This window comes from Enterobacter sp. 342, assembly GCF_036663495.1.
GTDB lineage: Bacteria > Pseudomonadota > Gammaproteobacteria > Enterobacterales > Enterobacteriaceae > Enterobacter.
This window is the reverse complement of sequence record NZ_JAWUEI010000012.1, coordinates 57672-115342: the sequence shown is the minus strand read 5'-3', so window position 1 is coordinate 115342 and position 57671 is coordinate 57672. Positions and strand designations below refer to the sequence as shown.

Genomic DNA, 57671 nt, shown 5'->3' with positions numbered 1-57671 from the left:
CAGGTTGCTATCCAGTCCCTCGCGCTGCAGCGACTGTTGGAGACGGAAGGTTCCATCGGGCGGGACTACATCATCCGCGTCACCGTGCCACAGCAACAGCGGGCGATCGGCCAGACGCGGTAATGCCCGGGTCACTTCCCACTCTTCCAGTGTCGCGGTTATTTTCGTTAAATCCTGAGGGGGAAAAAGCGTCTTCGCCAGTGAAGTAAAATAGCCCGAGCCCATCAGGCAGGCTACGGATTTCACCTCAGGATGATGTGTCATAATCCCCAGCGCCGTCATGCCCCCCATCGACGCTCCCGCCACGGCCAGACGATTATCAGCCACCAGTCCTGCCTCATAGAGCGCATCACGCAAGCCTGCAAACTCGGTCAGACTACCGTGCAGAATGTGCCAGAACTGCCCATGTCGCGCCTGTTCATTGCCCGTAAAGCGTGCGCCGTGGTCAGGTGCATCCGGCATCACCACCCGAAAGCCGGCCTGAGCCAGCGCCACCGCAAAATAACTGTAAACCAGCTTCGAAGACGTAAACCCATGATAAAAAACGATAACAGGCAGCGGTACATCACGTTTTCCCGCAGGTATCGCGTGTAAAATTTCATGGTCGCCGAGATGGCGTATTTCAATTTCAATCATTGTCGACCCTGTCCGAATGTATGATTCATAATGTTGAGAACTGGGTTACGCTTTCACGTCATTTTCATTCGAAATATACGTCCCAGATAACACTTCGGGAACATTCCCCCAAAACTAAATTCACAGACAACTACACTATGGCTATCAGGAAACGAGATATGGTTATGCGCAGGTTTGCTGCTTTATTGCTGGTGTCTCTGCTCAGTGGCTGTAACGCACTGCAGGGAACGCCGCAGCCCGCTCCACCGGTCGCCGATCATCCACAGGAGATTCGTCGTAATCAGACGGAAGGATTACAGCGAATGGGCACGGTTTCCGCGCTGGTTCGCGGCTCCCCGGATGATGCTGAAGAGGCAATAAAAGCACAAGCCGTCGCCGCCAAAGCAGATTATTACGTCATCATTATGATCGACGAAACCATCATAACGGGACAGTGGTACTCACAGGCAATTTTGTACCATAAGTAATGGTCTTCCTTTGAACGACATTTACACTGCTTTGCGTCCATAGACATTTTCCTGCCCACAATAAACTCCATGCCCGCGACAATGGAAGTGAGTTTATTTGCGAAGGATTGCCCGGCGGATACCGGAAATATGTGAAATGGAGCTGACGATGAAACGAACTCTTGCTTTGACCTCTCTGTTGCTCTCTGCAGGCCTTGTGAGCACAACCGCACAGTCAGCAGAATTCGCCAGTGCTGATTGTGTAACGGGTCTGAATGAAATAGGCCAGATCTCCGTGAATAATATATTGGGGAGCCCGCAAGACGTTGAACGTGTAGTTGCATTAAAGGCCGATGAGCAGGGTGCTTCCTGGTATCGAATCATCCAGATGCAGGAAGATAACCATGTTGACCATTGGCGCGTACAGGCCATTCTTTATGTTTAACCCCTCCCAATAAAAGCCACTTGTTTTTAGTGGCTTTTCGTTTTTGCAAATTTTTTATCTTTCAAAAAACACATCAAAAACAATTAACTAACATTTAGTTACATTAATCTGGTAAATGTAATCTCCGCTCTGCCGTTGAAGAACCATACCTTTTCAATAATGAGCAATTTATGATCAATTCTTTTCGCCATGCAGGTCTTGGTACGAAACTGTCACTGCTTACGGGTGTCAGTGTCGCCATACTGTTTCTGCTGTTCACTTTTCTGCTCAGTCAAAAAGCCAGCCAGCAGCTTGAAGAGCTTGCTGTCGAGGATCTGCATAACCAGTCCACTGGCATGGTCGATATGGTGCAGATGTTTAACACCAGCCTGAGTGAAGAGGTCGAGAGTTATACCAGCCTGTTTTCCACCTTTTTACCGCAGCCTCTGAATATTGATCATTCCCGGCCCCAGACGATTAACGGGCTTAGCGTTCCGCTTCTGAAAGGCGGAGAAACCGGGCTGCATGAAAATAACACCCTTTCGGACGAGTTCCTGAACCGTACGGGAGCCATTTCGACGCTGTTTGTACGCAGTGGTAACGATTTTGTTCGCGTAGCCACTTCCCTGCGCAAAGAGAATGGCGAGCGGGCAATCGGTACTATTCTGGATGTCTCCAGCCCGGCCTTCGCTGCCGTAAGCAAAGGCGAAGTCTACCGTGGACTGGCGCTACTGTTCGGCAAGCGTTACATCACCCAGTACCAGCCCGTTAAAAACGCCGAAGGACAGATCATTGCGATCGTCTTTGTCGGGGTGGACATCACCCGCTCCTGGAATGTCATGCGTGAGAAAATCCTCAACCGCCGTCTGGGTGAAAGTGGTCACTTCTTTGTGCTGGATCGCAGCAACGGCAAAACACGCGGTCAGTATCTGTTCCACTCCAGCGAAGAGGGTCAGTTACCGACATGGGACAGTGCAACACAACAACAACTGCTGAGTGATAAACCTGGCACACTGGAGCGTGTCACCGAGGACGGTCACACGCTGAAAATGGCCTATACCCCGCTACCAGGCTGGAACTGGACCATCGTCGGTGAAGTGGATAAATCCGTGCTGCTCTCAAACGTGACCACTCTGCGTGACCGCTTCCTGCTGGCTGGCGTGGTGTTGTCTGTACTCTTCGCGGGTCTGTTTGTGATGATTATTCGTCGGATGCTAACCCAACCGCTGCGAAATGTGATTCATCTGGCTCGTCAGTATGCTGCGGGCGATCTGCGTTCCAGCCTTCCCGTGACACGCCAGGACGAGGTTGGTCAGTTGATTGATGCCATCAATGGTATCGGTGGCGGACTGCAAAAAATGGTTCTGCAGGTTCGCGAAGCTGCAGGTGAAATCCATATGGGGACAAACGCACTGGCCTCTGATACCGGCGAGATTTCCGAGCAGATCAACAAACAGGCCAGCAGCGTGGAAGAGACCTCCGCCAGCATGGAGCAGTTGGCCGCAACCGTACAGCAAAACGCGGCCAATATGGAGCAAACACAGCAACTAGTTAGTGAAACCTCGCTCGCGGTACATCAGGGTGGTGAGACTGTAACTCACGCGGTCGCCACCATGGATGACATCCGAGAAGCGTCAAAACGCATCGAAGACATCACGCGCGTGATTGAATCCATTGCTTTTCAGACCAATATTCTGGCGCTCAATGCTGCAGTAGAGGCGGCTCGTGCAGGTGAACACGGAAAAGGTTTTGCGGTGGTCGCGCAGGAAGTTCGCGCTCTGGCTGGCCGGAGCGCTAACGCAGTGAAGGAGATTGAACAGCTGATTGGCGACACGCTCAGGAAAGTGAGTGAAGGACACGCCCTGTCCGAACAGACGCGTCTGGCGATGGACTCCATCATCCTTCATATTGATAACATCAGCCAGCTGGTCATGGAGATTAACCACGCGTCACGCGAGCAATCCGCAGGAATCGGTCAGGTAAATCTTGCTATGACCCACATTGGCGAAGCTTCACATATCAATGCCGATCGCGTCTCACGCAGCGAACAAACTGCACAAACGCTGCGCGAGAAGGGTTCACACCTCACCCAACTGGTGAGCTTGTTCCAGCTTAAAAACTAACCAACCCTGCCAGTGGCACGCAGCAGCAGGTCACTTTGCACCTGCTCGTTCATCAGTGTCCCACCACGGGTATCAAGCATCATGCGGCACCACGCCTGCGCCACGGGTGGCGATGCGTGCCGCAGCATTTGGCTCCCGGCACCCAGTAAGAAAAGCTGCTGCGCGATCTCCCGTCCCTGTGCCTCCTGAGGTTTACGCAGTTTTTGCTGAAGTTGCCGCCAGCTACGATCGAAGTGTCTGTCCTGCCCTTTCACCTGCGCAAAATCTTCGGCCAGCAGGTCGAAGATACCGGGCTGCTTCGCCAGTACGCGCAACACATCCAGGCACATAATATTGCCCGATCCTTCCCAGATGCTGTTTACCGGCATCTCGCGGTAGAGTCGTGGCAGTTCGTTCTCCTCGCAGTAGCCCATACCGCCGAGGACTTCCATTGCTTCTGCCACAAAGGGAATACCTGCTTTGCACACGCTAAATTTCGCCGCAGGGGTGAATAACCGAGCCCAGGCGGCTTCTTGCGGATCCGCCCGTTTATCCCACGCCCGCGCCAGACGAAATAGCAGTGCAGTCTGCCCCTCCAGCACCAGGGCCATACGGCTCAGCACATCGCGCATCAAGGGTTGATCGATAAGGTTTTTCCCGAACGTCTGCCGCTGATGGGCGTGGTAAAGTGCCACTGACAACGCCCGACGCATCAGCCCGTGGCTGCCCAGTGCACAGTCAAAGCGCGTCAGCCCGCCCATTCTCAGGATCTGCCGCACACCTTCGCCCTCTTCCCCGAGCAGCCAGCCGGAGGCATCGAGAAACTCCACCTCGCTGCTGGCATTGGATCGGTTGCCGAGCTTGTCTTTCAGTCGCTCCAGACGTACAGCATTGCGTTGTCCGTCAGGCAAAAAACGGGGAACAAAGAAACAGGAGAGCCCACCTTTCGCCTGGGCCAGCACCAGATGCGCATCGCTTTGAGGCACCGAGAAAAACCATTTGTGCCCCACCAGCCGGTAGCTGCCATCACTGCATTTTTCTGCTTTGGTGGTGTTGCTGAGAACGTCGGATCCCCCCTGCTTTTCCGTCATCCCCATACCGATTAGCAGACCACGCTTTTGCGATCCTGGGGCAAGATGAGGATCGTAACGATCGCTGAGTAGCGGCGTCAGCCAGTCATGAAATATTTTGGGGAGCGTCTGCTGTAGCAATGGTGTCGCAGCAAAGGTCATGGTTATGGGACAAAGCGTGCCGGCTTCAACCTGCGCATGCAGAACAAACCGTGCGGCTCTGGCAACAAAGGAACCCTTTCGCGCCTCCTCTTCCCACGCCAGGTTGTGTACACGGTTGGCACAGAGTCCTTGCATCAGCAAGTGCCATGCGGGATGAAAGCGGACATCATCCAGCCGTTCCCCGCTGGCATCATAGCGTAATAGCTCAGGTGGATTCACGTTCGCCAGCCTGCCCAGCTCCAGTGACTCTGCGGTGCCTAACTGCTGACCGATACTGGCGAGCAGCTCACTATCCCACTCGGCACCCTCACGGGAAACCGCGTCACGCAGGGCGCAGTCAGAGAGGAAAAGATTGCTGTTTGAGAGTGGGGCTGGTTGATTAAAAACGGTATGGGTCTGCCAGTGCATGCTGTCTCCCTCCTTCAGTGGCTCAGTGGCAATGAAGATAAGTATGGACAGACCGTGTTCACGCTGCATGGGAGTGAAGTCACACAGTGGCGATCCTGCTGATATCATTCGTGAAATAGCTCACAGAACATAAGAATAAACTATTTCATCACTTCTCTTTTGTTGAATAATTTATTCTTACCCCATTCAGTGAGGATCGTTATGCAAGCAGATGCGCACAAGCGAGCATTAATTGCAGGCTCCATTGGTAACTTTATCGAGTGGTATGAGTTTGCGGTCTACGGTTTTCTGGCGACCGTAATTGCGAAAAACTTCTTCCAGCTTGAGGGGGAAGCGGGGCTAACCAGCCTGATCCTGACCTACGCCTCGTTTGCCATCGCTTTCTTTTTCCGTCCCCTGGGCGCGGTGGTGTTTGGCCGCATCGGTGACAGGATTGGCCGTAAGCCGACGCTAATCATTGTGCTGGTATTGATGACGCTCGCTACCGCTGCTATCGGCGTGGTGCCGGTCTACGCCAGCATTGGGATTGCCGCACCGCTTATTATTACACTGCTTCGCATCCTGCAGGGGCTGTTCGCGGGCGGCGAGTACGGCGGTGCGGTCTCGCTGATGACGGAGTTTGCCCCGCGCGGCAAGCGCGGTCTGTACGGCGCGTGGCAATCCTTCACCGTGGCGCTGGGATTGCTGGCAGGCGCGGGTATTGTCGCGCTACTCTCCGCCCTCCTCACCCCTGAAGCTTTGCATGACTGGGGCTGGCGCATTCCGTTCTTCCTGGCGCTGCCCATGGGCGTCGTCGCACTATGGCTTCGGGTAAGCATGGAAGAGACACCCAGCTTTGTGCAGCAGCAGGACAAACCGGTCATCGCTCAGGCGGATACCGCTGCGACCCTCAGAGCTATCATAATGGGGATTGGCAGGGTGATGGTCTGGTCAGCTGCGGGGTATACCTATCTGGTGATTATGCCAACCTACCTGCAGTCAGCGCTGCACACCGGCTTTAACCAGGCGTTACTAATAGCGGTGATTTCGAATATTGGTTTTGCACTCACCATTATTCCCTCTGGGATCCTGAGCGACCGGATCGGGCGCCGCACGGTGATGATTATCGCCACCACGCTGCTGCTGATCCTCGCTCTGCCACTCCTGAAAATCCTACAGGCCGAATCCAGTACGCTGGCAGTGAAAGCGCTGGTGGTATTGATTGCAGGCGGTCTGGTGGGAATGCTGGCAGGGCCAGGCCCGGCAATGCTCTCAGAGATGTTCCCAACGCGTGTACGTTATACCGGGCTTGGGTTGGCTTACTCTCTGTCGAATGCGATTTTCTCAGGCTGCGCAGGGTTGATTATTACCGGGCTGATTAAAGAGACAGGCAATCTGGATATTCCAGCGTACTACGTCATGACGACAGCAGTGGTGAGTATTGTGGCACTGATGACGCTCAGAAAGGATGACCATTTGCGGTCGTTAGAGGAGTGAGGTTAATGCCCGGTAGCGTTTCGCTTACCGGGCACAAAAGGCTAGCCCCGCTGACGCACCGCTTCAAACAGGCAGATACCCGTCGCAACAGAAACGTTCAGAGACGACACGCTACCTGCCATCGGAATGCTGATGAGCTCATCGCAGTGCTCGCGCGTCAGACGACGCATACCTTCACCTTCTGCCCCCATCACCAGCGCCAGACGGCCAGTCATTTTGCTCTGATAGAGGGTATGATCGGCTTCACCGGCGGTACCGACAATCCAGATATTCTCTTCCTGCAGCAGACGCATAGTGCGCGCCAGGTTGGTAACACGGATCAACGGAACGTTCTCTGCCGCGCCGCAGGCCACTTTTTTGGCTGTGGCGTTCAGCTGTGCAGAGCGATCTTTTGGCACGATGACCGCATGTACACCGGCAGCATCAGCACTACGCAGACATGCACCGAGGTTGTGCGGATCGGTAACGCCATCGAGGATCAGGAAAAATGGGTTATCCAGCTCGGCAATCAGATCCGGCAGATCGTTTTCCTGATACTGACGACCCGGCTTCACACGGGCAATGATCCCCTGGTGAACCGCGCCTTCACTTTTCTCATCCAGGAACTGGCGATTCGCCAGCTGGATCACCACACCCTGTGCTTCCAGGGCGTGGATCAGCGGCATCAGACGCTTGTCTTCACGCCCTTTCAGAATGAACACTTCCTGAAAACGCTCCGGTGCGCGCTCCAGCAGGGCTTGCACCGCGTGGATGCCGTAAATCATTTCACTCATTGATGGTTCTCATTATGACGATACTTTTCCCTCTCCCCGAGGGGAGAGGGTCAGGGTAAGGGGCGGAATTACTCCGCCTGCTTTTTCTTAGCCGCGCGCTTCGCTTTGGTGGCGGCGGCAATTTTCTGGGTCTTAGCAGAAGGCTTTTTCGCTGAGCGAGCTTCTTTCTTCGCTGCCTTCGGTTTCTTTTTCTTCTCGCCACGGAAGGCGCTATCTGGCTCGAAGTTCACTTTCTTACCCGCCTGACGACGTTTGCCGCTGGCGTTACCGTTGCCACCTTTTTTCGCCTTCTCACGCGCCGTTTTACCCACATTACGTGGGCCACGCTCGCTGGAGATCAGGCTGAAGTCGATCTTGCGCTCGTCCATATTGACCGCTTCAACCTTCACTTCCACGCGATCTCCCAGACGATAGGTCTGACCGCCGGATTCGCCAATGAGGCGCTGCCCGACCTGGTCAAAACGGTAGTAGTCGTTATCCAGGCTGGAGACATGCACCAGGCCGTCGATAAACAGCTCATCGAGACGAACAAAGAAACCAAAACCGGTCACGCTGGCAATCACACCTTTGAAAACGTTACCGACCTGATCCAGCATAAAGTCGCACTTCAGCCAGTCAGAAACTTCACGGGTCGCTTCATCCGCGCGGCGTTCGGTCATGGAACAATGCTGACCCAGTTGCAGCATCTCTTCCATCGAATAGTGATAGCCACCGGTTTCAGTCGTCTTCCCTTTATGACCCTGCTCCTGCGCCAGCAAATATTTGATTGCACGGTGCAGGGAAAGGTCCGGGTAACGACGAATTGGCGACGTAAAGTGCGCGTAGGACTGCAACGCCAGACCGAAGTGCCCACGGTTTTCCGGATCGTAAATCGCCTGTTTCATGGAGCGCAACAGCATGGTCTGCAGCATTTCTGCATCCGGACGGTCGCCAATGGATTCCAGCAGCTCGGCATAATCACGCGGCTCGGGCTTGTTACCACCTGGCAGCTCCAGACCCAGTTCAGCCAGTACTGAACGGAACGCGGTAATGGCTTCCGTCGACGGTTTATCGTGAATACGGAACAGCGCAGGTTCTTTAGCTTTCTCAACAAAACGTGCCGCCGAGATGTTCGCCAGGATCATACACTCTTCGATCAGCTTGTGCGCGTCGTTACGCTGGGTCTGTTCGATACGTTCAATGCGACGTTCCGCGTTGAAGATAAACTTCGCCTCTTCGCTCTCAAAGGAGATCCCGCCGCGCTCTTCGCGCGCCTGATCCAGCGTTTTGTAGAGGTTATGCAGCTCTTCAATGTGTTTCACCAGCGGCGCATATTGTTCGCGCAGATCCTGGTCGCCCTGCAGCATATGCCAGACTTTGGTATAGGTCAGGCGCGCATGTGAGCTCATGACTGCTTCGTAGAATTTGTAACCTGTTAAGCGCCCTTTGGTGGAGATGGTCATCTCACAAACCATACAGAGGCGGTCAACTTGCGGGTTCAGGGAGCACAGACCGTTAGAGAGCACTTCCGGCAGCATCGGCACGACCTGTGACGGGAAGTAAACCGAGGTACCGCGGTTGCGCGCTTCGTTATCCAGCGGGGTATGCGGGCGAACATAGTAGCTCACATCCGCGATGGCAACCCACAGACGCCAGCCGCCACCGCGTTTTTTCTCGCAGTACACGGCATCATCGAAGTCGCGGGCATCTTCGCCATCAATCGTCACCAGCGGCAGATCGCGCAGATCCACGCGGCCAGCTTTAGACTCTTCAGGCACTTCTTCACGAAGGCCTTCAATTTGTTCTTCAACCGCTTTCGGCCAGATGTACGGGATCTCATGGGTACGCAGCGCCATATCAACAGCCATGCCGGTGCCCATGTTATCGCCCAGTACTTCCACGATTTTCCCGACCGCTTTAGTGCGACGGGTAGGACGCTGGGTGAGCTCAACCACCACCACAAAGCCCATGCGCGCGCCCATAACCTCTTCAGGTGGGATCAGGATATCAAAACTCAGACGGCTATCGTCCGGCACCACAAAGCCGACGCCAGCGTCGGTAAAGTAGCGGCCAACAATCTGGCTGGTTTTTGGCACCAGCACACGCACCACGCGAGCTTCGCGGCGACCTTTACGGTCAGCGCCCAGCGGCTGCGCCAGGATCTGGTCACCGTGGATACACATTTTCATCTGTTCAGATGAAAGGTACAGATCGTCTTTACGGCCTTCCACGCGCAGGAAGCCATAGCCGTCGCGGTGACCAATAACGGTTCCTTTCAGCAGATCAAGACGTTCTGGCAGCGCATAGCACTGACGGCGGGTAAAGACCAGTTGCCCGTCACGCTCCATGGCGCGCAGGCGACGGCGAAGGGCTTCAATTTGCTCTTCACCTTCAATATTTAATTCAACAGCAAGTTCTTCACGATTGGCGGGTTTTTCGCGTTTTGTTAAGTGTTCAATGATGAACTCGCGGCTGGGGATAGGGTTCGCGTATTTTTCGGCTTCGCGTTCCTGGAATGGATCTTGTGACATGTCGGTTCCTCCGTTGTCAGCTCCGGTGGAAATTTTCTTCATTCCACCAGCAATAATTTATAAAGCGGTTGATTCTCTTCAACCAAATCGGCCAGCGTGTAGTTATCCAGTTCCTTGAGAAAACTTTGCACGGCCTTAGAAAGCGCCTTTTTCAGACGGCAAGCGGGCGTAATGTGGCAGAACTCGCTGCTGCAGTTCACCAGAGACAATGGCTCCAACTCACGTACCACATCGCCAACACGAATACTCTGCGCCGGTTTACCGAGACGGATCCCCCCATTCTTCCCGCGAACGGCAGCAACATATCCGGCACGACTAAGTTGATTGATTATTTTGACCATATGATTACGAGACACGCCGTAGACCTCTGTTACTTCAGAGATACTGGTCATTTTCCCATCGGGTAACGACGCCATGTAGATCAGCGCGCGTAAGCCGTAATCGGTGAAACTTGTTAACTGCACATCAACCTCAGGAAAAAAGGAAAACGCGGATAGACCGCAAAGTGATTCATTAATGATGATAAACCAGCCAGATAGTTAGCGGCTAATTTATTTGACAGACGGGGCTAAAAAGCGGAGATCAAGGAGCGGTCGCCGGATGGCGGTACGCTTATCCGGCCTACGGGTCACCCCGCAGGCCAGCAGTCACGAAGATTATGCGTCGAACGGGTCGCGCAGGATCATCGTTTCAGTACGATCCGGGCCGGTAGAAATAATATCGATCGGCACTTCGGTCAGTTCTTCAATACGCTTGATGTAATCCAGCGCCGCCTGTGGCAGGCCACTACGTTCTTTCACGCCGAAAGTGGTCTCAGACCAGCCTGGCATGGTTTCGTAGATTGGCTCGATGCCTTCCCAGTCGTCAGCCGCCAGCGGAGTGGTGGTCACTTCGCGGCCATCTGGCATACGGTAGCCTACGCAGATTTTCACTTCTTTCAGGCCGTCCAGTACGTCCAGCTTGGTCAGGCAGAAGCCAGACAGGGAGTTGATCTGCACTGCGCGACGCACTGCAACCGCATCCAGCCAGCCGGTACGACGACGACGACCGGTGGTCGCGCCAAACTCGTTACCTTGCTTGCACAGGAACTCGCCGGTTTCATCAAACAGCTCGGTCGGGAATGGACCCGCACCCACGCGAGTGGAGTAAGCTTTGATGATACCCAGAACGTAATCCACATAACGCGGGCCCAGGCCAGAGCCGGTTGCCACGCCACCTGCGGTGGTGTTAGAAGAGGTCACGTACGGATAGGTACCGTGGTCGATGTCCAGCAGCGTACCCTGCGCACCTTCAAACATGACGAAATCGCCACGCTTGCGCGCCTGGTCCAGCAGATCAGATACATCAACAACCATACCGGTCAGGATGTCAGCAATCGCCATGACGTCATCCAGTACTTTCTGGTAGTCAACGGCATCCGCTTTATAGAAGTTCACCAGCTGGAAGTTGTGATATTCCATCACTTCTTTCAGTTTTTCAGCGAAGGTTGCTTTGTCGAAGAGGTCACCCACGCGCAGACCGCGACGAGCTACTTTGTCTTCGTAAGCCGGGCCGATACCACGACCGGTGGTACCGATCGCTTTTGCGCCACGCGCTTTTTCACGCGCAACGTCCAGTGCCACGTGATAATCCAGGATCAGCGGGCAGGCTTCGGAGAGCAGCAGACGCTCACGAACAGGGATACCACGGTCTTCCAGACCTTTCATCTCTTTCATCAGCGCAGCCGGAGACAGCACAACGCCGTTACCGATGATGCTGGTGACGTTATCACGAAGAATGCCTGATGGAATAAGATGGAGGACGGTTTTTTCACCGTTGATTACGAGAGTATGGCCTGCGTTGTGACCGCCCTGGTAGCGTACAACATATTTAGCCCGTTCAGTCAGAAGATCAACAATCTTCCCTTTACCTTCGTCACCCCATTGGGTGCCCAGTACGACGACGTTGTTACCCATTTTTTTCAAAATCACCGTTTGCTTAAAAATGGATTCTACCATCGCTTTTTCAGATATACAGCACTTTTTGACCTCAAAATACGCCAAATCCGACCACTTTTTGATCAGCCAATCGTTTTCTTCAACATGTAGTAGATCACGATGCCAGCAACCACAAGACCGCCGCCAAAACGACGCAAAATATTATCCGGGAGCTGGCTCATCGTCGCAATCATACGACGCCATGCGCGCGGATAAAGCATAGGGCCAAGACCTTCCAGCACTAACACCAGCGCCAGCGCGAGCCAAATGGTTGAATTCATTTTTATTCCTTATAAAAGAAAACCACCGCTCCGTGAAGAGCGGTGGTTTGAATACTCAAACGAGCTTGAGTTTATCGCGTCGCGTTGGTCGGCGTCTTCATATAACGGAAGAAATCGCTGTCCGGGCTGAGGACCATCACATCCTGGTTGCTCTGGAAGCTATTCTCGTAAGCTCGCAGGCTACGGATAAAGGCATAGAAGTCCGGATCCTGGCTGAAGGCATCTGCAAACAGCTTCGCAGCTTCTGCATCACCTTCACCGCGCAGAATACGTCCCTGACGCTCAGATTCCGCCAGTGTCTTGGTGACTTCGTAGTCCGCTGCAGCGCGCAGCTTCTCAGCCTCTTCCTGGCCCTGTGAACGGTGACGACGGGCGACCGCTTCACGCTCAGCGCGCATACGGTTGTAGATCGCCTCGGACACTTCCGCTGGCAGGTTGATCTGCTTAATACGCACGTCAACCACTTCAATACCGAGTGCCGCCATACTGTTCGGGTTGATCACCGGCACTTTGCCGTTGGTTTCAGCCTGAACACGTTCCGCCGCTTTAGCAATCGCATCATCAGCTGCCGGTGTTGAGACTTCGTCTTCTGTTCCTGCGGTACCAGAGTTCAGCGCATCACGTACTTCCAGTGTCAGACGGCCGCGGGAATCGGTCACGATATCTTTCACATCCAGACGTCCAATCTCAGAACGCAGACGGTCAGAGAACTTACGTTTCAACAGCACTTCTGCCTGAGAAACATCGCCACCGCCTGTCGCCAGGAAGTAACGGCTGAAATCACTGATGCGCCATTTAATATAGGAATCAACGATCAGGTCTTTCTTCTCTTTGGTCACGAAACGATCGGCCTGGTTATCCATGGTCTGGATACGGGCATCAAGCGTTTTCACCGACTGAATGAAAGGCACTTTGAAGTGCAGGCCCGGCTCATAGATCACCGGACGCTTGTCGCTATCACGGACGACGCTGCTGAACTGGAATTTGATCCCTCGTTCACCCTCTTTCACAACGAAAATAGAGGTGTAAAGCACGACCAGTACGATGATGATGATCGCAATAACTGACTTACGCATCCTTATTCCCCCTGACGCTGGTAGTCGTTACGCTGCGCGTTAGCACGGCGTTGGTCCATGATGTCACCATCGTTCGAAGAAGGCGTGGTTGTTGCGCTTGAGCTACTGGACGACGCAGGTGGCAGACGCAGCAGGTTGTTGGAACCGCTGGTGTCAGCTTTCGCCGCCGGAGCCGAACCGCCTTTCAGCATCTGGTCCAGTGGCAGTACCATCAGGTTTCCGCCTTTGTTGTCGTTAACCAGCACTTTACGCGTGTGGCTCAGCACTTTTTCCATGGTCTCGATATAGAGACGTTCACGGGTAATTTCCGGAGCCGCTTTATATTCCGGCAGAATTTTCGCGAAACGCGCCACTTCACCCTGTGCTTCCAGGATGGTCTGGGTTTTATATGCGCGAGCTTCTTCAAGAATACGCTGCGCCTGGCCGTTAGCACGTGGCTGAACTTCGTTGGTGTACGCTTCCGCTTCACGGATGTACTGCTGTTCGTTTTCACGGGCAGCAATCGCGTCATCAAACGCCGCTTTCACCTCTTCCGGCGGACGAGCAGCCTGGAAGTTGACGTCCAGAAGGGTAATACCCATGTTGTACGGGCGAATGGTCTCTTCCAGCTCACGCTGGGTATCGCTACGAATAACGGTACGACCTTCGGTCAGGATGCGATCCATGGTGTATTTACCGATAACACCACGCAGGGCGCTGTCGGTTGCCTGACGCAGGCTGTCATCGGCGCTGGTCACGCTAAACAGATAACGTTCAGGATCGGTTACGCGGTACTGCACGTTCATCTCAACGCGCACCACGTTCTCATCAGACGTCAGCATCACACCAGACGCCGCCAGTTCACGGACAGATTCCACGTTTACCGCGGTAACGTCGTCAATGAAGGTCGGTTTCCAGTTAAGACCTGGCTCCACCAGATGACTGAACTTACCGAAACGGGTGACGACACCGCGTTCCGCTTCTTTAATGGTGTAGAACCCGGTGGCAGCCCAGATGATCACCGCCGCAGCGGCAACAATGCCCACCACGCGGCCACCCATTTGCGGGCGCGGCCCCTGGGTAGAATTTCCACCCGAACCAGAACCTTTACCTCCGCCAAGGCCACCAAGCTTTTTGCTCAGCTTGCGGAAGATATCATCCAGATCCGGCGGCCCCTGCTCGCGACCACCTTTGTTGCCATTTCCCCCAGAGTTGCCGCCTTGATTATTGCTGCTTCCCCACGGGTCGCGGTCTTGTCCGTTGTTACCGGGCTGATTCCACGCCATGTATATGCTCCATATTTGTTATGCAAGGGCGAATTATTCAGGCATCCCCTTTCTGATCAGACGATATAGTCGACCAGCGCAGGTTCTTGTTTACAGAGGCGACGCCAGTCAACGATCGGCATACGCACCTGCATCCCCACGCTGCCGTCATCCTCCATCCACTCTTTTTCTATCGCCTGAAGCTGATAAAACCGGCTGCGCAGCCTGCCTTCCTGTGGCGGCAATCGCAGCGTGTGCTGAGCTACCTCACCGGAAAGACGTTCTGTCAAAGCCTGGAAAAGCAGTGGCACACCAATACCGGACTGGGCAGAAAGCCAGACCCGAATCGGTTTGTTCTCTTCATCTCGATCAATGCGCGGCTCGAAATCCTCCAGCATATCGATCTTGTTCATCACCAACAGCGTTGGGATCTCGTGGGCATCAATCTCTTCGAGCACCACGTTTACCGCGTCGATGTTCTCCTGTACACGAACATCGGCCGCATCAATCACGTGCACCAGCAGGGTCGCCTGTCGCGTCTCCTGCAGGGTGGCTTTAAACGCCGCCACCAGGTCATGCGGCAGATGACGGATAAACCCTACGGTATCCGCCAGCACTGTTTCACCCACATCGGCGACGTCAATACGACGTAACGTTGGGTCCAGGGTCGCAAACAACTGGTCTGCGGCATAAACCTGGGCCTCAGTAATCTGGTTAAACAGGGTGGATTTACCGGCGTTGGTATACCCCACCAGCGACACCGTTGGGATGTCGGCTTTTGAGCGCGCACGACGACCTTGCTCACGCTGTTTCTCAACGCGTTCCAGACGTGAGAGGATCTGGGTAATACGGCCACGCAGCAAACGACGGTCGGTTTCGAGCTGGGTTTCACCCGGACCGCGTAAACCAATCCCGCCTTTCTGTCTCTCAAGGTGGGTCCAGCCACGCACAAGCCGCGTTGCCAGATGGCGCAACTGCGCCAGCTCAACCTGCAACTTACCTTCATGGGTACGCGCACGTTGAGCAAAAATATCTAAAATCAAACCCGTGCGATCGATAACACGGCATTCGCAAAGCGCTTCCAGGTTACGTTCCTGGGCCGGAGACAGCGCATGATCAAACAACACAACTGAAGCGCCAGTTGCTTTTACGGCATCCGCAATTTCAACTGCTTTACCTTCACCAACAAAATACTTTGGGTGCGGCGCTTTACGGCTACCGGTAATCACCTGCATTGCTTCGACACCGGCGGAAGAGACCAGAGATTCAAACTCCTGGAGATCTTCCATATCTTTGTCTTGCGAAAAATAGATGTGTACCAGCACCGCCTGCTCACCGGCATCATAACGGTCAAACAAGCGTAAACCTCTCTAAAAAGATCAGCGGGGAACGCAGGATCCCTGGCTCCCCGTGTGGATAACAGCAGAGACCTTATTCGGTCTCGTCGCTGTCCTGCGCTGGCGTTGAAGAACCCTGCGCGTTGCTGCCGTGATGGTAGTTACTGCCAGTGCCGCCGCCAGCGTTATTGCTGTGATGAGATACCGGACGAGACGGAACAACAGTAGAAATCGCGTGCTTGTAGACCATCTGACTGACCGTGTTTTTCAACAGGATCACGAACTGATCGAAAGACTCAATCTGACCTTGCAGCTTAATACCATTCACCAAATAAATAGAAACTGGAACACGTTCCCGACGCAATGCGTTCAGGAACGGATCTTGTAAAGATTGCCCCTTAGCCATTCTATCTTTTCCTTATATGCTTGTTTTGTACTTAGAACCTTGCGATTCTGAAAAATTGCGCACGATACGTCTCAATTGTACACATTCAGTGAGCGATATCACCAACAACCTCAATCACTTCGTTTAACGCCTGTTGCGGTTTTTCACTGTCTAGCCAGTGAACACCCTCCCAACCGCGCAACCAGGTGATCTGGCGCTTCGCTAACTGTCTCGTGGCGCAAACACCTCGATAAACCATTTCATCGTATGAAATCTCACCTTCAAGATACGACCACATCTGGCGGTATCCCACACAACGAATGGAAGGCATATCCGTATGCAAATCTCCACGGGCAAATAGCGCCCGCACTTCTGCTTCAAAATCTGAAGCTAACATCTGATGAAAACGCTGCTCAATTCGCTGATGGAGCAGTTCACGGCTCGCCGGGGCGATGGCGAACTGATGCACCTGGTACGGCAGAGCCTCTCCTGACGTTTGCGTCAGTTCCGTTAAAGTTTTACCCGAAATGAAAAAAACTTCCAGTGCCCGGGAAAGCCTTTGCGGATCATTTGGATGGATCCGTGCTGCGGCAACCGGATCAATCTCTGCCAGTTGCTTGTGCAAAACGTCCCAGCCCTGCTCTGCCGCCTGCTGCTCAATTTTCGCTCTTACTTCTGGATCCGCTGATGGCAGAGGTGATAGCCCCTCCAGCAACGCCTTGAAATAGAGCATGGTTCCGCCAACCAACAGCGGTATACGTCCCGCCGCTGTTATCTCGGCCATCTCAGCTAAGGCATCCCGGCGGAAATCCGCTGCGGAGTAAGCCTGAGCAGGGTCGAGAATATCCAGCAAACGGTGCGGTGCCGCACGCAACTCTTCTGCGTCAGGCTTCGCCGTGCCGATGTCCATCCCCCGATAGATGAGGGCGGAATCAACGCTAATCAACTCTACGGGCAAAACTTTACGCAACTCAATGGCCAGTGCCGTTTTGCCGGAGGCCGTTGGGCCCATCAAAAAAATCGCCTTAGGCAGGCTCGCCTTGCTTACGTCAATCATGTTTCAGGGCGTTCATCGCCGTTTGTAAATCAACAGGTTGTAATAGACCCCCTGGCGGCGTTTTCACCAGCTGCGGACAAAGACGTTCAACCTCTGCCAGCACGCTAATGGCCTGCGCCATACTCCACGGCGTGTGTTCGCTTGCCAGATGACGGGCGATCCACTGCGCGGTGTTGGCGGCATCAAACGATGTTTGCTGCGCCAGGTAGCCTATCAGTTCAGGAATCAAGTTTTGTAAATTTTGTTGGCGTAAGGGTAAAGGCACGGCACGAATTGTCACATGTTGTGGTTCCAGCACAATTTCAATGCCCATCTGCGCCAGTTGTGCCTCTGCACGCTGCAATATCCTTGTTTCTTCAGTGGATATCTTCAGGCGAACCGGGATCAATAGTGGCTGCGCACAGGCCGAATGTTCTCCCGGCGTGAGCTGCACCTGTTTGAGCCAGCGTTCGGCTACGGGCAATGCCAGAAGCATCAATTTGCCGTCGCGCTCAAGCAGAGCCATATCCGGTACGACAATCGTCAACACCCGGCCAAAGCTCTGGCTATGACCGTCCAGGGAAGACGACGCGACCGGGATGTGTTCTTTACGCTCCGCGGCTGGGGTTTCCAGCAATTTTCGATACAACGCCCCCTGCTGCTTTTGATAGCCAGGCTGGGCGTTCGGGTAGTTTGCTCCCGTTGGGCGTGGAGTGCTCCCTGCTGATGAGAAACGCGGCGCTTCCGGCTCGCGTACCGCAGCGGGTTCGGCAAAATGGTTCCGGCCCGCAGCAACACGGTTTTCCGGGAGCGAACGAGGGGCAGGTTCTTCATTTGCCAGTGGCAACACCGGTTCAACCTGCTGTTGCAATACGCTCAGCACGCCCTGATAGATAAAATCATGTACCAGTCGTGACTGGTGGAACCGGACTTCATGCTTGGCTGGATGGACATTCACGTCGACCTGATGCGGGTCGATCTCCAGATACAGCACGAAAGCAGGTTGTTGGTCGGCTCCAAGTTTGTCTTCGCAGGCCTGACGAATGGCGTGATTAATGAGACGGTCCCGCATCATGCGGCCGTTCACGTAGCAATACTGGATCTCCGCGAACGCCGCGCTGCTGGCGTTTGGGTCAGCCACCCAGCCACGTAAAGCCAAATCGCCATGCTGCCACTCAATGGCCAGCGCCTGTTCCAGAAACGGTGTCCCGCAGATAGTTCCCAGTCGACGCTCTTTCTGCCCCCCTTCGGCCACCGCTCTGTACTGGCGCATCACTTTGCCATTATGACTGAGGTTAATGGTGACATCGAAACGGGCCAGCGCGATACGGCGGATGATTTCGTCGATATGGCCGAACTCGGTTTTTTCGGTACGCATAAATTTGCGTCGGGCGGGAGTGTTGTAGAACAGATCCAGGACTTCCAGCGTCGTACCGACAGGGTGCGCCGCGGGTTTGACCGTCACATCCATATCGCGCCCTTCCGCATAGGCCTGCCAGGCTTCTGGCTGGTCAGCCGTGCGAGAGGTCAGCGTCAAACGGGAAACCGAACTGATACTGGCCAGCGCTTCACCGCGAAAGCCGAGGCTAATGATGGCTTCCAGATCATCCAGAGAAGCAATTTTACTGGTAGCGTGACGAGCCAGCGCTAACGCCAGCTCGTCTTTTTTAATGCCACAGCCGTTGTCACGAATGCGGATAAGCTTCGCGCCACCGCGTTCAATATCAATATCAATGCGGGTCGCGCCCGCATCGAGGCTGTTTTCCACCAGCTCCTTCACCACCGACGCAGGGCGTTCTACCACCTCACCGGCGGCGATTTGGTTCGCAAGCTGCGGCGGTAGAACCTGAATCGGCATGAATACTCCTTAGTTGGTCGCAGTTATCTCGCCAGGCTGCGCGGCACTGGCCGTCTGAGCTGCCCCGCCCTGTGGCGCGGACTGCAGAGGATGTGCCTCAAAATATTTACGCAAACCGTTATAAATGGCTTCGGCAAGTTGCTGCTGGTAGCTGTCGCTGCCCAGCAGGCGCTCTTCACTGTTATTGCTGATAAAGCCTGTCTCCACCAGAATGGATGGAATATCCGGCGAACGCAGAACCCCCAGGCTCGCATGCTCCGGACGACGCTTATGCAATGCTCCGATGCCCTGCAATTGATTCAATACGTTAGTGGCGACATCATAACCGACGCGCTGGGAATGACCGAACTGTAAATCCAGTACTGCCTGGCTGAGATATGGGTCAGACTGGCTGTTTGCCAGTACATCACCCGCACCGCCTAACAGTTCAGACTGTTTCTCGTGCTCTTCCAGCCAGTTTGCCATTTCGCTGTTCGCCCTGCGGTTCGAAAGCACCCATACCGATGCGCCAGTCGCGCTACGGTTTGGCGCTGCATCCGCATGAATGGAGACCAGGAAGTTGGCATTTTGTTTACGCGCCACATCTGAGCGACCCATTACAGAGATAAAATAGTCGCCGTCGCGAGTCAGCACGCCTTTGAACATCGGATCATCGTTTAACAGCGTTCGCAGCTTCCGGGCAACCGCAATCGTGACGTTTTTCTCCCGCGTGCCACCAGGACCAATCGCGCCGGGATCCTGACCACCATGCCCAGCATCAATCGCGATAATCACCTTATCACCGCTAACCGCGCGCCGTGTGCTGGCCGCAGGACGCGTGACGGTATTACTGCTGGTGACGCTGGTAATGCGGTCGCTGTCCGATTTAAACGGATTGCGTGCAGGTTCAGAAGGACGCGGCGTGTAAACCGGTTCTTCGACGCGTTTTGCCACTACTGGCGGAGGCGGCGGTGGTGGAGGCGCGTCAGCGTTGATGGTAAACACCACCGTATAATTTGCGCCGTTTTGCTGCTTCACCGCCCGCGTTTTCCCCTTTTCGGTCAGATCGACCACCAGGCGCAATGACTGACTATCTTTTGGCGTTCCCGAGCGGATACTTTTCACCAGGTTGTTACCGCTGAACTGCAAAGGTAAGCCCTGGATCACACCCGTTTGTTTGATATCCAGCGCCACGCTGTGGCTGTCTGGCTGTGAAAAAGCATATTCAGGATCGCCCATAAAACTGAACGTGATCCGGGCCTGGCTTTCGCCATTCGATACCTGAATATCTGAGAGGTTTGCCGCCCCGGCCTGCGCGCACAGCAGCACGGTGGCAGCCAACAACCAACTTTTAACGCGATTAATCATCCCGTTATCCCTAAGCTTAACCGGCTAAACGAGCCAGTAAGGAACACCCTGATGAGGAAACCGCACTGATGCGTGCCTCACGCCCTTGTGCCTGGTAATCTAAGTGAATTTCGACATCCGGGTCAGGCAACACACCCGCACCTTGTTGCGGCCACTCCACCAGGCAGATGGCATCATTGGCAAAATAATCACGGATCCCCATAAATTCCAGCTCCTCAGGATCCGCAAGGCGGTATAAATCGAAGTGGTACACCATGAGATTTTCAAGGGTGTACGGTTCTACCAGCGTGTAGGTTGGGCTTTTCACATTCCCGCTATGCCCTAACGCCTGTAAAAAGCCCCGGCTGAAGGTGGTTTTACCCGCACCTAAATCACCATACAGATAAATGACGGTTGCCCCCTGACAGGCCTGCGCCACGCGCTTGCCGAGATCTAAAGTGGCTTGTTCATCAGGTAAAGGAATCGCTCGATTAGTCATTTTCTACGTCAATCACATCCGGGTTAACAACACGCCGCAGCGTGCAAAAAAGATCGGTGGCCAGCATACCGCGTGTACCGTAACGTGCAGCCAGTTGATCTGCCGCTGCACCGTGAGCCACGCAGCCCGCACAGGCTGCATCATAAAGGGGAAGTTTCTGTCCAAGCAATGCGCCAATGATGCCTGAAAGCACATCACCCATTCCGCCACTCGCCATGCCCGCATTTCCGGCATCAATAATACCCAGCGTCTCGTCACTGGCGACGACGGTTCCTGCCCCTTTCAAGACGGCAACACCTCCGTAACGTTTTACCAGACGTCGTGCAGAAAGTAAGCGATCGCTTTCAATTTCTGCCACGCTGCAATTAAGCAGACGCGCGGCTTCGCCGGGGTGTGGCGTCAGAATGCGATTGTGACGCTTATCCGGGTTGATTGCCAGAAGGTTCAGCGCGTCAGCATCCCACAGCATCGGTTTACGAAAATTCTCGACCTTTTGCAGGGCCTGTTTACCCCATGCCTGCTGCCCAAGCCCGGGGCCGATAACGACCACATCTGCCCACTCGAGGCTTTCCTCGAGCATCGGGAGCGTAAGCTCATGCACCATCAACTCGGGCCTGGCAGTAATGATCGGCGCAATATTCTCAATGCGCGTGAGGACTCGTACCAGACCAGCACCGCTTCGCAATGCCGCTTCACCCGCCATGCGGATAGCCCCCGCCGTACCGTAGTCCCCCCCTACAATCACCAGTTTGCCATGATCGCCTTTATGGGATGTGGGACGTCTCGGGAGCAGCCACTCTGCAAGCTGCGAAGCATCAAAGCGCGAAAGGTGCGTTTCCTGACCGGCTAGCCAACTGTCCAGCCCCAGCGCATTGTGGTGCAACACACCAACCACATCCCGCGCTTTGCCAGTCAGTAAACCCGGTTTCAGGGCGATGAATGTTACCGTATGCGCAGCCTGAATCACCGCCCCCGGCGTCGCGCCAGTTTGGGCCATCAGGCCTGAAGGAATATCAAGCGCCACCACCGGCGCGGAATGGCAATTGGCATGTGTAATCAGCGCGGCAATGTTCTCACGCGGCGCACTGCGTAGACCGGTCCCGAGCAGACCATCAATAATCAGATCTATATCCTCCGGCCAGAGGATATCAGGCGCATGAATCACACCTCCTGCGTTCAGCCAGGCATCTCGTGCCGTGCTGGCCTCCTCCGGCAGCGGTTTAGCACTCTCCAGCGCCAGCAACGTGACGCGGATACCCGCAGCACTGGCAAGACGGGCGACGACATAGCCATCACCGCCGTTATTGCCGTGCCCGCACAAAACCAGCCAGTGTCTGGATTGCGGGTATGCATTGTGGGCAACGTTAAATGCGGCTTCGCCTGCGCGCTGCATGAGTTCATATAGGGTGATACCGAGGCTGTCTGCTGCCTCTTTTTCGGCGCGCCGGAGGTCGTCCGCATGCCAGATGGAATGTGGTATACTTGCGGGGTTTTTCTTCACTGTATGGTCCGTCATGTCACAGCCCCTCGATCTCAATCAGTTAGCGCAAAAAATTAAACAGTGGGGTGCTGAGCTTGGCTTCCAGAAGGTAGGCATTACCGATACCGACCTCTCCGCCAGCGAGCCGAAACTACAGGCCTGGCTGGACAAACAATACCACGGCGAAATGGAGTGGATGGCGCGTCATGGCATGATGCGCGCCCGTCCACACGAGCTTTTGCCGGGCACATTACGTGTCATCAGTGTGCGCATGAACTACCTGCCCGCCAACGCGGCTTTTGCGCGCACGCTAAAAAACCCCTCGCTGGGTTACGTCAGCCGGTACGCCCTGGGACGTGATTATCATAAGCTTCTGCGTAACCGTTTAAAAAAACTCGGGGAAACTATTCAGCAGCACTGTGTTTCGCTGAATTTTAGACCCTTTGTCGATTCTGCGCCTATTCTTGAGCGCCCGATCGCTGAAAAAGCCGGGCTTGGCTGGACAGGTAAGCACTCACTTATCCTTAGCCGCGACGCCGGATCGTTCTTCTTCCTCGGGGAACTGCTGATTGATTTACCCTTGCCGGTAGACGGCCCAGTGGAGGAAGGCTGTGGCCGCTGCGTGGCCTGTATGACTATCTGCCCCACCGGCGCGATCGTTGAACCCTATACTGTTGATGCTCGCCGCTGCATCTCCTACCTCACTATCGAACTGGAAGGTGCAATCCCTGAGGAGTTCCGGCCACTTATCGGCAACCGAATCTATGGCTGCGATGACTGTCAGTTGATCTGCCCATGGAACCGCTATTCACAACTTACGGATGAAGAAGACTTCAGCCCGCGTAAGGCGCTGCACGCACCGCAACTCATTGAGCTGTTCGCCTGGAGCGAAGCCTGGTTCCTGAAAGTGACCGAAGGGTCTGCCATTCGTCGTATCGGACATCTACGCTGGCTACGTAATGTTGCCGTTGCTCTGGGTAATGCGCCCTGGGATGAAGCCAATATTCAGGCGCTCGAAAGCCGCAGAGGTGAGCACCCACTTCTCGATGAACACATAGAATGGGCGGTTGCACAGCAAATTGAGAAGCGAAATGCCTGCGTAGTCGAGGTGCAATTACCGAAGAAACAACGTCTGGTGAGAGTGATTGAGAAAGGGCTTACGCGCGACGCATAATATATTCACAGCCTGTGTATAAAAATACAAACTCAAGCAGCATCGGGACTGGAGAAGAGGTCAAGTGATCTCAATAACATTTTGAAATCAAATTTTATTCATATAATACAATAGACTACATGAATACTATTCACCCTGCTAAGTTTTTAGCCGATTCCGGTTAAACGTAGTTTCTGTGGATAACTCTGTTTACAAGAGTATTTCAGATGCAACGAAAATCGTCCCCAACGAATCTTTTCGCTGTGGATAATTTAGAGATGAAGAAGAATTTGGAGCGGGAAACGAGACTCGAACTCGCGACCCCGACCTTGGCAAGGTCGTGCTCTACCAACTGAGCTATTCCCGCTTGGGTGGTCCGTGCTGTGGAAGCACTTTCAAATTTTGGAGCGGGAAACGAGACTCGAACTCGCGACCCCGACCTTGGCAAGGTCGTGCTCTACCAACTGAGCTATTCCCGCTTGGGTGGTGCATGCTTTAAAAGCACTTTCAAATTTTGGAGCGGGAAACGAGACTCGAACTCGCGACCCCGACCTTGGCAAGGTCGTGCTCTACCAACTGAGCTATTCCCGCAAATCTGTACTGCTTTTGTTGCTGTCGTAACGTGTAATTCTCTGTCGTTACGGGAGGCGCATTATACGAGAAATCCTTTTAGCTGCAACCCCCCTGAAAGCGATTTTTTTGAAATTCAGTTCAAATGCTTATTTAATCGGCAAGCTGCACAATTTAACGGCAAAAACCCGGCCACGCAAGGCGCCGGATCTCAAAATCACAGCTTAATGAAGTTTTCGCGGTAGTACGCCAGCTCTGCAACAGACTCACGAATATCGTCCATTGCCTGGTGCGTCCCCTGTTTTTTAAAGCCATCCAGGATTTCAGGTTTCCAGCGACGAGCCAGCTCTTTCAGGGTGCTCACATCCAGATAGCGGTAGTGGAAGTAAGACTCGAGCTCCGGCATGTACTTAAACAGAAAGCGGCGATCCTGGCCGATGCTATTACCACAGATTGGCGATTTGCCTGCCGGAACCCACTGTTTCAGGAATTCAAGCGTCGCCAGCTCCGCCTCACGGTCGCCCTGAGTACTGGCCTTCACGCGATCCACCAGACCGCTGCCGGTATGGGTACGCACGTTCCAGTCATCCATCAATGCAAGCTGTTCATCAGATTGATGAACCGCAATCGTCGGCCCTTCCGCCAGAATATTCAGGTTGGCATCGGTCACCAGGGTTGCAATCTCAATGATGCGATCGCGCTCGGGATCCAGCCCGGTCATTTCAAGATCGATCCAAATCAGGTTGTTTTCATCCGCGCTCATGTTATTTTCCACCCTTCTCGCATAACCGGCAGTAGCAGGTTAACTAGTATTAATTAGAGTGTATCATAGAGGTTTTGCCCCTTACGGGCGACCAGGAGCCAGCGCGATTGAGTAAAAATAAACTCTCCAAAGGGCAGCAGCGCCGTGTGAATGCCAATCACCAGCGCCGTCTTAAAACCACTTCGGAGAAGGTCGATTACGACGACAACCTGTTTGGCGAACCAACGGAAGGCGTAGTCATCAGCCGTTTCGGTATGCATGCCGATGTGGAATCCGCCGATGGCGAGATCCACCGCTGCAACATCCGCCGGACCATTCGTTCTCTGGTGACCGGTGACCGCGTCGTCTGGCGTCCAGGTAAAGAGGCGGCGGAAGGTGTTACGGTAAAAGGTATCGTTGAAGCGGTTCATGAGCGCACGTCTGTGTTAACCCGTCCTGATTTCTACGACGGCGTGAAACCGATTGCCGCCAACATTAACCAAATCGTTATCGTCTCGGCGATTTTGCCCGAACTTTCACTCAATATTATCGACCGATACCTCGTCGCCTGCGAAACGCTGCAGGTTGAACCGATTATCGTGCTGAACAAAATCGATCTGCTGGATGACGAAGGGATGGCGTTCGTCAATGAACAGATGGATATCTATCGCAAAATTGGATACCGCGTTCTGATGGTCTCCAGCTACACCAAAGATGGCCTGAAACCGCTGGAAGAGGCGCTCACCGATCGTATCAGCATCTTTGCGGGTCAGTCCGGCGTGGGTAAATCGAGCCTGCTGAACAACCTGCTTGGTCTCCAGCAGGAGATCCTCACCAACGATGTGTCTGATGTCTCGGGCCTGGGCCAGCACACCACCACCGCATCGCGCCTGTATCACTTCCCACATGGTGGTGATGTGATCGACTCTCCGGGGGTGCGTGAATTCGGTTTATGGCATCTCGAGCCGGAACAAATCTTCAACGGATTTGTCGAATTCCATGATTATTTAGGCGCTTGCAAATACCGCGACTGTAAACACGATAACGACCCGGGTTGCGCTATCCGTGAAGCGGTCGAGAACGGTGAAATCGCGGAGACTCGCTTCGAGAATTACCACCGTATTCTTGAGAGCATGGATCAAGTAAAAACGCGTAAAAACTTTTCTGATTCTGATAACTGACAACTAAGCTAAGCATCGCTAAAATCGTCCCCCATTTTTCAGGTTCCGGTGCTTTGCCACCGGATCAGGAACGACAAAACAATGGCCTGGAGGCTACCTTGTTAAACGCATTTAAACTTTCGCTTCAATACATTCTGCCAAAACTGTGGCTCACTCGCCTGGCGGGCTGGGGCGCAAGCAAACGAGCAGGCTGGCTGACCAAACTGGTCATCGACCTTTTCGTAAAATATTACAAGGTCGACATGAAAGAGGCGCAGAAGCCGGATACCGCCAGCTATCGCACCTTCAACGAATTCTTCGTGCGCCCACTGCGCGACGAGGTTCGTCCGGTTGATACCGATCCTAACGTGCTGGTGATGCCTGCAGATGGCGTGATTAGCCAGTTAGGTAACATCGAAGACGACAAAATCCTGCAGGCGAAAGGCCATAACTACAGCCTGGAAGCCTTGCTGGCGGGTAACTACCTGATGGCAGACCTGTTCCGCAACGGTACTTTTGCCACCACGTATCTGTCACCGCGCGACTATCACCGCGTGCACATGCCGTGCAACGGTATCCTGCGTGAAATGATATACGTCCCGGGCGATCTGTTCTCTGTGAACCATCTGACCGCGCAAAACGTACCAAACCTGTTTGCCCGTAACGAACGCGTCATCTGCCTGTTTGATACTGAATTTGGCCCAATGGCGCAGATTCTGGTGGGGGCAACCATCGTGGGTAGCATTGAAACCGTCTGGGCAGGCACCATCACCCCGCCACGTGAAGGCGTGATCAAACGCTGGACATGGCCTGCTGGTGAAGTAGAAGGCTCTGTAGCCCTGCTGAAAGGTCAGGAGATGGGTCGCTTTAAGCTGGGCTCAACCGTTATCAACCTGTTTGCGCCGGGCAAAGTGAAACTGGTGGAACAGCTCGAAAGCTTGTCAGTCACCAAACTGGGTCAGCCGCTGGCGGTCTCTACCGAAACCTTCGTGACGCCAGATGCAGAACCTGCTCCGCTGTCACAGGAAGAGATCAACGCTGAGCACAACGCCAGCCCGTTGGTTGATGACAAACAAGACGAAGGCTAATAACAGAAGGATCGCTGACGTGCGCCCGATTATCGTTCTACTGATGGCCTGGTGCCTCAGCATGGGGGCGTACGCAGCGACAGCCCCCGACGCAAAACAGATAACACAGGAACTGGAACAGGCTAAAGCGGCAAAGCCCGCTCAGCCAGAGACCGTTGAGTCGCTCCAGTCCGCACTGAATGCGCTTGAGGAGCGGAAAGGCTCCCTTGAGCGCGCTCAGCAATATCAGCAAGTTATCGACAATTTCCCCAAGCTTTCGCAAACGCTACGCACCCAGTTGAGCAATCTGCGCGATGAACCGCGCGATGTGCCTGCAGGCATGACCTCTGACGCGCTGAATCAGGAGATTCTGCAGGTTAGCAGTCAGCTTCTGGAAAAGAGCCGTCTGGCACAGCAGGAGCAGGAACGTTCGCGTGAAATCGCCGATTCGCTGAGCCAGCTTCCGCAACAACAAACCGATGCCCGCCGTCAGCTCAACGAGGTTGAGCGCCGCGTCGGTACTCAAACGGGTAACACGCCGCAAAACCAGGCACAAAATCTGTCGCTTCAGGCTGAATCAGCCAGACTCAAAGCACTGGTCGATGAACTGGAACTGGCGCAACTCTCGGCAAATAACCGCCAGGAGCTGTCGCGGATGCGCTCTGAGCTGGCACAAAAGCAGAGCGAACAGCTCGATGCTTACTTGCAGGCACTCCGTAATCTGCTCAACAGCCAGCGTCAGCGTGAAGCCGAGCGCGCACTGGAAAGTACCGAGCTACTGGCGGAAAACAGCGCGAACTTGCCTGTCGGCATCGTCGATCAGTTCAAGGTCAACCGTGAGCTTTCCGCGGCACTGAACCAACAGGCACAACGTATGGACCTGGTCGCTTCACAACAGCGGCAGGCGACGAACCAAACCCTGCAGGTCCGCCAGGCGCTCAACACTCTGCGTGAGCAGTCTCAGTGGCTTGGGTCATCAAACCTGCTGGGCGAGGCGTTACGTGCTCAGGTTGCACGCCTGCCGGAAATGCCGAAGCCGCAGCAGTTGGATACCGAGATGGCCCAGCTACGCGTTCAGCGGCTGCACTTTGAAGACCTTCTCAATAAACAGCCGCAAATTCGCCAGATCCGTCAGGCTGATGGGCAACCTCTGAGCAGTGAGCAAAACCGGATCCTTGAGGCCCAGTTGCGCACCCAGCGTGAACTACTGAACTCACTGCTCCAGGGCGGTGATACGCTGATCCTCGAGCTTACCAAGCTGAAAGTGTCCAACAGTCAGCTGGAAGATGCGCTGAAAGAGGTGAACGAGGCAACACACCGTTACCTCTTCTGGACCTCCGACGTGCGTCCAATGACCTTCTCGTGGCCAATTGAGATTGTTCAGGATCTGCGCCGCCTGATTTCGCTGGACACCTTTAGCCAGTTGGGAAAAGCCAGCGTGATGATGCTCACCAGCAAAGAGACTATCTTCCCGCTGCTGGGTGCATTGATTCTGGTAGGTTTCAGCATCTATTCGCGCCGGCATTTTACCCGTTTTCTGGAGCGTTCCAGTTCCCGCGTGGGCAAAGTCACCCAGGATCACTTCTGGCTGACGCTACGCACGGTGTTCTGGTCGATTCTCGTGGCCTCCCCCCTGCCGGTATTGTGGATGACGCTGGGGTACGGCTTGCGGGAAGCCTGGCCCTATCCGCTCGCCGTGGCGATAGGCGATGGCGTCACCGCGACGGTTCCACTGCTGTGGGTCGTGATGATTTGCGCCACATTCGCGCGACCAAATGGCCTGTTCATCGCCCACTTTGGCTGGCCGCGTAATCGTGTTGCACGTGCCATGCGTTACTACCTGATGAGCATCGGGCTGATTGTGCCACTCATTATGGCGCTGATTATGTTCGATAATCTCAACGACCGGGAGTTCTCAGGCTCACTGGGTCGCCTCTGCTTTATGCTGATATGCGGGGCGCTGGCCATCGTCACGCTCAGCCTGAAACGCGCCGGCATACCGCTCTATCTTGATAAATCCGGTAGCGGCGACAACATGTTCAACCGCCTGCTCTGGAACCTGCTGCTGAGCGCTCCGCTGATTGCGATGCTGGCAGCGGCGGTGGGTTACCTGGCGACCTCGAAGGCGCTGCTGGCACGACTGGAAACCTCGGTGGCGATCTGGTTCCTGCTTCTGGTGGTGTATCACGTCATCCGTCGCTGGATGTTGATTCAGCGCCGCCGACTGGCCTTCGACCGTGCCAAGCATCGCCGGGCAGAGATCCTCGCTCAGCGTGCGCGCGGTGAGGATGAGCCAAACCACGTCAACAGTACGGAAGGGACGACGGAAGCGGACGACGTAGAGCTAGATCTGGATGCCATCAGTACCCAGTCCCTGCGTCTGGTGCGCTCCATTCTGATGCTGATTGCTCTCCTGTCGGTGATCGTGCTGTGGTCGGAAATTCACTCCGCATTTGGCTTCCTGGAGAACATCTCTCTCTGGGACGTGACATCTACAGTTCAGGGCGTGGAAAGTCTGGAGCCGATAACCTTAGGAGCTGTGTTGATTGCCATTCTGGTGTTGATCATCACCACCCAACTGGTACGTAACTTCCCGGCGCTGCTGGAGCTGGCTCTGCTGCAACATCTGGATTTAACCCCCGGCACGGGCTACGCCATTACCACCATCACTAAATACCTGATCCTGCTCTTTGGCGGGATGGTCGGTTTCTCAATGATCGGCATTGAATGGTCTAAATTGCAGTGGCTGGTCGCGGCACTGACATTTGGGCTTGGCTTTGGCATGCAGGAGATTTTCGCTAACTTTGTTTCTGGCCTGATCATCCTGTTCGAAAAACCGATTCGTATTGGCGATACGGTGACGATCCGCGATCTGACCGGTAGCGTAACGAAGATCAATACCCGCGCCACAACGATCAGCGACTGGGACCGTAAAGAGATCATCGTGCCGAACAAGGCATTCATCACCGAGCAGTTCATCAACTGGTCGCTGTCAGACTCGGTCACACGTGTTGTGCTGACACTACCGGCACCGTCGGATGCCAATAGTGAAGAGGTGACACAGATCCTCTACACCGCAGCCGAGCGCTGCACACTGGTGCTCGATACCCCGGCACCGGAAGTGTTCCTGGTCGATTTGCAGCAGGGGATTCAGATTTTCGAGCTGCGTATTTACGCTGCAGAAATGGGACACCGTATGCCGCTGCGCCATGAGATCCACCAGCTGATTCTGGCTGGCTTCCGCGAGCATGGTATTGATATGCCGTTCCCACCGTTCCAGATGCGTCTGGAAAGTCTGGACGGACGTAAAACGGGAAGAACATTGACGTCGGCAGCACGTAAGCGCCCGGCGGGAAGCCTGTAAATCTTCGCCCCTCTCTTTCGGGAGGGGCGCTTTAACCACTACACCGCTTCTGTAACGTACGCCACTGAGCGTCGGCGGTAATTCTCGTAAATCCCCATCGCCAGCAGCGAGAAGAAGATCGGGCCGCCAACCATCCACAGCGCGCTGTTCCAGTCATTCGCCTCAATCACTGGCTGAATGACAGTGAAGATATTCGCAAACGCCACCACCAGCACGACCACGGTCGTCGCCAGTAGCGTTGATGTGCGGGTTTTAAAAATCACAAACGGACGTTCAAGATCCTGCTTCGCTTTGAAGAACGGGAACGCCAGCGTCAGGAACAGATACGGCAGCGTCATCGACACGTTCGCCATCAGAGTCAGCTTGTTATAGAACGCTGACGCGGTATCACCGCCAAACGACACCAGCAGAATGAACACGCACACCAACAAACATTGCATCCACATCGCGTTGGCAGGCATTCCCGCCGTATTCAGTTGCGTCATACGCGCTGGCCACAGCGCTTTTGGCGTGCCCTGGATTATCGCTTTCAATGGCGAGTAGATCAGCGTGAAGAACGCGCCGGTATAGGCGAGGAACATTGACAGGCCGGTAATGCGTGCAAACCAGACGCCCATTGTCGCCGCCGCTTCCGGTGTCAGGTTCATCGCCTGTCCCAGCGTCATTCCCAGGCTTTTCATCAACACATAAGTAATGTTGCCAAGGTTAGTGGTGTTGTTGCTCAACACCTGCTGCCAGTTGGTACTGACACCCCAGAGGAAGATTGCCAGCGAATAGCCAATGGAGATGACGATAGCAGCAAATATAATCCCTTTCGCGAAGTTCTTTTCAGGGTTCTCCGTTTTGTCGACCAGACCACCTACCGCCTCGATACCCCCGTAGGCGAAAATGGCGAACACCACGAAAGAGAGCATCGCAAGGCCGGACTGATAACTTGGGTTAGGCGAAGCAACAAAGTTCACCTCCTGCGCAAAGTGACCACCGTTCAGGCACAGAATAGCGATACTGACCAGCAGCAGTACCAGATTCAAACACATTACTGCGATCCCGCCCACGGCGGTAATCCGGGCAATTTTATTGATGCCTTTAGACGCGACCAGCGTCACAACCACCATCCAGCAAACAGCCAGAATCCCGACCACCTGTGTAGAACTGAGGCCCGCCAGAGACCAGACCTGGGTTTTATCGCTACCGAAAACAAACGTCGAGAACGGTACCCAAACTTTGGCCGCAGTACTGACCATCCAGACGACGTAAGAAGAAAACCACATAAACGTGCCAATAAACGCGTAGCGCGGGCCGATACTGTTATTCATCCACGAGTAGATCCCTCCTTCTTCTTTCCGGTATGCCGACCCCATTTCGGCCATCATCAGCGCGAATGGGATGAAGAAGAACAGGGCTGAAACGATATAGAACGGCGTCGCACTGTAACCCATCAGGTAAAAGGCCGACGGGCTATTAGCAAAGCCAAAGACGGAGGTAAAAATCATCAGGATGAGCCCGGTAAGGGTCATCTTTTTGAGTGAGTGAGACATAGAACCATCCAAAGGAAATTAATCTGCGCGGATGGTAGCAGAAGACCAGATAAATATTGTGGTTATAAGAAGCAAATTAAGAAAAAGACCCGCGTATAGAGAAAATGGCAGTTTTTAATATTGTCACACGGAAATGGAAAGGAAAATTGCCAGAGGGGGCGTAGGCCGGGCAAGCGCAGCGCCACCCGGCATTTTTTCAGGCGCGATCGACCGTAAACGCAATCACATCGCCCAACTGTTCTGCACTCAGCGCCAGCATCACCAGACGATCAACACCCAGCGCCACACCGGAGCAGTCCGGCAGGCCAGCTTTTAACGCCTCCAGCAGGTTGGTATCAATCGGCTGCTGCGGCAGACCGCGCGCGGCACGCTTGCGGTTATCCTGCTCGAAGCGCTGCTGCTGTTCGCGCGCGTCGGTCAATTCGTGGAAACCGTTCGCCAGCTCAATACCTTTGTAATAGACCTCAAAACGCTCTGCAACACGATGATCTTCCGTGCTGATCTGCGCCAGCGACGCCTGGCTTGCCGGGAAGTGATAAACAAACGCCGGACGGTCTTTGCCAATCTGCGGTTCAACACCAAAAGTGAACAGTAACTGCAGCAGCGTATCGCGATCTTCTTCAGTATCCGCCACATTGCTGAGATCCAGTTTTGCCGCCACTTCGCGCAATTGAGCCTTGTCTGCTGACAACGGATCGATTTCCAGATAGCGCTGGAAAGCCTGCTGATAGGAGAGAGTTTCCGCTTCTGAGCAATCCAGCACCTGCTGCAACAGGTCATCCACTTCATTCATCAGGCGGTACATATCATAGTGCGGTCGATACCACTCCAGCATGGTGAATTCCGGATTGTGGTGACGTCCCATCTCTTCATTACGGAAGCTTCTGCACAGCTGATACACCGGACCACATCCCGCCGCCAGCAGGCGTTTCATGTGGTATTCCGGGCTGGTCATCAGATACAAATTCATGCCCTGAGAGTGCCCCGGGCCAACAAAACGGGTTTCAAACGGGACCAGATGAATATCGGTTACCGTTGCCTGACTCATGCACGGCGTTTCCACCTCCAGGACTCCGCGGTCAGCAAAGAAACGGCGGATCTCCGTCATAATTGCAGCGCGTTTTAACAGATTTGGGATGGATGCGCTCGGCTGCCAGGTGGCCGTTTCGCTCATGGGTAATTCTCCGATTTCAGACAAGGGCACGAAGTCTACTCGTTAGCGGGGACAGAGACAAATTTTGCGCAGTAAAAACGCGCATTTCATTTAGGTGTGCAATTACGTGACGCAATTCATCAACCACGATGATAAATCACCGTACAGAACAGCAAAAAAATCGAACACGTCAAATTTCCCTGACATCTACACGGTTATACTGTTTTACCCATAAAGGAGCAGTGGAAACGCTTTCGCAATTGTCCCTTTGGGCAGGTGAACTACCTTTAGTTTGTCGCGTTGCGAAATAACAAAAATCTGGAGGAATGTCGTGCAAACTTTTCAAGCCGATCTTGCCGTAATTGGCGCTGGCGGTGCTGGATTACGTGCTGCGATTGCTGCAGCACAAGCTAATCCCAACGCTAAAATCGCATTGATTTCAAAAGTCTATCCAATGCGCAGCCACACGGTTGCAGCTGAAGGAGGGTCCGCCGCCGTCGCGCAGGATCATGACAGCTTTGAATACCATTTCCACGACACGGTTGCAGGGGGCGACTGGCTTTGCGAACAGGATGTGGTCGACTACTTTGTGCACCATTGTCCTACGGAGATGACCCAGCTTGAACAGTGGGGATGTCCGTGGAGTCGCCGTCCGGACGGCAGCGTCAACGTTCGCCGCTTCGGTGGGATGAAAATCGAACGTACCTGGTTCGCCGCCGATAAGACCGGCTTCCACATGCTGCACACTCTGTTCCAGACTTCTCTTCAGTTCCCACAAATTCAGCGCTTTGATGAACATTTCGTCCTCGACATTCTGGTTGATGACGGACAGGCTCGTGGCCTGGTGGCGATGAACATGATGGAAGGCACGCTCGTCCAGATCCGCGCTAATGCGGTGGTGATGGCAACGGGCGGTGCGGGCCGCGTGTATCGCTACAATACCAACGGCGGCATCGTCACCGGTGACGGTATGGGCATGGCGCTCAGCCACGGTGTGCCGCTGCGCGATATGGAGTTCGTACAGTATCACCCGACCGGTCTGCCAGGCTCCGGCATTCTGATGACGGAAGGCTGCCGTGGTGAAGGTGGCATTCTGGTCAACAAAAATGGCTATCGCTATCTGCAGGATTACGGCATGGGCCCGGAAACTCCGCTTGGCGAGCCGAAAAACAAATACATGGAACTCGGTCCGCGCGACAAAGTCTCCCAGGCCTTCTGGCACGAGTGGCGCAAAGGCAACACCATCTCCACGCCACGCGGCGATGTGGTCTATCTCGACCTGCGTCACCTGGGTGAGAAGAAGCTGCTGGAACGCCTGCCGTTCATCTGCGAACTGGCAAAAGCTTACGTCGGTGTTGATCCGGTGAAAGAACCGATTCCGGTACGTCCAACCGCGCACTACACCATGGGCGGGATCGAAACCGACCAGCAGTGCGAAACCCGTATCAAAGGTCTGTTCGCGGTCGGTGAGTGTTCCTCTGTGGGCCTGCACGGCGCCAACCGTCTGGGGTCTAACTCGCTGGCAGAGCTGGTCGTCTTTGGTCGCATGGCGGGCGAGCGCGCAATGGAACGCGCGGCTACAGCGGGCGAAGCTAACGGTGCCGCGCTTGATGCTCAGGTTACTGACGTTGAAAAACGCCTGAAAGACCTGGTGAACCAGGAAGGTAACGAGAACTGGTCTAAGATCCGCGATGAAATGGGCCTGTCGATGGAAGAAGGCTGTGGTATCTACCGTACCCCTGAGCTGATGCAAAAAACCGTCGATAAGCTGGCGGAGTTGCAGGAGCGTTTCAAACGTGTGCGCATTACTGATACCTCCAGCGTCTTCAACACCGACCTGCTCTATACCATTGAGCTGGGTCACGGCCTGAACGTGGCAGAATGTATGGCGCACTCTGCGCTGGCGCGTAAAGAGTCACGCGGGGCGCATCAGCGTCTTGACGAAGGCTGTACCGAACGTGACGACGTCAATTTCCTGAAACACACTCTCGCCTGGCGCGATGCAGATGGCACTACGCGTCTGGACTACAGCGACGTGAAAATCACCACGCTGCCACCGGCTAAACGCGTGTACGGCGCAGAAGCAGAAGCCGCCGAGAAGAAGGAGAAGGCGAATGGCTGAGATGCAAAAACTGAAAGTTGAAGTGGTGCGCTACAATCCGGAAGTGGACACCGCACCACATAGCGCTTTCTATGAAGTCCCCTATGACGAGCAAACCTCTCTGCTGGATGCGCTTGGCTATATCAAAGATAACCTCGCACCAGACCTGAGCTACCGCTGGTCCTGCCGCATGGCCATCTGCGGCTCCTGCGGCATGATGGTTAACAAAGTGCCGAAACTGGCCTGTAAAACCTTCCTGCGTGATTACACCAGGGGCATCAAGGTTGAAGCGCTGGGCAACTTCCCGATTGAGCGCGATCTGGTGGTCGATATGACCCACTTTATCGAAAGTCTGGAAGCCATTAAGCCTTACATCATCGGCAATCCGCGCACGCCGGATCAGGGTCCAAATACCCAAACACCGGCCCAGATGGCGAAATACCATCAGTTCTCCGGCTGCATCAACTGTGGCCTGTGTTACGCCGCATGTCCGCAGTTTGGCCTGAACCCAGAATTCATCGGCCCAGCCGCTATTACGCTGGCGCACCGCTATAACGAAGACAGCCGCGACCACGGTAAAAAAGAACGTATGGCGCAGCTTAACAGCCAGAACGGCGTCTGGAGCTGTACTTTCGTGGGTTACTGCTCCGAAGTCTGTCCGAAGCATGTCGACCCGGCCGCCGCTATTCAGCAGGGTAAAGTGGAAAGCTCGAAAGACTTTCTTATCGCTACCCTGAAACCACGCTAAGGAGTGCATGATGACGACTAAACGCAAAGCCTATGTACGGCCTGTGCCGTCCACCTGGTGGAAAAATCTGCCGTTTTATCGCTTCTATATGCTGCGTGAAGGCACAGCGGTGCCGGCGGTCTGGTTCAGTCTTGAACTGATGTACGGTGTTTTCGCCCTCAAGCATGGTCCGGAAACCTGGGCAAGCTTTGTTGGTTTTCTACAAAACCCGATCATTGTTGTCCTGAACCTGATTGTGCTCGCGGCCGCGTTGCTTCATACCAAAACCTGGTTTGAACTGGCGCCAAAAGCGGCGAACATTATCGTAAAAGGCGAAAAAATGGGGCCAGAGCCGGTGATTAAAGGGCTCTGGGCAGTGACGATTCTGGTCACTGTGGTCATTCTGTTTGTCGCACTGTTCTGGTAAGGAGACTATTGTGATCAATCCAAATCCAAAACGTTCTGACGAGCCGGTCTTCTGGGGGCTGTTTGGCGCTGGCGGCATGTGGAGTGCCATTATCGCACCGGTGATCATCCTGCTGATCGGCATTATGCTGCCGCTGGGGCTGTTCCCGGGCGACGCACTGAGCTACGAACGCGTACTGGCGTTTGCGGGCAGCTTTATCGGCCGCGTATTTATCTTCCTGATGATCGTCCTGCCGCTGTGGTGTGGCCTGCACCGTATTCACCATGCGATGCATGACCTGAAAATCCATGTTCCGAGTGGTAAATGGGTCTTCTACGGCCTGGCAACCATTCTGACCGTGGTAACGCTGATTGCCGTGGTCACCATCTGACCCTTCTGGCCCGCCCTCCGGCGGGCCTTTTTATTTCTGCATTTTGCCCACCAGCCACTGCGCAAACTCACGCATTGCCGGGGTTTCGGCTCTAGACTGAAGTCTTGTTAACCAGTAACTGCCCAGATCAATCTGTGTGGCAAACGGCTGCACAATACGCTCGCTGTTGAGCAAATGCGTAAACATATCGACCGGAGCGATCGCAATTCCCACACCGGCCTGCGCAGCTTCCAGCATGGTGACAGACGAATCAAACACCATCACCCGATGCGTGGGTGACGGGGGATTCTCCCCCGCCGCCTGCATCCACGCCGACCACTCATCGCGTCGGTAGGAGCGCAGCAGGGTAAATTTCAGAATGTCGGCCGGAGTATGTAGCCCGGCGGCGATATCAGGTGAGCAAAGCGGGGCCAGCGGCGCATGACAAAGAAACTGCGCTTCGGTACCGTGCCATGCTCCCCCACCATAGCGGATCGTGTAATCAAGCCCCTCAGCCGCCGGATCAACGCGATTGTTATGGGTTGAAAGGTGAAGATCGATATGCGGGGAGCAGCGGCGGAAATCAGCCAACTGCGAGAATAAAAAACCGGTCGCAAAGGTTCCTACCACACCAATTTTGAGCTTCTCCTGGGCGCGATGGCTGGCGAAGCGATCCAGCATTCCCGCGATACGATCGAACGAATCGTTAAGCACTGGCAGCAAATTCTCACCTTCCGTCGTCAGCATCAGCCCGCGCGAAACACGGACAAAAAGCTGGCAGTTCAGATGCTGTTCCAGCGTCTTAACATGCTGGCTGATAGCAGAATGGGTAACATTCAGCTCTATTGCAGCATGAGTAAAACTAAGGTGCCTTGCGGCTGCTTCGAAGGCACGAAGCGAATTAAGCGGGAGATAGCTGCGAGTCATTGCCCCATCCGTTAGAAAAATTAACAGCTAATGCTAAATTTAACCGTTTGTCAGCGACAGTCAAATCCCACAGACTACAGCTGTCTGACGGGCCCGGACACTCCCTTGACCTGCTATTACGGAAGATAACTGATGATGAAAAAATCCCTTTGCTGCGCCCTGTTACTCAGCACCTCCTGTTCCGTCTTTGCTGCACCAATGTCAGAAAAACAGCTGGCTGCAGTGGTCGAACGTACCGTTACCCCGCTGATGAAAGCGCAGGCCATCCCGGGGATGGCGGTCGCGGTAATTTACCAGGGTCAGCCGCACTACTTTACCTTCGGCAAAGCCGATATCGCGGCGAACAAACCTGTTACCCCGCAAACATTGTTCGAGCTGGGTTCTATAAGTAAAACCTTCACCGGCGTTTTGGGTGGCGATGCCATTGCTCGCGGTGAAATTTCCCTAAGCGATCCGGTGACGAAATACTGGCCGGAGCTGACAGGCAAGCAGTGGCAGGGAATTCGCATGCTGGATCTGGCTACCTATACTGCGGGTGGTCTGCCATTACAGGTACCGGATGAGGTGACCGATAACGCCTCTCTGCTGCGCTTCTATCAAGACTGGCAGCCAGCGTGGAAGCCGGGAACCACGCGTCTTTATGCGAACGCCAGTATTGGTCTTTTTGGCGCCCTTGCGGTCAAACCTTCCGGCATGAGCTATGAGCAGGCCATGACGACGCGGGTCTTTAAGCCGCTCAAGTTGGACCATACGTGGATTAACGTTCCGCAATCAGAACAAGAGCATTACGCCTGGGGTTACCGTGACGGTAAAGCAGTCCATGTTTCGCCGGGCATGCTGGACGCTGAAGCCTATGGCGTGAAAACCAACGTCAAAGATATGGCAAGCTGGGTGATGGCGAACATGGCCCCCGAGACTCTGCAGGATGCCTCTCTGATGCAAGGGATCGCCCTTGCGCAATCCCGCTACTGGCGCGTAGGTGCTATGTATCAAGGGTTAGGCTGGGAGATGCTGAACTGGCCGGTAGAAGCCAAAACTGTGGTCGAGGGTAGCGATAATAAGGTGGCCCTGGCACCGTTGCCTGCGGTAGAAGTGAATCCCACGGCCCCTCCGGTAAAAGCGTCCTGGGTGCATAAAACGGGCTCTACTGGCGGGTTTGGTAGCTATGTGGCGTTTATTCCAGAAAAGCAGCTCGGCATTGTGATGCTGGCAAATAAAAGCTACCCGAACCCGGCGCGAGTTGAGGCGGCATATCGTATCCTCGACGCGCTGAAGTAAAACATTGCCGGGTGGCGACTCCGCTTACCCGGCAAAACACCCCGCATTTTCCTTGCCGTCATCTACACTTAACAAAAAAACAGTAAGGAAACTCCTATGCGCATTCTGCCTGTTATCGCCGCGGTGACAGCCGCGTTTTTAGTGGTTGCCTGTAGTTCCCCTACCCCACCTTCTGGCGTTACCGTTGTCACGCCTTTCGATGCACAACGCTTCCTCGGAACATGGTATGAAATCGCCCGCCTGGACCATCGGTTCGAACGGGGCTTAGAGAAAGTGACAGCACATTACAGCCCAATGGATGATGGCGGTATTCAGGTTATTAACCGGGGTTATAATCCTGATCGGGAGATGTGGCAGCAGTCGACAGGAAAAGCATACTTCACTTGCGACCCACGGAGGGCCGCGCTCAAAGTCTCCTTCTTTGGCCCCTTCTATGGCGGTTACAACGTGATAGCTCTCGACAAAGAGTACCGCCATGCGCTGGTTTGCGGGCCGGATCGCAACTACCTGTGGATACTCTCCCGCACGCCGACCATTTCGTCTGAGATGAAACAGCAGATGCTGGATGTTGCGACCCGACAGGGGTTTGATGTGTCAAAACTCATCTGGGTAGAACAACCCCATTAATGCGTGCTGAGTTTCAACCCAATGATACCGGCCACGATCAGAGCGAGGCTGGCGATACGCGCCAGGCTCGCTGACTCTCCCAGCAGCAGAATGCCCGTGATGGCCGCGCCTACGGCGCCAATCCCTGTCCAGACAGCATAAGCAGTTCCCACAGGCAGAGAACGCATCGCCCACGACAACAGGACGATACTCACTATCATCGCGCTAACGGTAATGACGCTGGGCGTCAGACGGGTAAATCCGTGGGTGTACTTGAGACCAATCGCCCATACCACTTCGAGCAGGCCGGCAATTAAAAGAACGATCCAGGACATTTAAGGCTCCTTAACTTACAGGTAAGTTGGGGCCGTCCCCGGTGAAAGATACGCTTACGGGTCGTCCCGCAAGGCAAAGATTACGCCCTTTATTTTGCTTAGCGTGCGATTTTTTTTCAATCCTTTTCTGCTGAACACGTTAAGGCAAGAAATAGCCGCAGTATGGCGCGGAGTTCAGGCATTTATCACTCATCTGACTTCTCTATGATGATGTGCTTTCTGATGGCAGGAAGCCAAACCACTAGCCGACTGCGAATAAAATATGTTCAAAATTCTCTTGATTGACCGTTGTCACTTCACCCGTGCAGGGTTTGAAGCATGGCTCAATCACTCCGGTTTGTTCCCGGGGCACTACGTTGTGACCGGGCTGAATAATCTATTTCTTGCCAGAGAGCACATTCTGCAATGGAAACCCAATCTGGTTATCGCTGACCTTTACGGTTTCAGGCAGGATATTCACCATTACCAGCAGCTCTCTACCTTACTTAACGCCAGTGAAAGATTGCCTTTTATCTTGCTGCAATCGGGTGAAGACAGCGGCATGAAAGACTGGCTCAGGCAGTTCCCTGTCTGGTCTTCGCTGTTGAAAGATACCGTTCTTGAAGAACTGGCAACGGTGATCAACGACGCATTAATCTCACACAAGAATGCTGACAGACCAAAAGTCGCAGTCCCCCTGCTGACTCGCCAGGAAGAGAAGGTGCTGACATTGTGGATGGACGGCGCGAGCAATCAGAAAATTGCTGCTCACCTGAGTATCAATGGGAAAACGGTCTATACCTATAAACGAAATATCCGCATGAAATTGCATATGGATACCCGTTTTTCACCGTTTTTATCCCTGCAGGAATCAGAAAGCTGACGGTACGAAACCCGTCAGGTCTCGTACCGTTTGTTAATTACTGCTGAGCTTTTGTTGCAGCGCCAGAGATTGCGTTACCACCTTCAGAAATATCCTGACCTACGCCACGCGTGGTATTACAGGCAGTTAACACAGAAGAAAGAACCAGGACTGAAAAGATCGCTGCAATTGTCTTCTTAACCATAATATCTTCCTTTTATAGCCAAAGTTGTTTTGTGTATAGCAACTTAAGAATAGACAAAATCCCGTCAGTTGACGGAAAGGGAGACATTTTTAGGAAAAGTAAACGAACTTAGCTGGCTGCATGAGAAATGATATGACCAAGATCCTGGATATCTTCCCCCATTCCACGCGTAGTGTTACAGCCGGAAAGCAAGGCGCTGGAGAGTGCTAACAGAAGTAGAATTTTAACGGTACGTTTCATCATCCCTGCCTGCAAAAATCAGGCGCAGCGGGCGCTGCGCCTTTACTATTACTTCACGCGAGATACGTATTCGCCGGAGCGGGTATCCACTTTGATCACTTCGCCAGTCTGTACAAACAGTGGAACTTTAACCACTGCACCGGTAGACAGTTTGGCTGGCTTACCACCAGTACCTGCGGTGTCACCTTTCAGACCTGGATCGGTTTCAACGATTTCCAGCTCAACGAAGTTCGGTGGGGTCACAGCGATAGGCTGACCATTCCACAGGGTTACGATGCACTCAGCCTGATCCAGCAGCCATTTCGCGCTGTCACCTACCGCTTTCTCATCAGCAGACAGCTGTTCGAAAGTGGAGTTGTTCATGAAATGATAGAACTCACCGTCGTTGTACAGGTAGGTCAGGTTCATATCAACAACATCAGCGCCTTCAGCAGAGTCAGTAGACTTGAAGGTTTTCTCAACACGAGTACCGGTCAACAGGCGGCGCAGCTTAACGCGTGCGAATGCCTGGCCTTTACCTGGTTTAACGAATTCGCTGGCTTCAACCGCGTACGGTTCGCCGTCCATCATGATTTTAAGACCAGCACGAAAATCGTTGCTATAGTACGTTGCCATAAGGCCCTCTAAATTTGTTAACTGGTAGCTAAGCCACAAAATGGCGCATATTGTAACCCTAAACACCCCGTCCAGAGAAGATTGGTTATCGCAACTTGCCGATGTAATCACCAGTCCTGATGAATTGCTGCGTCTTTTAGACCTCGATCAGCACCCAGAGTTGCTTGCAGGCCGTGAGGCGAAGCGCCTCTTTGCCTTGCGTGTTCCCCGCGCGTTTGTTGCCAGAATGGAGAAGGGGAACCCCGATGATCCTTTATTAAAACAAACGCTTACCTCGCAGGATGAGTTTATTACTGCGCCGGGATATAGCACTGATCCTCTGGAAGAGCAGAACAGTGTGGTGCCAGGTTTACTGCATAAGTATCTCAACCGAGCCCTGCTGCTGGTAAAAGGTGGCTGCGCGGTAAATTGTCGTTATTGCTTCCGTCGGCACTTCCCGTATGCGGAAAATCAGGGTAATAAACGCAACTGGCAGGTCGCGCTGGACTATATTGCCGCCCATCCCGAGCTGGACGAGATCATTTTTTCCGGTGGTGACCCGCTGATGGCGAAAGATCATGAGCTGGACTGGCTGCTAAACCAGCTTGAAGCCATCCCGCACATCAAACGTCTGCGTATTCACAGTCGTTTACCGATTGTCATTCCAGCACGTATCACTGACGCTCTGGTTTCACGTCTGGAGCAGTCCCGTTTGCAGGTGCTGCTGGTGAACCACATTAACCACGCCAATGAAATCGACAGCGAGTTTCGTGAGGCAATGGTACGTTTGCGTAAAGCGGGGGTGACACTGCTGAACCAGAGCGTGCTGCTGCGGGGCGTGAATGATAGCGCCCGTGTACTGGCTGATCTGAGCAATGCCCTGTTTGATGCCGGAGTGATGCCCTATTACCTGCACGTGCTGGATCGCGTTCAGGGTGCGGCACATTTCATGGTGACGGACGAGGAAGCCCGGCAGATTATGCGTGAACTGTTAACGCTGGTTTCAGGCTATATGGTGCCGAAACTGGCACGTGAGATTGGCGGTGAGCCGAGTAAGACGCCGCTGGATTTACAGCTGCGGCAGCACTAGTTTCCCCTCACCCTAACCCTCTCCCGTTGGGAGAGGGAAAAAGGCAATCAGTTCGGGCACTTGTAGACCTGGCCATTCATCTGGCTTGCGGTCGGCACGAAGCTGGACAGCATACTCTGCGTTGGGCTGCTCACGCCGTAAATCACGTTCCCACCCATGGCCGCAGCCTGGTTACGCAGGGCATTCGCCGCACCGCGCATAGAACCACCTTCCTCACCATGCTGACCCGACATCCAGTTGCTTTGCTCACCGCTTGCAGTGCCTAACAGCTGACATTCACTGCCAGGCTTATCTTCCACAAAGCGAACGCCCTGGCCCGCTGCCGACAGTTCATTGCTGGAGCTACAACCCGCCAGCAGCAATGCTGCTCCTACGATCCCTGCACAGACTTTTACGCGCATGTTATTCCTCGTTTTCAATAAGCTGGACAGTAGTTGTCCGTGTGTAAACCTTATACCTAAAAGATGACCAAAAGAAAAACCCCCGAGCATTTCTGCCCGGGGGTTTTTCACATTCTACGACGTAGAGCGCACGATTACATCATGCCGCCCATACCGCCCATGCCGCCCATACCAGCAGCACCTAAGTCAGGTGCGTCGCCTTTAGGCAGGTCAGTCACCATGCACTCGGTAGTGATCATCAGACCAGCGACAGATGCCGCGTACTGCAGTGCAGAACGAGTCACTTTAGTTGGGTCCAGGATACCGAAGTCGATCATGTTGCCGTATTCTTCAGTCGCTGCGTTGTAACCGTAGTTACCTTCGCCTGCTTTCACGTTGTTCGCAACCACAGATGGCTCTTCACCGGCGTTGGATACGATCTGACGCAGAGGCGCTTCCATTGCACGCAGTGCAACTTTGATACCCACGTTCTGATCTTCGTTCTGTGCAGTCAGGCCAGCCAGTTTAGCGGCAACACGCACCAGCGCAACACCACCACCAGCAACCACGCCTTCTTCTACCGCAGCACGGGTCGCGTGCAGGGCATCGTCAACGCGTGCTTTCTTCTCTTTCATTTCAACTTCAGTCGCTGCACCCACTTTGATGACTGCAACACCGCCTGCCAGTTTCGCTACGCGCTCCTGCAGTTTTTCACGGTCGTAATCAGAGGTGGCTTCTTCGATTTGCTTACGGATCTGACCAACACGGCCCTGGATAGCAGCTTCTTCACCTACGCCATCAATGATGGTGGTGGTGTCTTTGTTGATCACAACGCGTTTAGCCTGGCCCAGGTCTTCCAGGGTCGCTTTTTCCAGCTCCATACCGATCTCTTCAGAGATAACGGTACCGCCAGTCAGAGTCGCGATATCCTGCAGCATCGCTTTACGGCGATCGCCGAAGCCAGGAGCTTTAACCGCAGCCACTTTCACGATGCCACGCATGGTGTTAACCACCAGGGTCGCCAGCGCTTCGCCTTCAACGTCTTCAGCGATAATAACCAGCGGTTTGCCTGCTTTCGCAACGGCTTCCAGCACTGGCAGCATTTCGCGGATGTTGGAGATTTTCTTGTCAGCCAGCAGGATGAACGGGCTTTCCAGCTCAACAGCGCCAGTCTCTGGCTTGTTGATGAAGTATGGGGACAGGTAACCGCGGTCGAACTGCATACCTTCAACCACGTCCAGTTCGTCTTCCAGACCGGTACCGTCTTCAACGGTGATCACGCCTTCTTTACCGACTTTGTCCATCGCTTCTGCGATCAGTTTACCTACGGTTTCGTCGGAGTTAGCAGAGATGGTACCTACCTGAGCAATGGCTTTAGAGTCAGAGCATGGTACAGACAGAGATTTCAGTTCTTCAACAGCAGCAGCGACAGCTTTGTCGATACCACGTTTCAGATCCATTGGGTTCATGCCAGCAGCAACGGCTTTCAGACCTTCGGTGATGATAGCCTGCGCCAGTACGGTCGCGGTGGTGGTACCGTCGCCAGCAGCGTCGTTCGCTTTAGAGGCAACTTCTTTCACCATCTGCGCGCCCATGTTTTCGAACTTATCTTCCAGCTCGATTTCACGTGCTACAGAAACACCATCTTTGGTGATGGTTGGCGCGCCGAAGGATTTATCCAGCACTACGTTACGGCCTTTCGGGCCCAGAGTTACTTTAACTGCATCTGCCAGTACGTTTACGCCGCGGAGCATTTTTACACGAGCGTCGTTACCGAATTTTACGTCTTTAGCTGCCATGTTCTTATTTCCTCAAATTCTCGTGCGTAAATTACGCTTCAACAATTGCCAGAATGTCGCTCTCGGACATGATCAACACTTCTTCATTGTCGATCTTCTCGGATTTCACGCCGTAGCCATCGTTGAAAATTACGATGTCACCAACTTTAACGTCCAGTGGCTGCACAGTTCCGTTTTCCAGGATGCGGCCCTTACCGACAGCGATGATTTCGCCACGCGTTGATTTGGCTGCTGCAGAACCGGTCAGAACGATGCCGCCAGCAGACTTGGTTTCAACTTCTTTACGTTTGACGATCACACGATCATGTAACGGACGAATACTCATTGATAGCTCTCCTTTGAGAAAGTCATTATCAGTTATGGATGACGCCGGCCCGCATGCGGTTTTCCGACTAGTGCCCTGAGAGATGGGGATAGCTTTTTACCCCTTCAAGGGGGAGTTGAAAAAAAAATTTGCGAAAGTGTTACCATCGCCTCTCTTTTAGTACTGGCAGGGCGATGTCAATGAGTGGACTCAAGCAGGAGTTGGGGCTGGCGCAAGGCGTTGGCCTGCTCTCAACCTCCTTGTTAGGAACGGGCGTATTTGCCGTACCCGCACTGGCGGCGATGGTATCCGGAAATAATAGCCTGTGGGCGTGGCCGGTACTGATTGTGTTGGTTTTCCCGATAGCCATTGTGTTTGCGATCCTGGGGCGGCATTTTCCCAGCGCGGGTGGCGTGGCGCATTTTGTCGGGCTGGCCTTTGGCCCGCGGTTGCAGCGTGTTACCGGCTGGCTGTTCCTTTCTGTGATCCCGGTTGGTCTGCCTGCGGCGCTGCATATTGCGACCGGCTTTGGTCAGGCGCTGTTTGGCTGGCATAACGAGCAACTGCTGTTAGCCGAACTGGGTACACTGGCAATTGTCTGGTGGGTCGGTTCGCGTGGAGCCCGTTCAAGTGCCAATCTCCAGACGCTGGTAGCGGTGCTAATTGTCGCGCTCATTGCCGCAATCTGGTGGGCAGGCGATATCACAATAAAGGAAATTCCCTTCCCGGCAGTGACAGACGTTGACCATTCACAGCTTTTCGCCGCGCTCTCCATCATGTTCTGGTGTTTTGTCGGTCTGGAAGCCTTTGCCCATCTGGCGTCGGAATTTAAGCAACCTGAACGCGATTTCCCCCGCGCGCTGATGATAGGCCTGTTGTTGGCCGGGACGGTCTATTGGGCGTGTACCGTGCTGGTATTGCACTTTAACGCATTCGGGGCGGATAAAGCGGCTGCCGCCTCGCTACCAGGCATTGTGGTGCAATTGTTTGGGGTGAAAGCTCTGTGGGTGGCCTGCGTGATTGGTTATCTCGCCTGTTTTGCCAGCCTCAATATCTACATTCAGAGTTTTGCCCGCCTGGTGTGGTCGCAAGCGTTGTACAAGCCTGAAAGCCGTCTCGCGCGTCTGTCAAAACGCCAGCTTCCGCTGAATGCCCTGAATGCCGTATTGGGCTGCTGCGTGTTGAGTACGCTGTGTATTTACGCCCTGAATATCAATCTGGATGCGCTGATCGTCTACGCCAACGGCATTTTCATCATGATCTACCTGCTGTGCATGCTGGCGGGTTGTCGTCTGCTGAAAGGTCGCTACAAGGCGCTGGCGGTCATCGGGGGAATACTGTGCCTGCTGTTGCTGGCAATGGTGGGATGGAAGAGCGTGTACGCTATTGTCATGCTGGTAGGGCTGTGGCTGTTTTTACCAAAACGGCAGAATCCGTAGGCCCGGTAAGCGAAGCGCCACCGGGCAAAAAAATCAGCGATCGTCTTTATGGTCTAAACGGTCGTGCTGTTCATCCTTACGTTGGTATTCCCCTTCAAACGTATCACCCGGGCCGGTGCTGAAGCCACCGCCCGGCATACGGCTGAAACGCAGATGCGGCAGCAGCTTCATGGTCAGGTGCTTTTGCACCGGCGGCAGAAGCAATAAAAGGCCGAGGAAGTCGGTGAAGAACCCCGGCAGAATCAGCAGCAGACCCGCAATAATCAGCGACACGCTTTTGATCATCTCCGCGGCCGGGCTTTCACCTGCAGCCATTTTCTGCTGCATTATCAGGAAATTTTTGAAACCCTGATTACGCACCAGCGACATGCCGATGACGGAGGTGAAAATCACCAGAATCAGCGTCAGCAGGACGCCCAGCACATGGGCAACCTGGATGAAAATGGAAATCTCAACGTAAACATAGAGAAAGAAAGCAATAAACGGTATCCAGCGCACTGGCATCTCCTGTGTGGCAGGTGCCGTTGGGCCCCTGTCTGAATGTGTTCGCGACGCGCGTTTTTATGAGATGGTGACGGTTAGCGAAATTTCAATCAGTTTGCACGGATATTTTTTTTGGAAATATTAAAGCGGTGACTCATTTCACAGATTAATAATTATCATGGAATCGGCTCGATAATAAGTGATCCAGCTTACGGCAATTCGCTATCATCAGCATATGATCTCGAGCATCTGGCTGATTGAGGGAATAATCGTCGGTCAGAAAATATTCAAAACCACATTAATACTGTGTGTTTAGTACAATCCATCGGCAGCTTGAAAAGAAGGTTCACATGTTAAACAACATTCGTATCGAAGAAGACTTGTTGGGTACCAGGGAAGTTCCAGCGGATGCCTACTACGGTGTCCACACTCTGAGAGCGATTGAAAACTTCTACATCAGCAACAGCAAAATCAGCGACATCCCTGAATTTGTCCGTGGCATGGTGATGGTGAAGAAAGCCGCAGCACTGGCCAACAAAGAGCTGCAAACCATTCCTAAAAGCGCGGCAAATGCGATTATCGCGGCCTGCGATGAAGTGCTGAACAACGGCAAATGTATGGACCAGTTCCCGGTTGACGTCTATCAGGGCGGCGCGGGCACCTCCGTCAACATGAATACCAACGAAGTACTGGCAAACATTGGCCTGGAGCTGATGGGTCACCAGAAAGGTGAATACCAGTACCTGAACCCGAACGACCACGTTAATAAATGCCAGTCCACCAACGACGCCTACCCTACCGGTTTCCGCATTGCGGTATATGCCTCCGTGGTGAAACTGGTGGATGCGATCAACCAACTGGGTGATGGCTTCCAGCGTAAAGCGGTTGAGTTCCAGGATATCCTGAAAATGGGTCGTACCCAATTACAGGACGCTGTGCCAATGACCCTCGGCCAGGAATTCCACGCGTTTAACGTGCTGCTCAACGAAGAAACGAAAAACCTGCTGCGCACCTCCGAGTTGCTGCTTGAAGTGAACCTGGGCGCAACCGCCATCGGTACACGTCTGAACACTCCGGATGGCTATCAGCAACTGGCGGTACAGAAACTGGCTGAAGTCTCTAACCTGCCGGTTGTCCCTGCAGAAGACCTGATTGAAGCGACCTCTGACTGTGGCGCTTATGTGATGGTACACAGTGCCCTGAAACGTCTGGCGGTGAAACTGTCCAAAATCTGTAACGACCTGCGCTTGCTCTCCTCTGGTCCGCGTGCTGGTCTGAACGAAATCAACCTGCCAGAACTGCAGGCGGGTTCGTCCATCATGCCAGCCAAAGTGAACCCGGTGGTGCCTGAAGTGGTGAACCAGGTCTGCTTCAAAGTCATCGGTAACGACACGACTGTGACCATGGCCTCTGAAGCGGGTCAGTTGCAGCTGAACGTGATGGAGCCAGTGATTGGCCAGGCGATGTTTGAATCCATTCACATCCTGACCAACGCCTGCTACAACCTGCTGGAAAAATGCATTAACGGCATCACAGCGAATAAAGAAGTCTGTGAAGGTTATGTCTACAACTCCATCGGGATCGTCACCTACCTCAACCCGTTCATCGGTCACCACAACGGTGACATCGTCGGTAAGATTTGCGCCGAAACCGGTAAGAGCGTACGTGAAGTGGTTCTGGAACGCGGACTGTTGACCGAAGCCGAGCTGGACGATATCTTCTCGGCCCAAAACCTGATGCACCCGGCATATAAAGCGAAACGATATACCGATGAAAGCGAACAGTAGCAGTTCAGGCTAGGCTTCTTTAAGGCACGTCACTTGTGACGTGCCTTTTTTCTTTTTAGGCGTTACCAAAATACAACAATTCAATATCAACTTGTTAATAAGCAAGGCAGGTCCTTATGTTTGGAGCAGAACTCGTCATCGTCTTGTTGGCGATTTATTTGGGAGCAAGACTCGGGGGTATCGGCATTGGTTTTGCCGGCGGTCTCGGGGTGCTCGTTCTTACACTTATCTTTCAGATCAAACCCGGTGCAATACCTTTTGACGTTATCGAAATCATCATGGCAGTTATTGCCGCTATCGCAGCGATGCAGGTGGCAGGCGGTATGGACTACCTGGTGAGTCTGGCGGAGCGTATGCTGCGCCGCCATCCAAAATACATCACCTTCCTTGCCCCGCTGGTGACATGGTTTATGACCATTCTCGCGGGAACCGGACACACCGCATTCTCCACGCTGCCGGTGATTACCGAAGTGGCGAAAGAACAAGGTATCCGTCCGTCTCGTCCGCTCTCCATTGCGGTAGTTGCGTCGCAAATTGCCATCACTGCGTCGCCAATTTCCGCTGCCGTGGTCTTCTTCGCCGGTATTCTTGAACCGATGGGCGTGAGTTACCTGACGCTGCTGGCGATCTGTATTCCGGTGACGCTGATTGCGGTGATGATTACTGCCGTACTGTGTAACTTCCTTGGCGCCGAACTGAAAGACGATCCGGTGTATCAGGAACGTCTGGCTAAGGGTGAAGTGAAACTGCGTGGCAGCCAGGTCTTCGAACTGAAACCACATGCAAAACGCTCCGTATTGCTGTTCCTGATCGGTATCGTCGCAGTCATGTTCTACGCGACCGCCATCAGTGACACGGTGGGCTTGATCCAGAACCCGGTGCTGCCACGTAACGAAGCGATTGTGGTGTTCATGTTGACCATCGCGACGCTGATTAGCATCACCTGTAAAATCGACACCAGCGAAGTGCTGAATGCCAGCACCTTCAAATCTGGCATGAGCGCCTGCGTCTGCGTACTGGGCGTTGCATGGCTCGGTGATACATTCGTGAAAGCACACATCAGCGACATCCAGACCGTTGCGGGTGACCTGCTGCACAACTACCCATGGCTGTTGGCGGTAGTCCTGTTCTTTGCCGCTACCCTGCTTTACTCTCAGGCGGCGACCACCAAAGCGCTGATGCCTGCAGCACTGATGCTGGGCGTAACGCCACTGACGGCAATCGCTTCGTTTGCGGCGGTTTCTGCTCTGTTCGTTCTGCCAACCTATCCAACCCTGCTGGCCGCAGTGGAGATGGACGACACCGGTTCAACCCGTATCGGTAAATACGTGTTTAACCATGCGTTCCTGATCCCTGGTGTGGTCGCGATTTCGCTCTGCGTGATCCTCGGCTTTATCATTGGTGGTGTGGTGCTGTAAACGGTGAGTGGTTGTAAAAATAGTTAAAATCGGGCCGCTCTGCGGCCCGTTTCATTAATGACCAATCGTCTTGCGTGATATAGTGAAGACTTTCGTGATGAGGAGGTCGACTTGTGAACACGCCTGATGCTGTTGTCGTATTGTGTACCGCCCCTGATGAAGCCTCTGCCCAGGATCTCGCCGCCAAAGTGCTGGCCGAAAAACTGGCAGCCTGCGTTACGCTCCTCCCCGGAGCCACTTCCCTTTACTGCTGGGAAGGTAAACTGGAGCAGGAGTACGAAGTTCAGATGTTGCTAAAAACGAATCAGGTGAACCAGCAGGCACTCCTGGACTGCCTCAAATCTCATCACCCTTACCAAACCCCAGAACTGCTGGTATTGCCAGTAGTCCACGGCGATAACGACTATCTCTCATGGCTCAACGCTTCCTTACGCTGATCCTGCTGCTGTGCAGCTCGTCAGTATTTGCCGGGTTGTTTGATGCACCCGGCCGTTCGAATTTTATCCCTGCCGACCAGGCGTTTGTTTTCGATTTTCAGCAAAACCAGCACGACCTGAATCTCACCTGGCAGGTCAAAGAGGGGTATTACCTCTACCGCAAGCAGGTCAGTATCACACCTTCCCAGGCAAATGTGGGCGCTTTACAGATGCCTCCAGGCGAGTGGCATAAGGATGAGTTTTACGGCAAAAGTGAAATCTACCGCCAGCGCTTAAGCGTCCCGGTCATTGTGAATCAGGCCGAAAAAGGTGCCACACTGACCGTGACTTATCAGGGCTGTGCCGATGCGGGCTTTTGTTATCCCCCTGAAACGAAGGTGGTTCCGCTCAGTGAAGTTAAAGCTGCGGCCACCTTTTCCCCTCTCCCCTCAGGCGAGACAAGCGATGAGCGCACAGACCTTCCTTTCTCAGCACTTTGGGCCTTGCTGATCGGTATCGGCATAGCCTTTACGCCGTGCGTGCTGCCAATGTATCCGCTCATCTCTGGCATCGTGCTTGGCGGGAAGCAACGGCTTTCCACCACTCGCGCCCTGCTGCTGACCTTTATTTATGTGCAGGGCATGGCGTTGACCTACACAGCCCTTGGCCTTGTGGTTGCCGCTGCCGGGTTACAGTTTCAGGCGGCACTTCAACATCCTTATGTGCTTATTGGCTTGTCGGTGGTCTTCATCCTGCTGGCACTGTCGATGTTTGGCTTGTTTACTCTGCAACTACCGTCATCGCTGCAAACCCGCTTAACGCTGATGAGTAATCGTCAGCAGGGGGGCTCAGCGGGTGGGGTATTCGCGATGGGAGCCATCGCCGGTTTGATTTGTTCCCCGTGCACTACGGCCCCACTGAGCGCCATCCTGCTCTACATTGCCCAGAGCGGCAATATGTGGCTCGGCGGGGGTACGTTGTACCTTTATGCTTTAGGGATGGGTCTGCCACTCATTCTGGTAACCGTATTTGGTAATCGTCTGCTGCCGAAAAGTGGCCCGTGGATGGAAACGGTGAAAACCGCGTTTGGCTTTGTCATTCTGGCACTCCCGGTGTTTCTGCTGGAGCGTATTATTGGTGATATCTGGGGGATGCGACTGTGGGCAATGCTCGGCGTAGCCTTCTTCAGCTGGGCATTTATCACAAGCCTGGGGGCGAAAAAGCCATGGATGCGTCTGGTGCAAATTTGTCTGCTCGCTGCCGCACTGGTGAGCGTACGTCCGTTACAGGACTGGGCGTTTGGCACAAACGTTGGTGAGACACAGGCACATCTGAACTTCACCAGGGTAAAGACTGTGGATGAGCTCAATAGCGCTCTGGATCAGGCAAAAGGCAAACCGGTGATGCTCGATCTCTATGCTGACTGGTGTGTCGCCTGTAAAGAGTTCGAAAAATACACCTTTAGCGATCCACAGGTGCAAAGCGCTCTGAAAGAGACTGTTCTCCTCCAGGCGAACGTCACAGCCAACAGTGCGCATGACAAGGCCCTGCTGAAGCAACTTAATGTTCTCGGCCTGCCAACCATTTTGTTCTTCAATGACCAGGGGAAAGAGCAGCCGGAACAGCGCGTAACCGGGTTTATGGATGCGGCGGCTTTCAGCACACATTTGCGTGATCGCCAACCGTAAACAACACTTTAGACGGGACAAACCGTTGGGAATAGCGGAGGAGAAAACCGTGCAACGTGAAGACGTACTGGGACAAGCCCTGCAATTACTTGAGATTCAAGGGATCGCCAGCACCACGCTTGAGATGGTAGCCGACCGTATCGATTACCCTCTGGATGAGCTTAAGCGCTTCTGGCCGGATAAAGAGGCTCTGCTTTATGATGCTCTCCGCTATCTCAGCCAGCAGGTTGATGTCTGGCGCAGGCAACTGATGCTGAATGAAGAACTGACAGCGGAACAAAAGCTGCTGGCGCGCTATACCGCTCTGACCGAATGTGTCAGTAACAACCGTTATCCGGGCTGCCTGTTTATTGCAGCCTGTACGTTCTATCCTGATCCTGGCCATCCTATTCATCAGTTGGCGGATCAGCAAAAACGGGCGGCGCATGACTTCACCCACGAACTGCTAACCACACTGGAAGTGGATGACCCGGCGATGGTGGCTAAGCAGATGGAGCTGGTACTGGAGGGTTGCCTGAGCCGCATGCTGGTGAATCGTAGCCAGGCTGATGTGGATACGGCGCACCGACTGGCTGAAGACATTCTGCGCTTTGCTCAATGCCGTATGGGCGGAGCACTGACGTAAGCAAATCGGTTCAATTTGCCATATTCGGCGCGTAAACCGTCAGATTGTCGCAAACTTAAGCAATTGAACGGCTTTTCCTGAAATAAGGTTGACGATAAGGCCTGATTGCGGTTTAATGCGCTCCGTTGCCCGGATAGCTCAGTCGGTAGAGCAGGGGATTGAAAATCCCCGTGTCCTTGGTTCGATTCCGAGTCCGGGCACCAAATTCATATCAACGGACCTCCACGGAGGTCCGTTTTTTTCATTCTGAGCCCGCCAGAATCAATACTTCTACAATTCCTTAACTCCACCCAACTCAATCAACTTCAACCCGCATCAAGTCCCTTGCGAGGGTACAACTGAGGGTATAGTCTGATTCGATAAAATTTATACCCCTTTTACTATCAGGAGATACCGCCAATGGCACTCACTGACGCTAAAATCCGTGCAGCTAAACCGGATGAAAAACCTTATAAACTTGCCGATAGTGGCAACATGTTTTTGCTCGTTCACCCTAATGGCTCGCGCTACTGGAGGCTCCGCTACCGTTTTCTGGGTAAAGAGAAAACGCTTGCTCTGGGTGTCTATCCTGAAGTCTCCTTATCAGAAGCAAGGGAAAAACGCGATGCGGCAAGGAAGCTGATAGCTGAGGGAACCGACCCCTGTGAACAGAAACGGATCAAAAAGTCTGTACCTGAAACAGATCAGACATTTGAAGGCATCGCAAGGCTGTGGCATCAGAGCAACAAAAAATGGTCAGCCTCACATAGTGAGAAGATACTGAAAAGCCTCGAAACTCATGTGTTTCCCTTTATCGGCTCACGCGATATTACCACCCTCAGGACTCCAGATTTACTCATCCCCGTCAAAGCTGCCGAAGCAAAAGAGATCTATGAAATCGCAGCTCGCCTTCAGCAACGTATCACTGCGATCATGCGCTATGCTGCCCAGTCAGGTATTATCAGTTATAACCCAGCTGTAGATATGGCTGGGGCTTTAACGACGGTGAAGCGCCAGCATCGCCCTGCCCTCGCCTTAAATCGCATTTCTGAACTACTTGAACGGCTGGATACCTACAGAGGACAACCTCTTACCCGACTGACAACTAAACTTACCCTGCTTATCTTCATACGTTCCAGCGAGCTTCGCTTTGCCAGATGGTCTGAGATCGACTTCAAAAAAGCCATGTGGACCATTCCTCCAGAGCGGAAACCTATTGAGGGGGTCAAGTATTCTCATCGTGGCTCAAAAATGCGGACAGAGCATCTGGTACCACTCTCTACTCAGGCACTGGATATTCTGCAGAAGATTCACACCATCAGCGGGGAACATGAACTGATTTTCACTGGCGATAGCAATCCATGGAAGCCCATGAGTGAAAATACCGTAAATAACGCACTGCGGCTGATGGGCTACGATACAAAGATCGATGTCTGTGGTCACGGGTTCCGTGCAATGGCCTGCAGTTCGTTGATTGAGTCCGGATTATGGTCGAGGGATGCTGTTGAACGCCAGATGAGCCATCAGGAACGTAATGGCGTACGTGCAGCTTATATTCATAAAGCTGAACATCTTGATGAACGTAAACTGATGCTGCAATGGTGGGCTGATTTTATCAATGCAAACCGGGAAACGATTATCTCTCCCTTTGATTATGCCAAAGTAAATAATCCGTTTAAGTAAGCTCACACTATTATGTAATGATTATCACTCGCAATTTATAGCAAGCTAATTCGTTTCATACCTTACCCTGAATCCCATAGCCCCTGTCCTCACGGACAGGGGCTTTTTTACGTCATCAACAACCTAAAAGGAAACTATCATGGAAAATTATGTACGCTGCCCGGCTTGTGATTCAACCCGTATTAGTGAACGTCATTTCGGTAAAAAGACCGGTGCTCTCGCTGGCGGCCTCTCTGGCGCTCTCAGTGGTGCAACAGTTGGTTCAGCAATCCCTGTTGTTGGTACAATTGCTGGGGCTGCTGTCGGGGCTTTATTTGGTCGGCTGGTGGCCGGGGCAGTTGCTGGGGCTGTAACAGGCTCAACTTTGGATGGTGTAGTATTTGATCGCTACGAGTGCATGACCTGCGAATACACATTCGACTGATCCGCAAAAGCAAAGAAGATCCTCACTAGATCTTCTTTGCTATCTGTCTGTTTTTTTTTATTTTTTGTCTATTAACATTACACCCAGAGTTCTGTGATGATCGAAAAGGGAAAGCCCTTATACTGCAGATATCTGATTTGTTTGGAGTTATGCTCATTTCTGGTGTATGGGGATTCGAGGAAGGTGGCGTATCCTGCTGATTGATTTCTTCCAGGATTTCAACAACAGAGAGATGATACGCCATGAACAAGTCTACCCTACAGGTATTATCAGAGCCAGCAGAGCCGACTGACCCATTACATGATTTGCTCCGTAACGGAGCCCGCCAACTTATTGCTAATGCGGTTGAGGCCGAACTGGAGGCTATGCTTTCGTAATATGCTGACCACCGGCTCGATGATGGCTGTCTGGCTGTTGTGCGTAATGGCTTCCTGCCTGAACGCTCCATTCAGACTGGCATCGGTGATGTCAGCATAAGAGTACCAAAGGTCAGGGATCGCAGCGGTAGTAGCATTCGTTTCAACAGTACCTTGCTACCGCCCTATCTGAAGCGGGCTAAATCTGTTGAGGAGCAGGTCAATTCCAGATGAAAAACAGGATTAAAGAATATAGTTCAAAAAAATAAACAAGAAAAGACTTACGGATTATTTAACTGAGGAGTATGACTCACTCCTCGATATATTTAGTTTACACCTAATGCCTTATATACAGCATCCACCGGATCGGCATAAAAGCTTACCTGGAACTTGGTAAATAACTCAGTCGGTACGGTCGGAATATCCATAGCAGACTCCATAGGGAGCAATACCTTTTTAGCACCGCTATCGAATGCTACCTGCAGGCATGCAGCTAAATCCTGAACGGGATTCGTCACGCCGCCCAATGTCATGCCGCCCAATACGACCATTTGTTCCTGAACCGGTTTTGCCAGCAATATGGAACAGAACGCGATTAACGCGGCCAGACTGGTGGTAGTACTCGGTCCTGTGCTGTGCAGCTCCACCACATGAAGATGGTATTCATGTTCAGAGAATTTAGCCGCAGCACTGATACGACCTAAGTTACCTTTGAAGTAGTCAAAACCCACGCGGAGCGCTTCTTTCGCTGCTGTATTCGACCCTAAACCTGATACCGCATGTTTGCCATTACCGGCAGTCATCTGCGTTTCAAAACGATAGAGGCCCGTCATACCTGTATCAGCCTGCGTGACCAGATGCACTACGCCAGGTTTCGGCATACCGGCAGGAATCAATTCACTGCCGCCCTGCTCCGGTACGCTTACGAAGAACTCTTCCAGGCTATCATTATCGATATAACTGAAGTTCACATCAAAGAATTCCAGGCCACCGAGTTTCTTAAGCTGCTCTTTAACGCGACGGCGGACCTCCAGTGCATAGGTCAGGCAAACCCGTACATCTTCCTTGTCGTAAGCGCCGTCTGGGTGCATTAGCTTCAACAAGCCGGATACCGTGCGGCGTACGGCAATCACGTCACGCTGATTGAGGTTATTTCCCAGCTTGAAGAATTTATCAATTGCATCGGAGAAGCTAAGTTTACGCATTTCGCGCATGTATTCAGCGAGGTAATCCGTGATCAAACCATAGCGATTGGTGAAAAATTCCGGACGCATCTTTGGAATTTCCCAACCAGGAATGTAGGCATGGAAACGGTCAAAAAAGGCTGTATCAATCATCGCATCTGGAAACGGTGCAAGCAGATGACTGGTTTTGACCAGCGTGTCCACGCTCTGGTTAATGTTGCCGACAAACACCATGGAGGCTTTACCTTCGATTGAGTCACGACCTCGAGAGAACGAACCTGACGCCATGTAGTCCTTCATGATCTGCACGCCATCTTTGTCTTTGAAAGTGATCCCTGCCACTTCATCAAACGCGACGACGTCCCACATACCCACAAGACCAATCTGCCGGCTGGCCATGTTGTAAAACAAGTTGGCTACCGTGGTTTGCCCGCCAGATACCAGCAGGGAGTTAGGGGAGCATTCTTTATAAACATGGCTCTTACCGGTACCACGTGGCCCAAGCTCGCAGACGTTATAGTTGTTTTCCACAAAGGGTATCATGCGAGTAATCAGATGCCACTTGGTACGCTGCTCAATATTTGCAGGTTCCATCCCGACCGAACGTAACAGCACATCAATCCACTGGTCGCGATCAAACTGCTTGCGGGCTTCAAATACCTCGTCCATATCCATATTTGGCATCTGGATCGGCTTCAGTGTGAACAGCGAGAAAGGAGACGTTTTTTGCCCTT

53 protein-coding genes, 4 tRNA genes and 2 pseudogenes (2 of these 59 cut by a window edge) are annotated in these 57671 nt (G+C 53.5%); 26 read left to right on the top strand and 33 right to left on the bottom strand.

Going from position 1 to position 57671, the window contains the following annotated elements; all coding sequences use genetic code 11:
- Window positions 1-636 carry the 5' portion of an esterase gene (yjfP, locus tag V6E55_RS12275; protein WP_316942913.1) on the bottom strand. Its footprint begins 87 nt before the window's first position, so 636 of the gene's 723 nt are visible here — the first part of the coding sequence; its start codon is at window positions 634-636; the stop codon falls past the left edge of the window.
- Window positions 637-773: 137 nt separating this feature from the next.
- Between yjfP and bsmA the strand changes: the two genes are divergently transcribed.
- The 3 genes from bsmA to V6E55_RS12260 all read left to right on the top strand — a co-directional run bounded on the left by bsmA (window position 774) and on the right by V6E55_RS12260 (window position 3629).
- A complete protein-coding gene (gene bsmA / locus V6E55_RS12270; protein WP_028016449.1) occupies window positions 774-1103 on the top strand; it encodes a biofilm peroxide resistance protein BsmA in 330 nt (109 codons plus the stop codon).
- A gap of 136 nt (window positions 1104-1239) precedes the next feature.
- Window positions 1240-1527, top strand: coding sequence for a DUF1471 family protease activator YjfN (gene yjfN, locus V6E55_RS12265; RefSeq protein ID WP_410493452.1), 288 nt, complete (start codon window positions 1240-1242; stop codon window positions 1525-1527).
- 170 nt (window positions 1528-1697) lie between these two features.
- A complete protein-coding gene (locus V6E55_RS12260) occupies window positions 1698-3629 on the top strand; it encodes a methyl-accepting chemotaxis protein (RefSeq protein WP_316942911.1) in 1932 nt (643 codons plus the stop codon).
- Here V6E55_RS12260 and V6E55_RS12255 read toward each other — a convergent pair.
- A complete protein-coding gene (locus V6E55_RS12255; protein WP_114979670.1) occupies window positions 3626-5248 on the bottom strand; it encodes an isovaleryl-CoA dehydrogenase in 1623 nt (540 codons plus the stop codon). The genes V6E55_RS12260 and V6E55_RS12255 overlap by 4 nt on opposite strands.
- Window positions 5249-5449: 201 nt before the next feature.
- On the opposite strand from V6E55_RS12255, the gene V6E55_RS12250 reads away from it, so the two are divergent.
- The gene (locus V6E55_RS12250) at window positions 5450-6724 is read left to right on the top strand and encodes an MFS transporter (RefSeq protein WP_129996845.1); all 1275 of its coding nucleotides are present in this window, start codon (window positions 5450-5452) and stop codon (window positions 6722-6724) included.
- Window positions 6725-6765: 41 nt separating this feature from the next.
- Here the strand turns inward: V6E55_RS12250 and rlmB are convergent, their stop codons facing one another.
- The 14 genes from rlmB to nnr all read right to left on the bottom strand — a co-directional run bounded on the left by rlmB (window position 6766) and on the right by nnr (window position 22541).
- Entirely contained in the window at window positions 6766-7497 is a 732-nt protein-coding gene (rlmB, locus tag V6E55_RS12245; protein WP_023334255.1) for a 23S rRNA (guanosine(2251)-2'-O)-methyltransferase RlmB, read from the bottom strand.
- Window positions 7498-7565: 68 nt separating this feature from the next.
- Window positions 7566-10007 carry a ribonuclease R gene (gene rnr / locus V6E55_RS12240; RefSeq protein ID WP_114979643.1) on the bottom strand — a complete coding sequence of 814 codons (2442 nt, stop codon included), beginning with the start codon at window positions 10005-10007 and terminating at the stop codon, window positions 7566-7568.
- 38 nt (window positions 10008-10045) lie between these two features.
- Window positions 10046-10471: a nitric oxide-sensing transcriptional repressor NsrR gene (gene nsrR / locus V6E55_RS12235; RefSeq protein ID WP_023293453.1), complete on the bottom strand. Its 426-nt coding sequence runs from the start codon at window positions 10469-10471 to the stop codon at window positions 10046-10048.
- A gap of 192 nt (window positions 10472-10663) precedes the next feature.
- Window positions 10664-11962, bottom strand: coding sequence for an adenylosuccinate synthase (locus tag V6E55_RS12230; RefSeq protein WP_024907332.1), 1299 nt, complete (start codon window positions 11960-11962; stop codon window positions 10664-10666).
- Between the two features lie 104 nt (window positions 11963-12066).
- Window positions 12067-12264 carry a DUF2065 domain-containing protein gene (locus tag V6E55_RS12225; RefSeq protein ID WP_010427497.1) on the bottom strand — a complete coding sequence of 66 codons (198 nt, stop codon included), beginning with the start codon at window positions 12262-12264 and terminating at the stop codon, window positions 12067-12069.
- 71 nt (window positions 12265-12335) lie between these two features.
- Window positions 12336-13340 carry a protease modulator HflC gene (gene hflC / locus V6E55_RS12220; RefSeq protein ID WP_114979644.1) on the bottom strand — a complete coding sequence of 335 codons (1005 nt, stop codon included), beginning with the start codon at window positions 13338-13340 and terminating at the stop codon, window positions 12336-12338.
- Between the two features lie 2 nt (window positions 13341-13342).
- Complete coding sequence (hflK, locus tag V6E55_RS12215) at window positions 13343-14605, bottom strand: FtsH protease activity modulator HflK (RefSeq protein WP_028016441.1); 1263 nt, start codon at window positions 14603-14605, stop codon at window positions 13343-13345.
- Between the two features lie 56 nt (window positions 14606-14661).
- Complete coding sequence (gene hflX, locus V6E55_RS12210; protein ID WP_028016440.1) at window positions 14662-15942, bottom strand: ribosome rescue GTPase HflX; 1281 nt, start codon at window positions 15940-15942, stop codon at window positions 14662-14664.
- 73 nt (window positions 15943-16015) lie between these two features.
- Complete coding sequence (hfq, locus tag V6E55_RS12205; protein WP_008502919.1) at window positions 16016-16327, bottom strand: RNA chaperone Hfq; 312 nt, start codon at window positions 16325-16327, stop codon at window positions 16016-16018.
- A gap of 85 nt (window positions 16328-16412) precedes the next feature.
- A complete protein-coding gene (gene miaA, locus V6E55_RS12200) occupies window positions 16413-17363 on the bottom strand; it encodes a tRNA (adenosine(37)-N6)-dimethylallyltransferase MiaA (RefSeq protein WP_049005159.1) in 951 nt (316 codons plus the stop codon).
- Window positions 17356-19200, bottom strand: a complete 1845-nt coding sequence (gene mutL, locus V6E55_RS12195) for a DNA mismatch repair endonuclease MutL (RefSeq protein WP_316942908.1) — start codon at window positions 19198-19200, stop codon at window positions 17356-17358. Before mutL ends, miaA begins: the two co-directional genes overlap by 8 nt.
- A gap of 9 nt (window positions 19201-19209) precedes the next feature.
- Window positions 19210-20547, bottom strand: coding sequence for an N-acetylmuramoyl-L-alanine amidase AmiB (amiB, locus tag V6E55_RS12190; protein ID WP_129996848.1), 1338 nt, complete (start codon window positions 20545-20547; stop codon window positions 19210-19212).
- Between the two features lie 16 nt (window positions 20548-20563).
- Window positions 20564-21025, bottom strand: coding sequence for a tRNA (adenosine(37)-N6)-threonylcarbamoyltransferase complex ATPase subunit type 1 TsaE (gene tsaE / locus V6E55_RS12185; RefSeq protein WP_028016436.1), 462 nt, complete (start codon window positions 21023-21025; stop codon window positions 20564-20566).
- Complete coding sequence (gene nnr / locus V6E55_RS12180; RefSeq protein ID WP_316942907.1) at window positions 21018-22541, bottom strand: bifunctional ADP-dependent NAD(P)H-hydrate dehydratase/NAD(P)H-hydrate epimerase; 1524 nt, start codon at window positions 22539-22541, stop codon at window positions 21018-21020. The genes tsaE and nnr overlap by 8 nt, the downstream gene beginning before the upstream one ends.
- On the opposite strand from nnr, the gene queG reads away from it, so the two are divergent.
- Complete coding sequence (gene queG, locus V6E55_RS12175) at window positions 22540-23679, top strand: tRNA epoxyqueuosine(34) reductase QueG (protein ID WP_129996850.1); 1140 nt, start codon at window positions 22540-22542, stop codon at window positions 23677-23679. The two genes, nnr and queG, sit on opposite strands and share 2 nt — an antisense overlap.
- A 270-nt stretch (window positions 23680-23949) precedes the next feature.
- Here queG and V6E55_RS12170 read toward each other — a convergent pair.
- The 4 genes from V6E55_RS12170 to orn all read right to left on the bottom strand — a co-directional run bounded on the left by V6E55_RS12170 (window position 23950) and on the right by orn (window position 24991).
- Window positions 23950-24025 (bottom strand) — tRNA-Gly (locus V6E55_RS12170).
- A 36-nt stretch (window positions 24026-24061) separates the two neighbouring features.
- Window positions 24062-24137: transfer RNA gene (locus V6E55_RS12165), tRNA-Gly, on the bottom strand.
- Between the two features lie 36 nt (window positions 24138-24173).
- Window positions 24174-24249 (bottom strand) — tRNA-Gly (locus V6E55_RS12160).
- A 196-nt stretch (window positions 24250-24445) separates the two neighbouring features.
- Window positions 24446-24991 carry an oligoribonuclease gene (gene orn, locus V6E55_RS12155; protein ID WP_028016433.1) on the bottom strand — a complete coding sequence of 182 codons (546 nt, stop codon included), beginning with the start codon at window positions 24989-24991 and terminating at the stop codon, window positions 24446-24448.
- Window positions 24992-25098: 107 nt separating this feature from the next.
- Between orn and rsgA the strand changes: the two genes are divergently transcribed.
- From rsgA to mscM, 3 genes are all read left to right on the top strand, one after another.
- Window positions 25099-26151: a small ribosomal subunit biogenesis GTPase RsgA gene (rsgA, locus tag V6E55_RS12150; RefSeq protein WP_032666746.1), complete on the top strand. Its 1053-nt coding sequence runs from the start codon at window positions 25099-25101 to the stop codon at window positions 26149-26151.
- A gap of 98 nt (window positions 26152-26249) precedes the next feature.
- Window positions 26250-27218, top strand: coding sequence for an archaetidylserine decarboxylase (gene asd, locus V6E55_RS12145; RefSeq protein WP_129996852.1), 969 nt, complete (start codon window positions 26250-26252; stop codon window positions 27216-27218).
- A 19-nt stretch (window positions 27219-27237) separates the two neighbouring features.
- Complete coding sequence (gene mscM, locus V6E55_RS12140; RefSeq protein ID WP_236920163.1) at window positions 27238-30561, top strand: miniconductance mechanosensitive channel MscM; 3324 nt, start codon at window positions 27238-27240, stop codon at window positions 30559-30561.
- Window positions 30562-30599: 38 nt separating this feature from the next.
- On the opposite strand, the gene yjeM is transcribed toward mscM, so the two are convergent.
- Both yjeM and epmA read right to left on the bottom strand, forming a co-directional pair.
- On the bottom strand, window positions 30600-32099 hold the full coding sequence (gene yjeM / locus V6E55_RS12135; RefSeq protein WP_114979652.1) for a glutamate/gamma-aminobutyrate family transporter YjeM: 1500 nt from the start codon (window positions 32097-32099) through the stop codon (window positions 30600-30602).
- A gap of 196 nt (window positions 32100-32295) precedes the next feature.
- On the bottom strand, window positions 32296-33273 hold the full coding sequence (gene epmA / locus V6E55_RS12130) for an elongation factor P--(R)-beta-lysine ligase (RefSeq protein WP_316942906.1): 978 nt from the start codon (window positions 33271-33273) through the stop codon (window positions 32296-32298).
- A 310-nt stretch (window positions 33274-33583) separates the two neighbouring features.
- On the opposite strand from epmA, the gene frdA reads away from it, so the two are divergent.
- The 4 genes from frdA to frdD are packed head-to-tail and all read left to right on the top strand — an operon-like array spanning window position 33584 to window position 36877.
- Window positions 33584-35374: a fumarate reductase (quinol) flavoprotein subunit gene (gene frdA / locus V6E55_RS12125; RefSeq protein WP_028016427.1), complete on the top strand. Its 1791-nt coding sequence runs from the start codon at window positions 33584-33586 to the stop codon at window positions 35372-35374.
- Window positions 35367-36101 (top strand): fumarate reductase iron-sulfur protein, encoded by a 735-nt coding sequence (frdB, locus tag V6E55_RS12120; RefSeq protein WP_114979655.1) that lies wholly within the window; start codon window positions 35367-35369, stop codon window positions 36099-36101. Before frdA ends, frdB begins: the two co-directional genes overlap by 8 nt.
- A gap of 10 nt (window positions 36102-36111) precedes the next feature.
- Window positions 36112-36507: a fumarate reductase subunit FrdC gene (gene frdC, locus V6E55_RS12115; protein WP_028016425.1), complete on the top strand. Its 396-nt coding sequence runs from the start codon at window positions 36112-36114 to the stop codon at window positions 36505-36507.
- 10 nt (window positions 36508-36517) lie between these two features.
- Window positions 36518-36877 (top strand): fumarate reductase subunit FrdD, encoded by a 360-nt coding sequence (frdD, locus tag V6E55_RS12110; protein WP_248091858.1) that lies wholly within the window; start codon window positions 36518-36520, stop codon window positions 36875-36877.
- Window positions 36878-36907: 30 nt separating this feature from the next.
- Here the strand turns inward: frdD and ampR are convergent, their stop codons facing one another.
- A complete protein-coding gene (ampR, locus tag V6E55_RS12105; protein WP_316942904.1) occupies window positions 36908-37783 on the bottom strand; it encodes a LysR family transcriptional regulator AmpR in 876 nt (291 codons plus the stop codon).
- 132 nt (window positions 37784-37915) lie between these two features.
- Here ampR and blaACT point away from each other — a divergent pair, with 132 nt between their 5' ends.
- Both blaACT and V6E55_RS12095 read left to right on the top strand, forming a co-directional pair.
- The gene (gene blaACT / locus V6E55_RS12100) at window positions 37916-39061 is read left to right on the top strand and encodes an ACT family cephalosporin-hydrolyzing class C beta-lactamase (RefSeq protein WP_316942903.1); all 1146 of its coding nucleotides are present in this window, start codon (window positions 37916-37918) and stop codon (window positions 39059-39061) included.
- A gap of 96 nt (window positions 39062-39157) precedes the next feature.
- Window positions 39158-39688 carry a lipocalin family protein gene (locus tag V6E55_RS12095; protein WP_316942902.1) on the top strand — a complete coding sequence of 177 codons (531 nt, stop codon included), beginning with the start codon at window positions 39158-39160 and terminating at the stop codon, window positions 39686-39688.
- Here the strand turns inward: V6E55_RS12095 and sugE are convergent.
- Entirely contained in the window at window positions 39685-40002 is a 318-nt protein-coding gene (sugE, locus tag V6E55_RS12090; RefSeq protein ID WP_114979659.1) for a quaternary ammonium compound efflux SMR transporter SugE, read from the bottom strand. The genes V6E55_RS12095 and sugE overlap by 4 nt on opposite strands.
- A gap of 262 nt (window positions 40003-40264) precedes the next feature.
- Here sugE and V6E55_RS12085 point away from each other — a divergent pair, with 262 nt between their 5' ends.
- The gene (locus V6E55_RS12085; protein ID WP_114979660.1) at window positions 40265-40864 is read left to right on the top strand and encodes a response regulator transcription factor; all 600 of its coding nucleotides are present in this window, start codon (window positions 40265-40267) and stop codon (window positions 40862-40864) included.
- Between the two features lie 37 nt (window positions 40865-40901).
- On the opposite strand, the gene ecnB is transcribed toward V6E55_RS12085, so the two are convergent.
- From ecnB to efp, 3 genes are all read right to left on the bottom strand, one after another.
- Window positions 40902-41048, bottom strand: a complete 147-nt coding sequence (gene ecnB / locus V6E55_RS12080) for a lipoprotein toxin entericidin B (protein WP_114979661.1) — start codon at window positions 41046-41048, stop codon at window positions 40902-40904.
- A gap of 108 nt (window positions 41049-41156) precedes the next feature.
- On the bottom strand, window positions 41157-41288 hold the full coding sequence (locus V6E55_RS12075) for an entericidin A/B family lipoprotein (protein ID WP_013095266.1): 132 nt from the start codon (window positions 41286-41288) through the stop codon (window positions 41157-41159).
- A 48-nt stretch (window positions 41289-41336) separates the two neighbouring features.
- Window positions 41337-41903, bottom strand: a complete 567-nt coding sequence (gene efp / locus V6E55_RS12070; RefSeq protein ID WP_010427766.1) for an elongation factor P — start codon at window positions 41901-41903, stop codon at window positions 41337-41339.
- A gap of 40 nt (window positions 41904-41943) precedes the next feature.
- Here efp and epmB point away from each other — a divergent pair, with 40 nt between their 5' ends.
- Window positions 41944-42972, top strand: coding sequence for an EF-P beta-lysylation protein EpmB (gene epmB / locus V6E55_RS12065; protein WP_316942901.1), 1029 nt, complete (start codon window positions 41944-41946; stop codon window positions 42970-42972).
- Between the two features lie 47 nt (window positions 42973-43019).
- On the opposite strand, the gene V6E55_RS12060 is transcribed toward epmB, so the two are convergent.
- The 3 genes from V6E55_RS12060 to V6E55_RS12050 all read right to left on the bottom strand — a co-directional run bounded on the left by V6E55_RS12060 (window position 43020) and on the right by V6E55_RS12050 (window position 45476).
- A complete protein-coding gene (locus V6E55_RS12060; RefSeq protein WP_114979663.1) occupies window positions 43020-43373 on the bottom strand; it encodes a DUF4156 domain-containing protein in 354 nt (117 codons plus the stop codon).
- A 134-nt stretch (window positions 43374-43507) separates the two neighbouring features.
- Entirely contained in the window at window positions 43508-45151 is a 1644-nt protein-coding gene (groL, locus tag V6E55_RS12055) for a chaperonin GroEL (RefSeq protein ID WP_114979664.1), read from the bottom strand.
- A 31-nt stretch (window positions 45152-45182) separates the two neighbouring features.
- Window positions 45183-45476, bottom strand: coding sequence for a co-chaperone GroES (locus tag V6E55_RS12050; protein WP_003855929.1), 294 nt, complete (start codon window positions 45474-45476; stop codon window positions 45183-45185).
- Between the two features lie 179 nt (window positions 45477-45655).
- Between V6E55_RS12050 and yjeH the strand changes: the two genes are divergently transcribed.
- A complete protein-coding gene (gene yjeH / locus V6E55_RS12045; RefSeq protein ID WP_316942900.1) occupies window positions 45656-46894 on the top strand; it encodes an L-methionine/branched-chain amino acid transporter in 1239 nt (412 codons plus the stop codon).
- A gap of 33 nt (window positions 46895-46927) precedes the next feature.
- Here yjeH and V6E55_RS12040 read toward each other — a convergent pair whose 3' ends face one another.
- Window positions 46928-47392, bottom strand: coding sequence for an FxsA family protein (locus V6E55_RS12040; protein WP_028016416.1), 465 nt, complete (start codon window positions 47390-47392; stop codon window positions 46928-46930).
- Between the two features lie 335 nt (window positions 47393-47727).
- Here V6E55_RS12040 and aspA point away from each other — a divergent pair, with 335 nt between their 5' ends.
- The 8 genes from aspA (at window position 47728) to V6E55_RS12000 (ending at window position 55326) form a co-directional block, all read left to right on the top strand.
- Complete coding sequence (gene aspA, locus V6E55_RS12035; RefSeq protein ID WP_003855923.1) at window positions 47728-49164, top strand: aspartate ammonia-lyase; 1437 nt, start codon at window positions 47728-47730, stop codon at window positions 49162-49164.
- Between the two features lie 116 nt (window positions 49165-49280).
- Window positions 49281-50582 carry an anaerobic C4-dicarboxylate transporter gene (locus tag V6E55_RS12030; RefSeq protein ID WP_032662382.1) on the top strand — a complete coding sequence of 434 codons (1302 nt, stop codon included), beginning with the start codon at window positions 49281-49283 and terminating at the stop codon, window positions 50580-50582.
- A 113-nt stretch (window positions 50583-50695) separates the two neighbouring features.
- Complete coding sequence (cutA, locus tag V6E55_RS12025; RefSeq protein ID WP_114979666.1) at window positions 50696-51019, top strand: divalent cation tolerance protein CutA; 324 nt, start codon at window positions 50696-50698, stop codon at window positions 51017-51019.
- The gene (locus tag V6E55_RS12020) at window positions 50995-52686 is read left to right on the top strand and encodes a protein-disulfide reductase DsbD (protein ID WP_316942899.1); all 1692 of its coding nucleotides are present in this window, start codon (window positions 50995-50997) and stop codon (window positions 52684-52686) included. The genes cutA and V6E55_RS12020 overlap by 25 nt, the downstream gene beginning before the upstream one ends.
- A 49-nt stretch (window positions 52687-52735) precedes the next feature.
- Complete coding sequence (locus V6E55_RS12015; RefSeq protein ID WP_028016412.1) at window positions 52736-53311, top strand: transcriptional regulator; 576 nt, start codon at window positions 52736-52738, stop codon at window positions 53309-53311.
- Between the two features lie 127 nt (window positions 53312-53438).
- Window positions 53439-53514, top strand: a tRNA-Phe gene (locus V6E55_RS12010).
- Between the two features lie 196 nt (window positions 53515-53710).
- A complete protein-coding gene (locus V6E55_RS12005; protein ID WP_264975998.1) occupies window positions 53711-54973 on the top strand; it encodes a tyrosine-type recombinase/integrase in 1263 nt (420 codons plus the stop codon).
- Window positions 54974-55122: 149 nt separating this feature from the next.
- Entirely contained in the window at window positions 55123-55326 is a 204-nt protein-coding gene (locus V6E55_RS12000; RefSeq protein WP_316942898.1) for a hypothetical protein, read from the top strand.
- A gap of 148 nt (window positions 55327-55474) precedes the next feature.
- On the opposite strand, the pseudogene V6E55_RS25825 reads toward V6E55_RS12000, so the two are convergent.
- Window positions 55475-55555, bottom strand: a pseudogene (locus tag V6E55_RS25825) (hypothetical protein); the annotation flags it as partial.
- A gap of 84 nt (window positions 55556-55639) precedes the next feature.
- Between V6E55_RS25825 and V6E55_RS11995 the strand changes: the two are divergent.
- Window positions 55640-55969 (top strand): annotated as a pseudogene (locus tag V6E55_RS11995) (transposase); the annotation flags it as partial.
- A 110-nt stretch (window positions 55970-56079) separates the two neighbouring features.
- Here the strand turns inward: V6E55_RS11995 and brxL are convergent.
- Window positions 56080-57671: the 3' portion of a protease Lon-related BREX system protein BrxL gene (gene brxL / locus V6E55_RS11990; protein WP_264975996.1), read on the bottom strand. It continues 484 nt past the right edge of the window; only the last 1592 of its 2076 coding nucleotides appear in the window; its start codon lies off the right edge, out of view — the gene reads right to left on this strand; the stop codon is at window positions 56080-56082.

Coding starts and splice junctions, on each gene's coding strand:
- bsmA (WP_028016449.1), top strand. CDS start 774: ATGGCTATCAGGAAACGAGATATGGTTATGCGCAGGTTTGCTGCTTTA.
- yjfN (WP_410493452.1), top strand. CDS start 1,240: ATGGAGCTGACGATGAAACGAACTCTTGCTTTGACCTCTCTGTTGCTC.
- V6E55_RS12260 (WP_316942911.1), top strand. CDS start 1,698: ATGATCAATTCTTTTCGCCATGCAGGTCTTGGTACGAAACTGTCACTG.
- V6E55_RS12255 (WP_114979670.1), bottom strand. CDS start 5,248: ATGCACTGGCAGACCCATACCGTTTTTAATCAACCAGCCCCACTCTCA.
- V6E55_RS12250 (WP_129996845.1), top strand. CDS start 5,450: ATGCAAGCAGATGCGCACAAGCGAGCATTAATTGCAGGCTCCATTGGT.
- rlmB (WP_023334255.1), bottom strand. CDS start 7,497: ATGAGTGAAATGATTTACGGCATCCACGCGGTGCAAGCCCTGCTGGAG.
- rnr (WP_114979643.1), bottom strand. CDS start 10,007: ATGTCACAAGATCCATTCCAGGAACGCGAAGCCGAAAAATACGCGAAC.
- V6E55_RS12230 (WP_024907332.1), bottom strand. CDS start 11,962: ATGGGTAACAACGTCGTCGTACTGGGCACCCAATGGGGTGACGAAGGT.
- V6E55_RS12225 (WP_010427497.1), bottom strand. CDS start 12,264: ATGAATTCAACCATTTGGCTCGCGCTGGCGCTGGTGTTAGTGCTGGAA.
- hflC (WP_114979644.1), bottom strand. CDS start 13,340: ATGCGTAAGTCAGTTATTGCGATCATCATCATCGTACTGGTCGTGCTT.
- hflK (WP_028016441.1), bottom strand. CDS start 14,605: ATGGCGTGGAATCAGCCCGGTAACAACGGACAAGACCGCGACCCGTGG.
- hfq (WP_008502919.1), bottom strand. CDS start 16,327: ATGGCTAAGGGGCAATCTTTACAAGATCCGTTCCTGAACGCATTGCGT.
- miaA (WP_049005159.1), bottom strand. CDS start 17,363: ATGATTGACGTAAGCAAGGCGAGCCTGCCTAAGGCGATTTTTTTGATG.
- mutL (WP_316942908.1), bottom strand. CDS start 19,200: ATGCCGATTCAGGTTCTACCGCCGCAGCTTGCGAACCAAATCGCCGCC.
- amiB (WP_129996848.1), bottom strand. CDS start 20,547: ATGATTAATCGCGTTAAAAGTTGGTTGTTGGCTGCCACCGTGCTGCTG.
- tsaE (WP_028016436.1), bottom strand. CDS start 21,025: ATGACTAATCGAGCGATTCCTTTACCTGATGAACAAGCCACTTTAGAT.
- queG (WP_129996850.1), top strand. CDS start 22,540: ATGTCACAGCCCCTCGATCTCAATCAGTTAGCGCAAAAAATTAAACAG.
- nnr (WP_316942907.1), bottom strand. CDS start 22,541: ATGACGGACCATACAGTGAAGAAAAACCCCGCAAGTATACCACATTCC.
- orn (WP_028016433.1), bottom strand. CDS start 24,991: ATGAGCGCGGATGAAAACAACCTGATTTGGATCGATCTTGAAATGACC.
- yjeM (WP_114979652.1), bottom strand. CDS start 32,099: ATGTCTCACTCACTCAAAAAGATGACCCTTACCGGGCTCATCCTGATG.
- epmA (WP_316942906.1), bottom strand. CDS start 33,273: ATGAGCGAAACGGCCACCTGGCAGCCGAGCGCATCCATCCCAAATCTG.
- frdB (WP_114979655.1), top strand. CDS start 35,367: ATGGCTGAGATGCAAAAACTGAAAGTTGAAGTGGTGCGCTACAATCCG.
- frdC (WP_028016425.1), top strand. CDS start 36,112: ATGACGACTAAACGCAAAGCCTATGTACGGCCTGTGCCGTCCACCTGG.
- ampR (WP_316942904.1), bottom strand. CDS start 37,783: ATGACTCGCAGCTATCTCCCGCTTAATTCGCTTCGTGCCTTCGAAGCA.
- blaACT (WP_316942903.1), top strand. CDS start 37,916: ATGATGAAAAAATCCCTTTGCTGCGCCCTGTTACTCAGCACCTCCTGT.
- V6E55_RS12095 (WP_316942902.1), top strand. CDS start 39,158: ATGCGCATTCTGCCTGTTATCGCCGCGGTGACAGCCGCGTTTTTAGTG.
- sugE (WP_114979659.1), bottom strand. CDS start 40,002: ATGTCCTGGATCGTTCTTTTAATTGCCGGCCTGCTCGAAGTGGTATGG.
- V6E55_RS12085 (WP_114979660.1), top strand. CDS start 40,265: ATGTTCAAAATTCTCTTGATTGACCGTTGTCACTTCACCCGTGCAGGG.
- ecnB (WP_114979661.1), bottom strand. CDS start 41,048: ATGGTTAAGAAGACAATTGCAGCGATCTTTTCAGTCCTGGTTCTTTCT.
- V6E55_RS12075 (WP_013095266.1), bottom strand. CDS start 41,288: ATGAAACGTACCGTTAAAATTCTACTTCTGTTAGCACTCTCCAGCGCC.
- efp (WP_010427766.1), bottom strand. CDS start 41,903: ATGGCAACGTACTATAGCAACGATTTTCGTGCTGGTCTTAAAATCATG.
- epmB (WP_316942901.1), top strand. CDS start 41,944: ATGGCGCATATTGTAACCCTAAACACCCCGTCCAGAGAAGATTGGTTA.
- V6E55_RS12060 (WP_114979663.1), bottom strand. CDS start 43,373: ATGCGCGTAAAAGTCTGTGCAGGGATCGTAGGAGCAGCATTGCTGCTG.
- groL (WP_114979664.1), bottom strand. CDS start 45,151: ATGGCAGCTAAAGACGTAAAATTCGGTAACGACGCTCGTGTAAAAATG.
- V6E55_RS12050 (WP_003855929.1), bottom strand. CDS start 45,476: ATGAGTATTCGTCCGTTACATGATCGTGTGATCGTCAAACGTAAAGAA.
- yjeH (WP_316942900.1), top strand. CDS start 45,656: ATGAGTGGACTCAAGCAGGAGTTGGGGCTGGCGCAAGGCGTTGGCCTG.
- aspA (WP_003855923.1), top strand. CDS start 47,728: ATGTTAAACAACATTCGTATCGAAGAAGACTTGTTGGGTACCAGGGAA.
- V6E55_RS12030 (WP_032662382.1), top strand. CDS start 49,281: ATGTTTGGAGCAGAACTCGTCATCGTCTTGTTGGCGATTTATTTGGGA.
- V6E55_RS12020 (WP_316942899.1), top strand. CDS start 50,995: ATGGCTCAACGCTTCCTTACGCTGATCCTGCTGCTGTGCAGCTCGTCA.
- V6E55_RS12005 (WP_264975998.1), top strand. CDS start 53,711: ATGGCACTCACTGACGCTAAAATCCGTGCAGCTAAACCGGATGAAAAA.
- V6E55_RS12000 (WP_316942898.1), top strand. CDS start 55,123: ATGTACGCTGCCCGGCTTGTGATTCAACCCGTATTAGTGAACGTCATT.